This is a genomic window from Aliarcobacter cibarius (assembly GCF_013372265.1).
GTDB lineage: Bacteria > Campylobacterota > Campylobacteria > Campylobacterales > Arcobacteraceae > Aliarcobacter > Aliarcobacter cibarius.
The window spans coordinates 57,672-115,342 of record NZ_CP054051.1 but is presented as its reverse complement, the minus strand read 5'-3'; the positions used below and the strand labels follow the sequence as shown (position 1 = coordinate 115,342).

Genomic DNA, 57,671 nt, shown 5'->3' with positions numbered 1-57,671 from the left:
ATAGGTTATAATTTTGATTCTTTATACTCAATTTTAGAACAAAATTTAGGAAAAATTAAATTTGGAGAAAGTAGTTATTTATTTACACTTGATTCAAAAGAATCACAATTTACAATGCATCCAACACTGAAAAATAAAAAAATTGAAGATCTATCAGATATAAATAATCAAAATATTTTTAAAAATATTATTAATCAAAAAGAAGGTGTAATTATTTATGATTACAATGAAGAAAATAAAAAAAATAAAAAAATAACAGCATATACTTCATTTGATGATTGGAATTTAATAATAGCTACAAATGCAAATTTAGATGAATTATTACATTTAAATAGTATTTTAAAAAAATATTTAATTTTTGGTGGAATTGGTTTAATAATTATTCTACTAAGCATTAGTTACTTTATAATTATAAAAGTAGTTAATACTCCATTAGTTTCTATTAATAATGGTTTAAGTGATTTTTTTGATTATTTAAATAGAGAAAAAAATGAAGTTAATTTGATAAATATAAATTCCAAAGATGAATTTGGAAAAATGGCTAGAGTATTGAATCAAAATATAGAGAGAACAAAAAAAGGTATAGAAGAAGACAGAAAATTAATTGATGAAACAATTAATGTTTTAGGGGAGTTTGAACAAGGTGATCTTTGCCAAAGATTAAATATTTCTGTTTCAAATCCAGCATTGATGGAATTAAAAAACGTTGTAAACAATATGGCAAATAATATAGAGACAAATATTGATATTGTGTTAAATACTTTAGAAAAATATTCAAATCATAACTATCTAAATAAAATAGCAACTAATGGACTAAAAGAGCATCTTTTAAAATTAGCAAATGGCGTAAATTATTTAGGAGAATCTATTACGGCAATTTTAGTAGAGAACAAGTCAAATGGATTAACTTTAGAAGATAGCTCAAATGTCCTACTTGCAAATGTTGATAAACTAAATATTAGCTCAAATGAAGCAGCAGCAAGTCTTGAAGAGACAGCTGCAGCATTAGAAGAGATGACAAGTAATATAAGAAATAGTACAGAAAATATAGTAAAAATGGCAAGATATTCAAATGAAGTAACAAGTTCTTCAAAAGAAGGAGAAAATTTAGCTAATCAAACAACAATTGCAATGGATGAAATAAATAAACAAGTAAATGCAATTAATGAAGCTATTAGTGTAATTGATCAAATTGCTTTTCAAACAAATATTCTTTCACTAAATGCTGCAGTAGAAGCAGCAACAGCAGGAGAAGCTGGAAAAGGATTTGCAGTTGTTGCTCAAGAAGTAAGAAATTTAGCAGCAAGAAGTGCAGAAGCAGCAAAAGAGATAAAAACAATAGTTGAAAATGCAACAAGAAAAGCAGATGATGGTAAAGAGATAGCAAATAATATGATTAATGGATATGTTAAATTAAATGAAAATATAACAAATACAATTAATTTAATTAAAGATGTTGAGATGTCAAGTAAAGAACAACTTCTTGGAATTGAACAAATAAATGATGCAATAACAAGATTAGACCAACAAACACAACAGAATGCACAAATAGCATCGCAAACACAAGAAGTAGCTGTAATAACAGATGAGATAGCAAAATTAGTTGTAAGTAATGCAAATGCTAAAGAGTTTGTAGGGAAGAATGAAGTAGAAGCAAAGAAAGATTTTATATTAAATAGTAAAAAATTAACTAAAACATTAATAACAAAAGAAACAAAAACTAATAAGAAAATATCTACAGAAAAAATAAATGATAATGAGTGGGAAGCTTTTTAAGAAGCTTCCTATAAGTGTTAATATAAATTTATCAAACCAATAATAAATCAAAATCATGTATTGACAAAAATAGAAGAAGATAAATTGAAGTCTTTATTTTGCGAAACTAATTTTACTATTGATAATATTTTAAAAGGAATAAAAGAAAAAAATCAGAAAATTTCACATTAAGATAAAATTATTTTATTAACTTTATAAAATATTACTTTCATTGCATGGAAACTTTATGAATAAGAAACTTATTCTAAATTAATAAAAGTTTTTAATATTTAATAATCTTTAAGATAAAATTTTTTAAATTAAATATATTATAGGTAGATATGCATAATATTTCAGTTGAAACTTTTCTTTTTGCTACAATGCTTACTTTTTTGGCAGGATTTGCTACGTCTATTGGAGCTATTTTGGCTTTTTTCTCAAGAAAAGATAATTATTTTTTACTATCTATTGGTATGGGATTTTCAGCTGGAGTAATGATTTATGTTTCATTTATGGAAATTTTAGTTAAATCAAGAGAATCTTTTACTCAAATATATTCAAGTGAAATTACAGGTGAAATTTTAACAATTATCTGTTTTTTTTTAGGAATAATTCTAACTGCGTTCATAGATAAGATCATTCCTGAAGATATAAATCCTCATGAACCAAAAAGTAATAATCAACTCCAAGAATTAAAATCTGATACAAAATCCTCCCTTTTAAGAAATTCAAAATTAAGAAGAACAGGTATTTTTACGGCTATTGCAATAGCGATTCATAATTTTCCAGAAGGTTTTGCGACATTCGTTTCAGCTCTTGAAAATCCTACAATTGGTATTACAATAGCTTTTGCTATAGCAATACATAATATCCCAGAAGGAATGGCTGTATCTTTACCAATCTATCATGCAACAGGTGAAAAGAAAAAAGCTTTTTGGTATGCAACAATTTCAGGTCTTGCAGAGCCTTTAGGTGCAATTTTTGGTTTCTTATTTCTTCTTCCTTTTATGGGTGAATCTACTCTTGGAATTATTTTTGGAATTGTTGCTGGTATTATGGTTTATATATCTTTTGATGAGCTTTTACCGGCATCTAGAGTTTATGGAAATGCCCATACAACAATAGTTGGTATATCTTTGGGTATGTTTGTTATGGCTATAAGTTTGGTATTGTTTAAATTTGTATAAAAATTAAGCTTATTATTCTCTTTTTCCATAGGTTGATCTGGTTACACTAAATAGTCGTAAATAATTCTTAACTCTAAACTTTATGATAATAAGAAGATAAGTAGAAAACTACTTATCTTTTATGTTAGAATGTATATCTAGCACTTAACCAGAAATTTCTACCTGCTGTTTTATTATTATATTCATTATAATAATTCGTACTTCCTACTGTATCATCATAACTATATTCTAAATAATCTTTATCGAATAAATTGTTTACTCTCCCAGTTAAAGTAAAATCTTTTGTAAATTTGTATGAAGCACCCATATTCCATATTGAATAGTTTTTATAGAATAAATCTTTATTTTTACCATCTTTTTGATATCTCGTATTAAATCTATCTATTTCACCAGAATATTGTAAATATGTATTAAATTTAGATGTAGTTTGCCAATCTAATGTTGTACTATACATATGTTTTGGACTAGTACTTAATGGTTTTCCATCTTCTTTCCAATCATCTGATTTAACTTCAGAATCCATCCATGTCCAGTTTCCTTTTAAAGATAAGTTTTCTAAAATAAAATATTTTCCAGCTAGTTCAAGCCCTAAAATCTCTGCTCTTCCTACATTTTGTTTTTGACTATATGATGTGGCAATTCCATCATAATCACTTCCTGCCAATTGATTTTCGCTAACATTTACACTATCAATTTTATCTTTAAAATTATTTTGGAATAGTGTTACGTTAAAGTTATGTTTATCTGGATGATCATAATAAACTGCTACTTCTTTACTTACAGATTTTTCAGGTTTTAAATCAGGATTTCCAACCCAAGGATTTGTACCTTGTCCACCAAATCCAGTAATTCCTTCTTGTAAATCTGATGTTTTTGGAGTTTTATATCCTGTTGCAACTCCTCCTTTTACAGTCCAACTTTCATCTATAGCATATGTCAAATAAGCCCTAGGACTTACATTGTCACCAAAATTTTCGTGTTTATCATATCTAGCTCCCAATGTAAATGTAAGAGGATCAATAATATTCCAATTATCTTCTGCAAATAAAGCATATTGGTAATATTCTTTTTTATCATTAGTTTGCCCTTTATCCATACCAAACACACCATCTTTCATTTGAGCATCTAAATACTCTGTTCCAACAACTAAATAATGAGTATTTAAAGGAACTTCATATTTTGCACTATATGTTGTATTTGTTGATTCAAGTGTTCTAGCATCTCTTGGCATAAATGCAAGAAAGTCTGGATCTAACATAGCTTTAGATAATTTTGACCAATCTGCTGTATATCCAGGTAATTTATTGTTATTAGCTTTATTAGCTTTAATTTGTTTTCTTTCATCAGCAGTTAAAGGCATACTTCTTCCAATATTTTCACTTTCAACATGATGAACACCAATTGTACTTTTACCTACATTCCAATTCGCTTCCCAAAATAATGAATACTGTTCTCTTTGCATTCTTAATGTATCTGCATAACCAACTCTTTGATTTTTATAAATAGTTTCTAAACTATCTCCTGTTCCTAATGGGTAGCTTGTATCCCCTTGTGAATTTAAATATGGTTTATTATCAAACTTTTGCTTTGCTACATCAAAATCAGCTTTTATTGTATGATTTTCATTTGGAGTAAATGTTAATCCTGTTCCAAAAGTCCAATTTTCATTTTGAACATTTCCTTTTCCTCCACCAAAACTATCATTTGATTTACTTCTATCTACACCATTTTTATCATATACTTTTCCATATTGTGGATTTGATTTAGCCTGATCATAAAAACTTCCTCTAAGACTTAATCCTAATTTATCTTTAATAAGTGGTCCCATAATAGTGAAATCTGTATTATCATTATTTCCATAAGCATTATCAGTTTGAAATGTTTTACTATATCCAATAGCTCCAGTCCATTCATTTGAAATTTTTTTAGTTATTACATTTATAACTCCACCAATAGCGTCAGATCCATAAAGAGTACTCATTGGTCCTCTTATAACTTCAATTCTTTCTATCATTGATAGTGGTGGTATACTTGCAAGTTGTGCACCACCAAAATTATTTGGATAGATATCTCCATTATTGTTTTGTTTTTTGCCATCTATTAAAACTAATGTATAATCTGCACCCATTCCTCTAATACTAATTTGTCCATTATTAGTTTTATCTGTTGTTTCACCAATATCAACACCCTCAATATCCTTTACTGCATCTAATAAATTATTATATGGTTTCTTTTGTAAATCTTCTTGAGTTATTACAGAAATACTTGCAGGTGCATCTGTAATTTTTTGTTCATATCCTGAAGCAGATGTCACAACTTGTACATCATCAAGTTTTGTAGTTTCATTTGCTAAAATTAAATTTTGTGTCAAAATTAGTGTTGCAGCACTAACCCCCATTTTAATTCTCATTTTTCTCTTTCCTTTTTTATTTTAATTTCGAATAAAGTTTCTAAATAGTTTTTAGGAGAATACTATTTAATAATTATTATCAATATTGATAAATCGATAGAATAGTATTTAAAAAGAACTTAAATAAAAATTAAAATAATAATTATTATCATAAATAAAAATTATTACAATGAAGCTGATTGTATTATGGCAATGGAAGAAGCGATTAGTTTAAATATTTATAGCTTCTCTATTATCAAAGGAACAATTACACATCAAACCAAACCAAAAAATGAACAGTTAAATCTGTTTAATATCAAATTACCCCTAGCAAATATAAAAAGAGATTTAGGAGATTACAAATTATGAGAACTAAAAATACAACAAACTTACGGAATTCTGGACCAGTTAATTTAGAGAATGGTTCACTAAAAGCAAAATTATCCTATCAAGATTATCTGTATAAGTTATTGCAACAACAAATTGTTGATAGAGTCGATAGAAGTGTAAATGCTAGAATTAAAAAAGCAGGATTCAAATATATGGCAACTTTGGATGAGTTTGATTTTAGTTTCCAGCCACAAATAGATGAAAAATTAATAAGAGAATTAGCAACTCTAAGCTTTTTAGATAGTGCAACAAATATACTTTTAGTTGGAGCTCCAGGAGTTGGTGGGCAAACTCACCTTCTCTTGTTATAAAAAATGAAGATAAATTCTTAGATTATCATTTAAAAGCGGTCAAAGGAATTCTTATTGTAGATAGCAAAAGATGGTTAAATCACTTTGAAGAACTTGCACCAAATGAGGCTTTGATTTTACACAAAGTGTTAAGTACTTAGTCACTCCTGAAGAACACTACAAATACCTTAATTAAGGCATTTGTCACTACTTTTTTGCTATAATTTCGACCAATTATATATGAAATATGACTAAATTATTGGTCGAAATTTGGAGAAATAAGTGCAGAAAAATCTCTTTTATGGTTCATTAATGGATATGTTAGATTCAAAAGATCCTTTAGTTGTTTTAGCAGATACAATTAAGTGGTCGAAATTTGAAGATGAATTTGCACAATATTACTCTAAAGAGGGAAGACCAGCTAAACCAATTCGTTTAATGGTTGGATTACTATTACTAAAACAGTTAGAAAATCTTAGTGATGAAAATGTAGTTATTGCTTGGAAAAGAAATCCATACTTTCAATATTTCTGTGGATTTAGTGATTTCCAAACAGCATTACCATGTCATAGTACTGATTTAGTTTATTTTAGAAATAGAATAGGTAAAAAAGGATTTGAATTTATTTTTAAACATAGTATTGAAATTCATAGTAATGAAAATCTAAATGAATCACAAGTAATAGCTGATACAACTATTCAAGAGAGTAATTTAACCTACCCAACAGATGGTAAACTAGCAATTAAAATAATTAACCATTTGCATAAAATAGTAAAAGTTGAAAATATTAAACTAAGAAGAAGCTATATCAAAGAGATAAAACAACATAGAATAAATTTAAGATTCTTTAGACATCCAAAAAAGATTATAAAAGCAAAAGCTTCTATGAAAAGACTCAGAACAATTGCAAAAACAATTCTTAGAGATATTGATAGAAAATTTGGTGATAATCTTGAACTTCATAATAAATATGCTACTAAATTTTACTTGTACATAAGAGTACTTTTACAAGAGAAAAATACAAAGAATAAAATTTACTCTTTACATGAAATAGATGCATATGCAGTAAATAAAGGTAAAGACCATAAAGGTTATGAATATGGTACAAAAGCTTCTGTTGTAACAACTAAAAATTCAGGAATTATTGTTGGAGTTTCTGCACATAGAGAAAATGAACATGATAGTAAAACTCTAAAGTTAGCATTAGAAAATACAATTTCAAATTTAGGATCTAAAACTATAAATGAAGTTATTTGTGATAGAGGATATAGAGGAAGTAAACAAATAATAATCAATAATGAAACTGTTATTGATATCTCAATACCAAGTAATTTACAAAAGAAAGATACAACTAAACAAATTAATATCAAAAAAGAGAAATTTAGAAGAAGAGCAGCAATAGAACCTATTATTGGACACTTAAAATCTGATCATAGAATGCAAAGAAATTATCTTAAAGGATTTCTTGGCGACCAGATTAATCTTTTACTAGCAGCAACAGCATTTAATCTAAAAAAGTGGATGAATATCTACTTTTATGCATTTTTTACAGGAAATTTATCTTTATTAAAAGAAGCTTATCAACAATTGCAACACCAAAAAGAACTGATTATGTTCTTATTGCAACTAAAAATCACCATGAAATTTTCAAATTTGGATTATTAAAAAAAATTAAACTCCAAAAGTGTGTTTTTCAGGACTGACTACTTAGTTTTAAAAGCTTAAAAATATAAAAATCAAAAATGGTTTTTTAAATATTGAAAGATTTTCTAATTTCATATCCCTCGTAGTAGTAAGATTGCTCAATACCTTTAAAAATAACTTCTCTATCATCTATTTTATCAGTTAAATTTTCACTTAGTAGTGTTCTAATTTCTAAATCATTTATATGGCTTCTTTCCATTGCTTGAAGATATAACTCTTTAAGAACATTTTGCCAATCAACAACTTTTTTAAGCTCTTTTTTGAGTATCATATCTAGCCATATTCTCATAGTTCTACCATTACCTTCTAAAAATGGATGAGCAATATTCATTTCAACATATTTTTCAATAATCTCTTTAAAATTACTTTGTGGCATTTGCTCTATTTTTGGTAATATCTCTTTTAGATATAAACTATTTGCAAATCTAAATCCACCTTTTGATATATTTAGTTCTTTTAATTCACCAGCAAAATCATAAAGTCCATCAAAAAGATACTTATGTATTTGTTGTAAGCCTTTTAAAGTTCCAACTGCAATATTATCTATATCAGCACTTTCAAATAATTTATATGCTTTTCCTAAACTTTTTTTGTCTATATCTTTCATTATTAGCCCTAAATACAATTTTTTAAATATTAATATCGATTATAGCATTTTATGGTTTTATCATTAATTTTTTAAGTAATTTTATTTAAGTTCAATCCTGAATTTAGAGAATAAATAAAGGTGATAGTATCAGGGGAGTGATTAATTCCCCCTTTTATTAATATCTTAGTAGCACTTTGTGGCGAATACTAAGAGTATTAAAAGTAATACTATCAGTTTGTAATTCATTAGGGTTTTCCTTTCAATTAACACTCCCAACCCAACACTACCCACAAAAAAAAAGGTAAGGAAATAAATCCTTACCTTTTCAGTGTCATCTAGTAGGTAATCACTCCTACAAAAACAACCCTATGAATTACATGGGATAATTATATAAAATTTTCAAATTAATGTCAAATAAAAGTCATTTATTCATGATACAATTACATACTTAAAGATTTTTCAATTCAGACTGTACGGATGTTCACCGGCTATCTGTACGAATAAATCGGCTGGAGCAAAATAAAAAATTTGATAGTGATGAGTATAAATTACTAGTAGTTGCAAATAAATTTTTAACAGGCTTTGACCAACCAAAACTATGTGCTATGTATGTAGATAAGAAACTTCAAGGTGTTTTAGCTGTTCAAGCACTATCAAGACTAAATAGAGCTGCACCAAAATATGGTAAAAAAACAGAAGATCTGTTTGTATTAGATTTTTTTAATAAAACAGAAGATATTAAAGCTTCGTTTGATCCATTTTATACATCAACGACGCTAAGTGAAGCAACAGATATAAATGTACTTCATGAGTTAAAAGATAATTTAGATGATTTAGGTGTTTATGAATCAAGTGAAGTTGATGAATTTTTTGAAAAATATTTTAAAGGAGCAGATGCTTCAAAACTTTCACCAATAATTGATAAAGCAGCTCAAAGATTTAATATTGAATTAAAACTTGAAGATGAAGAAAAAGCAGATTATAAAATTAAAGCTAAACAATTTGTAAAAATATATGGACAAATGTCTTCTATTATGCCTTATGAAATAGTTGCATGGGAAAAACTATTTTGGTTTTTAAAGTTTTTAATACCAAAAATGATTATAAAAGATAAAGATCAAGATAAACTAGATGAACTATTAAATAGTGTAGATTTATCAACTTATGGATTAGAAAGAGTTAAATTAGGAATTAGTATTCCTCTTGATGAAAGTGAAACACAACTTGATCCACAAAATCCAAATCCAAGAGGAGCTCATGGGGATATTGAAAAAGATTTATTAGATAGTATTATTGATGCATTTAATGAAAAATGGTTTCATGGATGGGAAGCAACACCAGAAGAACAAAGAGTTAAGTTTATAAATCTAATTGATAAAGTAAAAACTCATGATGATTTTAAATCAAAATATCAAGAGAACCAAGATAGTCATACAAGAAGATTAGCTTTAGAAAAAATAGTTGCAGAAGTTATGAATAAGGAGAGAAAAAAAGAACTCGACCTTTATAAACTGTTTGCTGGAGATGAAGCATTTAGAGTAGGGATGCTTGATAGTTTTGAGAGAGCATTGAGTAGTGTATCTATATAATTAAATATAGTTTTTAAGAAAAATATCAATTTAAAGAACATCTTAAACATAAGATTTAGATATTAACTTGGCAGCTTAGGAAATTGGAATGAAAAATTTAGAAAAGTAATGATCAAAAAACTGAACCCAAGGCATCATCATCGATGAACGAAGAGAGGCAGTACCTATTCAGGGTGAACCAAGGGCTTATTGGTGATATTTTATCAAAAAGTTTGTAAAAGAAATAATATGTGGATAATTATTTTAAAATATATAGGTGCAACCTAATAAAAAAATTTTAAAAATAAAATTTAAATGATACCATCAGTAATTGTAAACCAATTTATTTATATAAAGGCGCCATTATTTGAAATTAAAAAATATAATTTTGATCCGATAAAAAGGCTTCTATATATAAAATTTTATCTTTTTGTGAATGTTAAATAGTTGGAAAAATCCACTTTAATATTCTGTGTTAAACCACTTTCAATAGTTAGTTTAAATATTCTCAATATACTTATTTTAAAGCAGCTAACAGTAATAAGTTATTTCGTCTATACAATGTTTAATAAATAATTATAAAAGACTTATATTTTTATAATATAAAACCTTTATTAAACTCAATTCCATAGTATAAGAATTAAATCAAAACTATAAAATCTTTTTTATTAATACACTATTATAGATATAATAGTGTATAATATGAAAAAATATTTGGTTTTTAGGGGGTTTTTGTGAAAAATGAAACTTTTGCTTTAGAAATAGAACGATTTTTCGGGCATTTTGTAAATGAGTTAAAACTTACTAATAAATCAAAATATACAATCATCTCTTACAACACTACAATAAAAAGTTTTATTGCATTTATTATGCAGTATGAAAAATCTATTTCATTTGAAAATTTAAAGAAAATAGACATTATGAATTTTTTAGAGTATAAAAATCAAATGTTAGAAAAACATAGTGAATTAGAGATGAGTAGTAAAAAATTATATATTACTCATTTAAAAACATTTTTTACATTTATAAATGAAAATCTAGATATTGATATAAAACTATCTACTATATTTAAAATAAATATTAAACTTCAAAAAAGAACTCCAAAAGGAGTTGAGAAAGATGATGTAAAAATATTAGAAAATTATTTAGCTAATTTAAATTTTAATAGCTTTATAGATATTAGATCATCTTTGATATTAAAAATATTACTATATACTGGAGCAAGAAGAGGAGAGTTAGAAGTTTTACAAACTGTTAATTTCATTGAAGATGAAGAGTTATATGTTATACATACAATTGGTAAAGGTGATAAAGAAAGAACTCTATATATCCCTAAAGTTTATATTCAAAAAGAATTATTGTATTACATTAATAATGGTATAAACTATATAGCTTCCACAAAATCAGGTAAAGTAATGGATGGTTCTCAAATATATAGATTTTTAAATAATATCTATAAAAAAATAGGTATTAAATATTCAGGCGCTCACATACTAAGACATACTTTTGCAAAATTAATGCTTGCAAAAGATGTAAATATAGTAACAGTAAAAGAACTCTTAGGACATGCAAGTATACAAACAACAATGATATATACAAATCCAAATCAAAAAGAGGTTCAAAAAGCTTATTTGAATGCTATAAAGTATTAGGAATAAACTAATAAACTTAAACCCTTAAAATTAAATATAAATTAGAAAGAAATATAAATGGATCCAAAAAAAAGAATAAATGTAAAAGCAGGACTAAAAGTAAATATAGTTCTTAAAGCTGATCAAAGAACTAATAAATTAACTCAAGGAATAGTAAAAGATATTTTAACAAACTCACCATCTCATCCACATGGAATAAAAGTAAGATTACAAGATGGACAAGTAGGGCGAGTGCAAGAGATCTTATAGCTCATCTGTAACATATTCATAAAGTAAATCATCATTTTAAATTATTTTTATACCTTGAAAATTGTTCAGAATTTTATCAAAATAATTTTTTTAAAAAGTTTTTCTTCAGAAACGGGTGATGAAAATCTATAATGAGAAAATAAATATTTTTAATTTTCACAAAGAACTATGTTGATTAATATGATAATTTTATTTTACTCTAATAGCTTACTTATAATTGATTATTTAATATTAATTATGCTTATTAGAATTATTAATAAGCATTAAAAATTATCTGATAACTTCATTAAAATTAGTTATTATAATTGATACTTTTGATTATTTTATAAAATAGATAAAATTATATTATCGTTTCTTATCTAGCTATTTTAACGTCAAATATGATAAATATCTAATTTTTGACTTATTCAAGCCTAATATATAATTTATAATATTTATCAATAAATATTGATTATTATATATTTATTGCTTTTTTGATACAATGCCTGAGTTGAATGTATAAAAATTACTAAAAAAGGCAAAAATGTATAAGTTGATATGTTTGAAATGTGGGAATGTTAAGATAGTTGAAAAAAAAGATGATTATTCAAAGATTGTTAATAACTTAAAAATCTTGCCTTTTTGTGAAAAGTGTAATGGAAAAACTATGAAAAAACCTCTTTCAATTTTAGATAAATTTTTTAACTTTATTAAATAAATTTTATATTCAATAAAAATTATTTTTTATTAAAATCTATTGTATAATAAGCTATAAAAAATTATTAGGTAAATATGGATAGATACGAATATAAAAATCAGCTTGAAACTCTACAGAAATTATCACATATTGGTCTTTGGGAATATGATTTAAAAACTAATGTTTTATCTTGGACAGATGAAGTATATAATATATTTGAGTTAGATAAAAATATTTTTACTCCGACTTATGAGAATTTTTTAAAAATTATTCATCCAGATGATAAAAAAGTTGTCGAAGATGCATATTTAAAATCTATCAAAAATCAAACAGTATATAAACAAATACATAGATTGTTAATGAATGATGGAAGAGTAAAATGGGTAAAAGATGAGTGTGTAACACAGTTTGATGAAAAAGGAGTTGCTCTTTATTCAAAAGGTGCTGTACAAGATATAACCGAGTTAACATTAGCAAAACTAAAAGCAGAAAATGAACATGATAAATTAAAAGCTGTTTTTGATAATGCACCAGATTTATTATGGATAAAAGATCCTAAAGGGGTTTATATCTCTTGTAATAAAAGATTTGAAGAGTTATATGGAGCAAAAGAAAAAGATATAGTAAATAAAACAGATTATGATTTTGTAGATAAGGAGCTTGGAGACTTTTTTATAAATCGTGATAAACTAGCAATGAACTCAAATATACCTCTTTCAAATTTTGAAGAACTAACATTTGCTGATGGGCATAAAGAATATACACAGACTATTAAATCAAAAATTGTTGACTCAAAAGGTGAAATTATAGGAGTTTTAGGAATTGGTAGAGATATTACGGAACTAAAAGTAAAAGAACTTCAGTTAATTGAACAACAAAAAGAGTTGCAATCTATCTACGGTACAACAAAAGATGGTTTAGCAATAGTAGATATGGAAACAAACTTTATAAAAGTAAATAAAGCATTTTGTGATATTACAGGACTTAGCGAAGAGGAACTTTTAAAAACATCTTCTATTGCTTTAATTGGTGATGAAAATAAAGAAGAGCTTGTAAAATCTAATATTAATGAAATTATTTTAAAAGACTCTGTAGATAATTTTGAAAGGGTGTATGTTGCAAAAAATAGAAGGATAAATATTACTTTATCAGCTACATTAATGCCTGACAAAAACCATATTCTTTTAAGTATGAAAGATGTTACTAAAAATAAATTATTTGAAGAACAAAGTAAATTAGCTGCTATGGGTGAAATGATAGGAAATATTGCTCATCAATGGAGACAACCACTAAGCGTTATTACAACAGTATCTAGTAATGTTAAATTTCATAAAGAATATGATGAATTAAAAAATTATGATGTAACTTCAGATATGAATACGATAATGCAACAAGCAGATTATTTATCTAAAACAATAGATGATTTTAGAAATTTTATAAAAAATTCAAAAGAAATAAATCTTATAAGCATAAAATCTGTTGTTGAAAAAACTCTTTCTTTATTACATGCTGCAATGGTTAATAATGGTATTAATGTAATTTCAAACCTAAATGATGATTTAGAAATTGAAGCTAATGAAAATGAATTAATACAATCTTTTATAAACATAATCAATAACGCTAAAGATGCTGAAAATGAAAATGTAAAAAATAGCGATGATAAATTAATATTTGTTGAAACATTAAAAGAAGATTCAAATCTAATTGTTTTAATAAAAGATAATGGTGGAGGAATTCCAAATACAATAATGAATAGAATATTTGAACCATACTTTACAACAAAGCATCAAAGTGTAGGAACAGGAATAGGGCTTTCTATGACATATAAAATGTTAGTTGAAAGACAACATGCTTTGATTAATGTTTATAATGAAGAGTATGTTTATGATAATAAGAATTATAAAGGTGCTTGTTTTAAAATAACTTTTACACCTTGAGGAGTATTAGAAATTCCATGTCAATCTTATAAAATAATATCAAGGATTGACAATGAATGGAAGAGAGAATAAACTTTGACTTCAATGAAGTTTTAAAACAATTTAGAAATGATAAAAATCTTATAGGTAAAGATGGAGACTTTTAGCTCCACTTATTAAACAACTTACAGAAGCTGCTTTTTAGAAGCAGAAGTAGAATCACATATTACTGATGATGTTTTAAATGGTAGGCTATATTTACATAAAGGTACAAAATACGCCATGGTTCTTAAATATCGCTTAATCAAATGTAATTTAACTTTTAAAATAAATCTGACTTTCTAAATGATTCTTTTTACTAACAATTTTGATTATACTTCAACTTAAAAAAAAATTAACATTTAACTCTTAATATAAAAATCCTTTCTCACAAATGGTAGTTTTTAAAATATTTAAGCGAATAAAAATTATATTACATTTGATATATTTTATATTATTAGATATAATCATAATAGATTAAAACAATTTAAAGGATATATAATGATAACGTATGGTGTTACAGATATTCAGAATAAACCATCATTAATAAAAGCTATAGATATAGCTAAAATAATAGACAGAAGAGCTCACATAACTTTAGGATATTTTATCTCTTCAAAATATGATAGTTATATTAAGCCAATAATTGAAAAAATTGATAGAGAAGAAAAACTAGCAAAATTAAACAAACTAAAACAACATCAAGATTTAGAATTTGCAGAACTTGGAGTTGATGATGGAATTAAATAGAGGAGATATTGTAATTGTAAACCTTTATCCAAAAAAAGGTGATGAAGTTGGAAAAATTAGACCAGCTGTGATTATTTCAGGAAATGATGAAAATTCTATTTTAGATACAGTTATATTATTACCTTTTTCAACTGATTTATTAGATGATATGTTCCCATATAGATTACGAATAGAAAAAAGAGATAATCTAAAAGAAAATTCTGATATTTTAATCAATCAAATAAGAACTCTATCAAAAACAAGAATCAAAGAAAAAATTGCAAAACTTTCAAATGAAGAATATGATTTAGTAATACAAGCTCTTTGTAAAAATTTTCAATAGGATGTTTAATGCTTATAGGATATATAATAATAGCAGTAATCAATATATTCAGATACAATTACATCAATAAAACTTTTAGAATAAAAATGAATTAGTAGCAATCTTTCTTCGATTACTTCTTTAACGATTATTATATATAATTTAAAAGGTTGATAAATGGGAATGATAGAAGATTACTTAATAAAGAAGTACAATACTAATATGCTAATGAAAGAGTATGCAATGCATGAGCTACAGATTGACAAATTACCTAAAATTTTTGATAACCAAAGGTTTATTTCTACTACGGAAATAGAAAAATTAATGAATGCTGAATATATAGAAGAAGATTAAATCTTATTATTTAAAATCAAAACTTAATAATAAAGATTAGTTTTAATCCAGTTACTTTTTATATAATCATAAGAAATTATCAAGAGAAATAAAAAAATTAGAGTAAATTATTCAATTTCATAGAGGTTACACTAAAAAATAGTTAAGTTCAATGTATGAAAGTTTAGTAAATATTTATTTAATCATATAAAATAAGCAATAATTTATAAATTAATTAAAAAAAGCTTGCTTTTATATTTTTATTCAGTTAGAATTCATATATTAAAGATGATTTAGGGTTTTCGACTACATCTTTCGTTTGCTTTTATTAATAACTACAAAAATTGATACGAACTTACTTAATACAAATTAAAACTCATTTAACCTTTATATATTACTTTTAAAGTAAAAATTAATTTAAGGAAATGCTATGGCAGATCAAAATATTGGAACAGTAAAATGGTTCAACTCAGAAAAAGGTTTTGGATTTATCCAAATAGAAAATGGAAATGATGAATTCTTCATTCACCACAGTGAAATTCAAAGTTCAGGATATGGAAGAGTATCTTTAGATGAAGGTCAAAGAGTATCTTTCGAAATTGGAAGAAATGAAAAAGGTCCTCAAGCAAAAAACGTTAGAGCAATATAACTTTTTTAAAAATCAGAATTTTTCCAAACTATTTAGTTTGGAAAAATTGCATTCATCTAAAAACTAGTATAACTACAACAAACAATAATCAAAAAATATAAAATATTTAAAAATCAAAAAAATTATAAAAGAGAAAAATGTCAATAACAAAAATAAATTTATCAATAAAACAATCAGTTTTATTAAGACTTATAAAAAATGGAGAATCTTTAGAAGATGCTTCTTCAAAAGCTGGATTATGTATTAATCTTTCAAAATATTATTTAAAACCAAAAAATCCATTTGCAATGTATTAAATAATAGGAAAGTAAAATAACCACAAGATGTTATTCTATCAATATCTTATTATGACATAGAAAATAACTATGTCAAAATTACTAAAAGCTGAGAAGAAATATTTATTTATATTTCTGTAAAAAATATTAATTTTAATATAAAACTTCCAGCTTTTATAGGCTAGAGAGAATCTATTTTCCTCTAAATTCTTTTGTATTTACAGATATTACAATATTATTTGCTAAAACTGATGTTTGTGATGATATGTCATTTGTTTGATTTGCTATATTTGCATTAACTTGTGTTTGCTTATCTAAACTATTTATTGCATCACTTATTTGCTCCATAGCAACTTTTTGTTCATTTGCACCACTTGAAACATCTTTTATAAGATTAATTGTATTACTTATATTTTGACTTATATTGTGATAACCATCTATCATAGTAGCAGCTATTTTTTTACCCTCATTAGCTTTTAAAGTTGCATTAGAAACTAAATTTTTAATATCATGAGCAGCTTCAGCACTTCTACTTGCCAGATTTCGTACCTCTTGAGCAACAACAGCAAATCCTTTTCCAGCTTCTCCAGCTGTTGCTGCTTCAACTGCTGCATTTAGTGAAAGTATATTTGTTTGGAATGCTATTTGATCAATAATACTTATTGCATCATTAATTAAATTCACTTGAGTATTAATTTCTTCCATTGAGCTTACAGTTTGTTCAGCTAATTTTTCTCCATCAATTACAGATTCATTTAGTTCATTGGCATTTTTAGCCATCATTGAAACATTATGTGTACTTTGAATTATGTTACTTGTTATTTCTTCAACAGCTGCAGCTGTTTCTTCTAATCTTGCTGCAGCTTCATTTGAAGCTTTGTTTAGTTGATTTACATTTTTTGATAATTGCACAGATCCATTTTGAAGAATAATAGCATTATCTTTATTTTCTACTAACATAGATGTAATTGCTTCACCTAAATGATTTATTCCATCTACTAACTCTTTTAGTTCACCATAAATATTTTGACTATTTATAATATTTGTATAATTATAGTTTGAATATTCACTCAAAACTTTTAAGATATCTTTATTAATTTTTTGTTGAGTATTTAGCATTCTATTAATTGTTTTTGCTAGAGTTTGAACTTGTGGATTAGCTGCTTTTGAATTTACTCTACAAGAGTAATAACCTTTTTCAAATTTATCTAATGTAATAGTTGCTTCACCAACACACAGTAAATCTTTTTCTAAATCACCATTTATTCTATCGATATTAAGATTAATCATTGTAGCAAGTTTTCCTAATTCTCCCCTTGCATCAAAGTCTATATATTCTAACTCATTAATTTCTCTATTTAAATATTTCATGAATTGTTCAATTCCAGTATATATTTTACTTATAGCTTTACTAATATTAGAATTAAAAAAGATTACTAAATTAACTATAATAATAATTAAAAAAATACTAACTAAAACTAAAAAATACATGAAATTAGTTTGATTAGATGAATATGCTTCAATACTTTCAATCATATCTGTAGAAATATGATCTTCAATTTGTCTTAAAATATTAATTTTTTCTGTCATTTTACTAAACCAAATAGTAGGATCTGTTTCAAAATTAACATCCCTGTTTTCACCATAAGATAATAAATTTTTACTCATATCTTTTACTTCATTTATTACTGGTTGATTAATTTTTTCTTTATAAAAAATTTTATTTTTTTCACTAACATATTTTAAAAATCCCTCAATAAACATTTGTTGTTCATATACTAAACCAGTATATTTTTCATACATTCCTGATGAAAATTTTTTAGCTGCAAAAGTATTTGAACCAATAGCTCTTTCAATTCCTGTTCGCTCTTTTGCCATTAGAAAATTATAATATGCTATAAGTGCTCTTGTATCTTCTTCCCTTTCAACTTTAGTAGTAGTAAGTGCTATAAAATCTAAAAGCATTGAATTTATATTTGTATAAAAATTAAAAACTTTACTAGTTTCAATTTTTAAATCATTAACATCCCTTCTAATTTTTTGAAGATTTGTTATCTCTTTTAAAACATTAGTAATTAAGATTTCTGAATTTTTTGGATAAGAAGTAGTATTTAGGTTTTCAATCGTTTTAGTAAATTCTTTTAAATTTTCATCTGTAAGCTTTCTTTGTGTTTCTAAAGATTCTTTGAATTTTATATCATTACTTACAATAAAACTAGCACTCAATCCTCTTTCTTTTTGTGTTTCATGCAACAAAGAAGATATTTTAATATTTAGATTTGTTAACTCTTTCATATCTTTTAATTGAGATACTTTTTGATAAATATTAATATTAATATAAAAAGATAAAATAACTACGAATACCAAAGGTAATATGCTTATTAATCTTATTTTATTTTTAATTGACATTGTTTTTAAAAATTGTATTATTCCCATAAGTTCTCTTTCTATCTCATATTTTTATAAATATTTTCATATTTTTCTATTTCACTTCTTGAAGCTGCTCTTCTACAAGAAAGATATCCTTTTGAACCATCACATGAATTAAAGGGAAAAACTGTTGCAAAAACCCAATAATAATCCCCTGATTTTGTATTATTTTTTACAAATCCTTTCCAGGGTTTACCACTTTTAACTGTTTTCCATAAATCTTCAAATGCAGCTTTTGGCATATCAGGACTTCTAACTATATTATGTGGTTTTCCAATTAATTCTTCTAAACTAAAACCAGAAATTTCACAAAACTCATCATTTGCGTATCTTATAAATCCTTTTTCATCTGTCTCAGATAACAAAAAAGATTCAAGGCTTAACATAATCTCTTTTTTCCCCAACTTAAACTTCCTGTATAATTTTTTGGGATTTTAGTCAAATAAGATAAATAAATATTTGATTTTGATCAATAGTTAATCATTAATTAACAAAATGGGGCATAATTAGGGTAATCAAGCACTAAAAAAATTGTTGTTAAAGTGCTAAACTGGGCAGTTAAATTTTAAAAAAGTTTAATTCAAGAAAGATTAAAGACTGAACTTAGAGCTTAAAAATAGTTGTATTAAAGTTATAAGGTTCATTAATAAAATACTATTACTCCACCGAATAAATACTTAATATAAATTTAGCTATAATTCTGTATGGAAATAGAAAAAATAGATGCAAGAAAATTAAGTACAGATGCTCAAAAAGAAAAAAGAATCTTAGCAATGAGGTTGCGTGACAAGGGAATGAAAAATTCTGAAGTTGCTCAAATAGTAGGAGTTAATCCTGGTACAGTATCAATCTGGAGAAGTAGATATTTAAAAGATGGGAAAAGAGGGATTGAAATTGGTCAAAGAGGTAGAAAAATTGGTGATAAAAAAAGATTAACTAGCGATGGTGGTGTGATGAGACAGCTTGTCAAAATCTAGCAAATAATCTTAAAGGATATGCTCCTATTGGTACATATAATAAACCAGTATTAGAACATACTGCAAAAAAATTTAAGATAAATATGATTAGTGCAATAACAAATACAGGCAAATCTATGTTTAGTCTATATGATGAATCTATAAAGATTGATAGTTTTATAGAATTTTGTAAAAAAGTTATCGATTCAAATAGTGGTAAAAAAGTATTTTTAATTGTAGATAACCTAAGAGTTCATCATGCAAAGATAGTAAAAGCATGGGAAGAAGAGAATAAAGATAAAATAAAACTATTTTATCTTCCAGCTTATTCACCTGATTATAATCCAGATGAATATCTAAATCAAGATTATAAACAAAGTGCTAATAAATATGAATTGCCAACAACACAAAAAGAACTAAGAAATAATACTGAAAAATATATGCTGTCAATTCAAAATAATCCACAAAAAGTAGCTAACTTTTTTAAACATCCAAAGGTTCAGTATGCTGGTTGATTTTTGGGTATTTAGTTAGGGGAGTAATAATTGAAAAAGTTTTTGTCTGCTTTATTATAAATTTTCACTCCAACACTCAATCAAACTATCTAAAAAAATCTTCTGCTTTGGATATTTTTTCATAAACTCTAGTATTTCATTTTTTGTTAATCTTATTGCTTCAATGCACTCATCTATTATAGTTTCATACTCAACATTTGTAAGATTACAACTAAGCTTTGCAAAGTTTTTATAAGTTTTTTCTTTCCACCAAAGTTTTCCATCACTAAGTCTTAAAGCTGGAATATCATTTTTAATATAAACTTTTGTAGTTATAACATCATAAATTGGAGCTAAAAATGAATTATTAAAATCATTTTTATATAAAATCCCATAATTTTTTAAATGAGCATCACCATTTTTAAGAAAATGATTCATAACTAAAGATTTAAAAAATATTTTTAGAGACTCTTTTTTATATTGGGGGCTTATTATATCTTTTATAACTCTAGCACACTCTTCATAGCTTCCATCATATTTATTTTCAACTCCTCTTGCAGTTAATACACACATATCCTCAAATCCAAGATATGTTCCATCTTCTAAAATATCAAATCTTTTCATAACAAACATTTTAAAATCATCACTTATATAAAACTCTGGAGTTGGAAGTTTTGCATAAGAGCAAGCTTTCATACAAAAATATTCATTTAAAGCTAAATTTGGGTAATTATTTTCCCATGATTTAACTATATAATTTTCAAATTTTATTGTTGTTTTATCAAAAGCTTTTAAAAGTAACTTTGGCTGAACACCTGAAATTCCAGATTTTATAGCAAATTTAAGAAGAAGTTCATCAAATAAATTTTGTTTTGAAGAGTTTAAAATATCATCTAAATTTAGATTATCTTGTACATCTTTAATCTCTTCAAATTTAACACGACCTAGCATATATGGACCAATTAGTTTTAACATATTTATATCAGTCATAGTCTCTATTTTTGAGAAGTGATTTTTAATAGTCTCTTTTAAAGCACCTTCTGGCATATTCATTTGAAATATTGGATGAAGTTTTTTACTATTCCAGCTAGCACTTCTTATTGGCATTGTAAGGCTTACAATATCTTTTGCATCATCTTTATAATTAAAAATATATGTATCATTTTCAAAATTTAAAGCCCCTGTAATATTTTTATTTACAAAAACTTTCAAACCATTTTTAGAGTTATTTTGCATGTTCTAGCTCCTCTTGTAACTCTTCAAGAGTTTTTGGTCTTCCTTTTGGTCTAAGGGCAAATTCAACTCCAAGTAAATCCAAAATATTTTCAACTTTTTTAATTCCAACTTCATCTATAAAGCCATTTTCTATTTTTGAGATTGTTCTTTTTGTGATACCTGAATATTTTTCTAAATCATCTTGAGACCAGTTTTTCTCTTTTCGTAAACTTTTTATCTCTTTTCCCAAATCAAATAGAGTCATTTTTTGCTCCTAAAATAAGAAATATATTTCATATATTATTAGTTTTATACTTAAATATGAATTATGCTTCATTTATATTTTAATGCTTATATAATCTCCCACAAAATAGATTTAGAAAGTTTATGTGTAGTAATCTCTTTGTCAAATTCAAAATTTTTTAGGTAATTTCTTTTTATTCTTCTATCTTTTGAATTTACAATTTTCTTATAAATCTTTTTTCTAGAATTATTAGGACATCTTGATTGTTTGAGTTTATATTCTTCCAAAAAATCAACTGATAGTTCTTTTTTAAATTTTATTGGATTTAAATATTTAATAGTTTTAACTATTTGATCAAACTTATCTTTTTGAATATGTTGAAGTGAGTGTTGATTTAGATGAAACTGATTATGCAATTATTGAAGATGATTCAAATGTAATTTCAGCTCAAAATTGTTTAAAGCTACTTGGAGTTATCGATGAAAAAAACTAATGATTTTATAAAATTTATAAAAAGGTGGTTGATTTCACACTACGATGAATTTAACTGTAAACCCTATTTAGTAAGAGATCTAAAATCTCATGGAAATTACAAATTAAAATTTTGTTCAATTCCTAATATTGCAATTGATATTAGTGCAGATGCAGATTATAAATTTGATCTGTATATTGTATTAACATATGAAAATCAATTTTACTTTTCAAATCCTCTAGATTTAACAACTGTTATAAAAAAAGATAAAAAGGGATTTTTTTGTAATTTATATATAGAAAAATTATATTTTAAAACCAAAGAAGAAATTTGGAAAAATCATCTAGAAGAGCTTATAATTTGGGCTAATGAAAATCTAAACCCTAAAAATGAAATAGTTTTAACATTTTATGATGGCTCATATGATATTGAGATTTTAGCAAAAAATTCAAAAAATAATAGAGAAAATAGCAGATGTTTTCCACTATTTTCAAGTTAAATTAAAATCTTTGAATTCAAGAGATTATAGATCATCTAAACTTACTCTTATAGCTTTTTCCCTATTTTCGAAGTGCATTATAATTTAGTTTTAAAATTACTCTTTATATCTAACTTTGAATTTCAGATAGTTATTTAAAATAGAATTGATATTATTTCTTCCAATAGGATTTGCACTATGAATATTAAAAGAGAAATTATCTGGAAATTTATAGATATTTTCAATATCCATATCAACTAGCCATTTAGCAAAATCATAACCACTTTTTAAAATTTCTCCAGTATCCTCACAACCTAAATCATGATCAAAAGAAATATAAGATGGAATACCATTTTTTTGCACAAACATAACAGCTTCTTCATAACTTCTAGCAATCACATCATAGCTATCTTTTGGTTCTCTTATATCATCTAAATACATTTTCATTTTATGTTTCCTCATAAATTTTAATCTTACTATTATTTTAACTGTGTAAAAAGACATTTATTTGTCTATTATATGATAGTTTATCACTCCAGCTCACAGGCAAATTATCAAAAAAAGTTTATTCATTTGGATTGTTCTTTGTTCTTTTGATAAATATTATATCTACTTACATCTTCTTAATTTTTTATTACTTCACCAATAAATAATCTGAATTATAGTATAATTTTATATGGAAAAAATAGATGCAAGAAAATTATCACCCAGAGAGTTGTCTGAAAAGAGAAGAATAGCTATAAAACTTAGAGAAAAAGGAATAGCAAATAAAGAGGTAGCAGAGATTGTTGGGATATCAGCTCAAACAATTTCATCATATTATTCTCAATATAAAAAAGATGGTTCAAATATTTTTAAAGTAAAAAATGCGGGAAGACCAAAAAATGTTGGTAAAAAACTATCAGATGAACAGGAAGCTTTCATAATAAAGAAGCTAATAGATACAACACCACAACAGTTAAAATTTAAATTTGCACTTTGGACGAGAGAGGCAGTGCAGACACTTATTAAATACGAGATAGATATTGATATGCCAATATCAACAGTTGGATATTATTTGGCTAAATGGAAATTTACTTCAAAAAAGCCAATCAAACGAGCATATGAACGAAAAGATAAAGCAACAAAGGCTTGGTTAGAAGAGGAATATCCAAAAATAAAAAAAGAAGCTAAAAAAGATAATGCAGATATATGGTGGTGTGATGAGACAGCTTGTCAAAATTTAGCAAATAATCTTAAAGGGTATGCACCAATAGGAACACATAATAAACCCATATTAGAACATTCTGCTAAAAGATTTAAAATAAATATGATTTCTGCTATTACAAATACTGGTAAATCTATGTTTAGCCTATATGATGAATCTATAAAGATTGATAGCTTTATAGAATTTTGTAAAAAAGTTATTGACTCAAATAATGGTAAAAAAGTATTTTTAATTGTAGATAACCTAAGAGTTCATCATGCAAAGCTTGTAAAAGTTTGGGAAGAAGAAAACAAAGATAAAATAAAACTATTTTATCTTCCAGCTTATTCACCTGATTATAATCCAGATGAATATCTAAATCAAGATTATAAACAAAGTGCAAATAAATATGAGTTACCAACAAGTCCTGTGTTTGCACTCTCTGTGAGAAAAACAACTGCGTACTAACACAGAAAAATATATGTTATCACTTCAGCAAAATCCTCAAAAAGTTGCTAACTTTTTCAAGCATCCAAAGGTGCAATATGCTAGTTGACTTTTCAGATTATTTGCTAGGGGAGTAATAAATGAGTTTTTTTGATGTACAAAAGTTCAAATATTTTTGGAAACTGTATTCGAGTGTTTCCGATTTTTGTAATTAGTTTAATTTTTAAACAATCTATTATTAGTTTTTAAATATATTCATATTGAATAAAAATATTTATGCTTGGAGTTAGAAATTGAGTAAACTAAAAATAATACTATTAGTTGCCGTTGTACTTTGTTTAGTTTTATTAAGTTTATTTTTAGTTAAATATAATGAAGATGCTTGTGATACTTATAATATAAAATATAATCATGATAAAGATGGAGAAGATTTTCTAAAATCATTTAAAAAGTGTTTTTAATTACATTTATTAAAATCACTAAACTTCCACAATTTTTTCATACTTCAAAAATAGTTTAATTTTTTTAAATAAATAATAACGCTCCCTCATTTAACAAATGTTTCAATTAATATTAAATATTTAAATTTATTAGACTACAGTAAGTGTGAGACTTAGATTTAAAGTTTCAATTTAGACCTCATTTTATTACATATTTTTTAACTAATGATTTTCTTCATGTTCTTGTAACATATAATTTATTTTTTCATAAATTACTTTTGCTTCATCATCATTTATTTCATTTTTATCAATAGCTTTTATTATAGCTTGAAGTTCTTGTAAAAAAGACTTCATATCTTCTTTAGCATCTAGATCATCTTGGCTAAACTCATTATTATTTATAATTTCATTTAATTCATTTAAATAAGTTTTAGACTCTGGTATCATTACTTTTTCAATAATATCTTTTAATTTTATTTTTATATTTATCAAATAGTTTTCTTTCTTTTATAAATTTAGCATTATACAAAATTAGTCTTTTTATTAATGTTTTATAACATATTTATTGTTTTAGAAACTACTTTCTCTAATTATAACTGATATAACCTGCTTGTAAAATTTTAATGCCAAACTAGAATGTACACCTTCAGCTACTAAAATTCCTTGTTTTCTTGTTGTTAAATTTAAATTCTTATTTTCGAAATTAGATATTATTTTATAATAAGCTTGTTCTGTTTTAATTTGCTTATTTAAATCTTGTCTTGTTGCAATATCCCCTCCATAATCTGAAGATAATTCTGGAAATTCTAAATAAGGAGTTGAGATTTTTGAAATTGTCAATAATTTTATACTTATATCTTTTATATCCCCTGAATTAAATATAAATTTTGCATTACCATTTTTTTTCAATAATTTTAAATCTTTCTCATTACAAAAACTTACAATTCTATAATTTGAATTATCATATAAAACAAATAAAGATTCTTTTTTACTAATCCATTGATTAATTTTAAAATCATTTGTGAAGAGTATTTTCCCACTAAAAGGAGCTTTTACTTCAAATTTATCTTTTACTTTTTGTAAACCTTCTAATTCATTTTGTTTTTTAAATAAATTCTCTTCTAAAATAAATCTTTTATTCAAATTTTCTCTAAATCCTGCTTGTTTATCTAATTCAATATTTATATGTTTAATTTCTTTTAAAACTTGAGATATCTTATGTTCAATCATAGGAGATTTTATTTTTAAAAGTAGATCTCCTCTTTTTACATTTTGAGTATTAATAAAATATATTTCTTCTATATATGCATCTTCAGCAGGATAAAATTCATAATAATTTTGTGTTTCAATAATAGCTGGCATTTTAATACTACTATTCCAAGGAACAAAAATAAAAAATGAAAATAACACCAAAAAAGCTAAAAATCTAGAGTTTTTTCTGTTCAAAGTTACTCTATCTCTTTTACTCCACCAAATTTTTAATTCATTAAAAACAGGAAGTAGTATGAACCAAATAATTTCAACTAAAAAAAGAATGATTCCTAAAACTTTAAAAGCGAAATAATAAACTAAAACAGCTATTCCTAAAAATAAAAAAAATCTATAAATCCAAGTTAGGATTGCATAAGTTATAAAAAAAGTTTCTTTTTGCTTAGATAAAATTTCTGGTTTTTGTTCTTCAAGTCCTAAGAAATTTTTTCTAATAAACCACCTAGCCATTGAAAAAGATCTTGGTTGAAGATTTTTACTATCAGTTATATCAGATAAAGCGTAGTATCCATCAAATCTTAAAAATGGACTAAAATTAATTAAAAGAGAACTAATCCAACTAGTAGTTGCAATAATAAAAAGAATACTTCTAAAAATCCCATCTGGAATAAAAGACCATAAAAATGTAGCTATTAGTGCAAGATAAAGTTCAACTTTCATTCCTGCAACAACAATTCTTAGTCTTTGATATTTTGATTTTAATTTCCATGCATTTGTGGTATCAGTGTATAAAACAGGAAATAAAACTAAAAATGCAACTCCCATAGTTGGGACTTTACAGCCAAGCCTTTTTGCAGTAAATGCATGACCTAATTCATGTAAACTTTTTACAAAAACCAATGATAAAAAGTAGTAAAAAAATCCCTCTTTAGAAAAGAGATACATAAAAGTAGAAATAAAATTTTCCCAATCTCTTAATACAAAAATAATACCAATAAATCCTAAAAACAAGACAATATTTTGCCAAAGATTAGAGTATAAGAAATCCACTTTTTTTTTGTTTTTTTCAAGCCAATAATCTGGTTTTACTAGAGGAATTCTAATAAATAAATAGTTATGAATTAACCATTTAAAAATATTTTGTTTAGATTGTTTTTGAATATTTTTCATTCTATTTGTATATTTTAAATCTTCACAAACTATCAAGTTATTATTTATCAAAAAATCCACAAAAGTTTGAAGAGATTCCGTATCTATTTCATAATCTTTTTGCTCTAGGATTTTTATAAACTCTTCAAGTTCAATATCACTTTGCCAGTTTGAAATCAAATCAAAAGCATCAATTCCTATATTGAAATATTTATTTTGAATAGGATCAAATAAAAGCCACCTTTTAGAACCATCTTCCGCAACAGAAGTCTCTAATAGTTTTAAATCATCTCTTATTTTTGGTAATATTACTTTTTGTTCTTGTGCAAACATTACCAACCTATCCATTGTCTAGTAGCAGTGATTGGTTTTCTAAATAGATAAAAAAACAAACTTACTTGTTTTGAATAAATTTTTGCTGTTCCTCTAAGTCCAATAGATGGAATATAACCATTTTCATTTATATCATCAAACTGGGCAATAATTTTATATGATAAAACATTTTGCTCTGTAAGTTCAGGTTTGTATGAAATATATTTAACTTTTGCTTTCCAAGAGTTTGTTGGGTCATTATCAAAAAAAGCTTTAACTATTGCATTTTCTTCTAAAAAAATAGCATCACTAACAGGAAGCATAATTTTAAGTTCTATACTATTTGGATTCGCTATTAAAAATATTCTCTCTCCTGTATTAACTGGTTTTCCTTTCCAATCATTTGGATTATTTATTATTGCTATTCCTTCTTCTTTTGCATAGATTTTTGTTTTATCTAATTGATCTTTTGCAAAATTTAATTCAGCCTCTTTCAATTCAACTTGATTTTCAAGTTGTGAAATTTGACTTTTTTGTTTAGGATCCATAAAACTACTTTGCTTAACAGTAAAAAGTTCTGCATTTGCAACATCTAAAGTTCTTTTAGAAACTAAATAATTATTTTTAAAATCAACATCATCAAATTCAACTATTAATTGATTTTTTGATATTTTATCATTCGGATAAACTTTAATATCTTTAATTATCGCATTTAAAGGTGAAGTAACTACATAAGGGTTTTTAGAATCAACTTCAAGTGGTGCTAATATAGATAATTGAACTGGTAGAAACATTAAAATAAATAATAGAATTAAGATAATTTTAAAATATTTATTTTTAAAAGAAATTCTTTTTACAGTTTGTAAAATTCCACAACTTCGCATAGCAAATAAAAAGTATGATAATGAAGAAGAAAGATGTTTTAACATTAAAATATCATTTTCAATCCAATTACTTTCTTTAAAAAGTAAGAAAATATAATTTACTTCACTATCTTCCTTTGTACTAATTAAAGGCATAAATAGCAAATTTGGTGGAGCATATTCTAAAAGAGATTTATAATTTACCTCTTTTAAATCATTTTTAGCTTCAACTACAAAAATATCTTTTGATTTAGGATTTGCATTTAAATCTTCAACTACATTTTCAATCCATTGAACATAAGGAGAAGTTGAATCAACAACTGAAATATCAGATATTCCTACAACTTTATATTTACCTTTTAAATCAGTTGTTAATAAAACTCCTTGAGAATAAGGAACTATATTTCTTGTTTCATTTACAATCTGAAAATATAACTCTTTTATATTTTCACAATTTCTACAGTTATGTTCTAACTGTAGAAGTTTTGAGATGTTTGATTCCAATCTTTATTTTATCCTTTATTTTTTAAGCAAATAATCTCGTAAGATATGAACCATAATCATCAAGTTTTTGATTCTCTAAAGCTATTTGCTCTTTTAATCCCATATATTTTTCATCTGCATCAACTTGATTTTTTTGAGCTTTTTTCAACTCTTTTAAATCAAGTTTTAGATTTAACACTCTTGTTGTTCCATCTTGATTAATTGCTTTTATACTTATTTCTAACTTTTCTAAATCTTCTGGAATTGTTCCTGAAATATTACCAGTTCTTGGGTCAAAAAACAATCCAGCAGGAAGTGCTGTACCATCAATTTGTGTAACTATAAAGTTTTGAGAAAGATTTGTATCTACAACTTTTATCTCTATATAGTTATTTTCAAATTTTATATCTTCAATTGTAATTCCAACTATTGAAAAAGAGTCTTGATTTGCTTCATTAAATACAATTTGTCCATTTGTTAATACATTTAAATCAATATTAGCTTGTAATACTCCTCTTGAATCATTTGTATTTGATGTATTATTTGTTGAAGAATTATTGCTTGAACCATCAATTTCACCATTTTGATTAGTAGAAGAATTTAATTCTCCACCATTTGTTGATAAATTATTTGAAGTATTCAAAAATCCAATTCCAGTATCCACAGATAAACCATCATTTGAGTTAAAATTTAAAACACCTATATTACTAAAATTAGTAGTAGTAAAATTATTTAAACCATCTGTTGAATTATTTATATTTGTATCATTGTTTGTTGGAATTGAAGGTAAATTAGGTTTCACAGGTTCTGCAATTTGAGGTGGTGCAATAACTAACATATTATAAGTTCTTGTTACACTAGCTCCTGCTGAATCTATTCCTTTTATAACAATTACGAAATTTCCAGATTGTGCAACTCTTCCTGAAATAATTCCAGTATTTGGATCAATAGTTAAACCCAAAGGTAAATTTGATGCTTCAAATTTGAATTTATCTGTTAAATCTTTGTCACTAAACAAAGGTGAAATATCTTTAGTATAAACTTCTCCAAAAGGTATTTTAAAATCTATATTTTCAAAAGATACTGTTGGTGCATCATTACTTCCTATGATTGTCACTGTTACATCTTGTGTTGCAATAGCTCCTTCATCATCTATTACGCTTATTGTAAATACTGCTGTTACTACTTCACCTTTTCCTAGGAAATTTATCTTATCTTGGCTTATTGTGTAATCCCAAGTTATTGTTCCATTGTTTGTATTTGTATTTACATTTACAATATTGAAGGCATTCTCTATATCACTTCGTTGTTGCTCTGTTAATACTAATGTTGTTATTCCATCTTGTCCTATTGCACTTACACTTTTTGTAACTTCTGTTGCTACTGGTCTATCCGTTAAATCTAAATCTACAAATGTAATACTTCCATTATCACTTAATTTTATTCCATCTGTAATTATTCCACTTACATCTACTATTTGGATTGTTGGTGCATCATTTGTACCTGTGATTGTCACTGTTACATCTTGTGTTGCAATAGCTCCTTCATCATCTATTACGCTTATTGTAAATACTGCTGTTACTACTTCACCTTTTCCTAGGAAATTTATCTTATCTTGGCTTATTGTGTAATCCCAAGTTATTGTTCCATTGTTTGTATTTGTATTTACATTTACAATATTGAAGGCATTCTCTATATCACTTCGTTGTTGCTCTGTTAATACTAATGTTGTTATTCCATCTTGTCCTATTGCACTTACACTTTTTGTAACTTCTGTTGCTACTGGTCTATCCGTTAAATCTAAATCTACAAATGTAATACTTCCATTATCACTTAATTTTATTCCATCTGTAATTATTCCACTTACATCTACTATTTGGATTGTTGGTGCATCATTTGTACCTGTGATTGTCACTGTTACATCTTGTGTTGCAATAGCTCCTTCATCATCTATTACGCTTATTGTAAATACTGCTGTTACTACTTCACCTTTTCCTAGGAAATTTATCTTATCTTGGCTTATTGTGTAATCCCAAGTTATTGTTCCATTGTTTGTATTTGTATTTACATTTACAATATTGAAGGCATTCTCTATATCACTTCGTTGTTGCTCTGTTAATACTAATGTTGTTATTCCATCTTGTCCTATTGCACTTACACTTTTTGTAACTTCTGTTGCTACTGGTCTATCCGTTAAATCTAAATCTACAAATGTAATACTTCCATTATCACTTAATTTTATTCCATCTGTAATTATTCCACTTACATCTACTATTTGGATTGTTGGTGCATCATTTGTACCTGTGATTGTCACTGTTACATCTTGTGTTGCAATAGCTCCTTCATCATCTATTACGCTTATTGTAAATACTGCTGTTACTACTTCACCTTTTCCTAGGAAATTTATCTTATCTTGGCTTATTGTGTAATCCCAAGTTATTGTTCCATTGTTTGTATTTGTATTTACATTTACAATATTGAAGGCATTCTCTATATCACTTCGTTGTTGCTCTGTTAATACTAATGTTGTTATTCCATCTTGTCCTATTGCACTTACACTTTTTGTAACTTCTGTTGCTACTGGTCTATCCGTTAAATCTAAATCTACAAATGTAATACTTCCATTATCACTTAATTTTATTCCATCTGTAATTATTCCACTTACATCTACTATTTGGATTGTTGGTGCATCATTTGTACCTGTGATTGTCACTGTTACATCTTGTGTTGCAATAGCTCCTTCATCATCTATTACGCTTATTGTAAATACTGCTGTTACTACTTCACCTTTTCCTAGGAAATTTATCTTATCTTGGCTTATTGTGTAATCCCAAGTTATTGTTCCATTGTTTGTATTTGTATTTACATTTACAATATTGAAGGCATTCTCTATATCACTTCGTTGTTGCTCTGTTAATACTAATGTTGTTATTCCATCTTGTCCTATTGCACTTACACTTTTTGTAACTTCTGTTGCTACTGGTCTATCCGTTAAATCTAAATCTACAAATGTAATACTTCCATTATCACTTAATTTTATTCCATCTGTAATTATTCCACTTACATCTACTATTTGGATTGTTGGTGCATCATTTGTACCTGTGATTGTCACTGTTACATCTTGTGTTGCAATAGCTCCTTCATCATCTATTACGCTTATTGTAAATACTGCTGTTACTACTTCACCTTTTCCTAGGAAATTTATCTTATCTTGGCTTATTGTGTAATCCCAAGTTATTGTTCCATTGTTTGTATTTGTATTTACATTTACAATATTGAAGGCATTCTCTATATCACTTCGTTGTTGCTCTGTTAATACTAATGTTGTTATTCCATCTTGTCCTATTGCACTTACACTTTTTGTAACTTCTGTTGCTACTGGTCTATCCGTTAAATCTAAATCTACAAATGTAATACTTCCATTATCACTTAATTTTATTCCATCTGTAATTATTCCACTTACATCTACTATTTGGATTGTTGGTGCATCATTTGTACCTGTGATTGTTACAGAGAAATTAGCAGTTGTAACTAAACCTTCAGCATCTCTTACATTTATTGGGATAATAATAGTATCAGTTTCACCCTCTCCTATATAGTTATAACTAGAAGTATCAAAACTATATGAACCATCATTATTTAATATAAATCCTGTTGGTGCTGTACCATTTACACTAAAAGAAATTGAAGTACTATCAACATCACTTGCTGGTAATACTCCAGTTATTGTGTTTCCTTCAACTGTATTTTCAGATTGATTTGTAAATACAGGTGCATCATTTACAGCATTTATTGTAATATTTATAGTTTTTTCATCTTCTAAAATATTACCCTCACCTACATTTGATTTATCATTTAACTTAATAGTTAAACTATCACTTCCATTATAATCTTGATTTGGCGTATATTTTAGATTATTGATAGCTGTTTGAAGGTCTGTCAAAGTTCCTTGAACTTTTATAATTGATGTATTATTTGCCCCTTCTAAAACTGTTAATCCACTTAGTTGTGATAATTCTAATTTTCCTTCATTAACTCTTAAAGTTAAATCTAAAATTTGAGTTGAATCAACAGCATCAATATCAGCTAAATTAATTGCATTTGTATTATTAAATACAAAAGAGTTATCTTCATTTATTGTAATAGAACTATTTCCTATTGAAACAACTGGCGCGTCATTTACCGGAGTAACAAATATTGCAATTTGAGCTATATTACTTGTTTTTTGATCCGAAGAGAATTTGTATAAGAAAGTTTCTACTCCTGACCAATTTTCATTTGGAATAAATGTAAATTGAGCAAAATCTCTATCATCAACTAAATTTCTATCATTATTAAAAATAAGTTTTCCATTTGTTAATTCAAATCCAATAACTTTTGAAGTATCAGTTGAATCTATATTTCCATCACCGTTGATATCATAATCTGCATAGATATATTTACTACTATCAAAAGCTGTTATAGTTCCAGCTGTTATTACTGTTCCATTTATATCTGTAATATCAGGTGTTCCTGTCCCAAATATATAGTTTATATTTGTATCATTTACATCTAAAATTAAAGAATCAATATCTATTAAAATATCATTATCTTCTTTTCCAATAATATTGTCACTTTGAGCATTTGGAATTGCAGGTAAAACCATAACTAATTTTTGAGAAGTACTAACTCCTCCTAAATCATCAGTTGCAGTTACTTTTAAATAATCAGCACCAGGAGTTATAAAGTCATTTCCAAAACCAGCTGTGTAACTAATACCATTTGAAGCATTTAAAGTAGTATTTATTTGCTCTATCGTTCCTGTTAACGTAACAACTCTTGAGTTATTTCCACTAATTGAAGAGGCATTTACTCCATTTAAAATTGAATCATTTATATTAATTGAACCATAATTTGTTGTTTCAATTCTTACAGTTAAAATATCTCCATCTAAATCAGCAAAATTTATCATTGAACCTAAAGGCAACATACCGTTTGGATTTGAAACTATCGATTTTTCAACTATTAAACTCTCATTTCCTAAACTAATTTGTGGTAAATCATTTATTGTTTGAATATTTACAACAGCCTCTTTTGTACTATATCTAGCAGTTGTTTCACCACCATTTCCACCATCACTTACTTTTATCTCAATTGTTCTTGCATTAGAGCTTAAATCATCTGTTGGATTTGAAAATGCAATCGCTCTTGCTAAAGCTTGAACTTGTGATGAATAGGCATTTGAGTTTAGATTAACCCTTAACTCTTTTCCATTTTGTCCATTATAAGTTGAATCAACAACTCCTATTATAACTCCACCATAAGTTACATTATTTCCACTTAAACTAATACCACCAACATTTAAAATTGATAATTTATCTTCTACTTGTGCATTTTGTGAAATTTTAAAAGCAACATATCCACTATCATAACTTGTACCTTCTAAATCAGTAATTGTTATAGTTTTATCAATTAAAGTAGCAGCTCCATTTTCTGTAAAAGTAGGAGATGAAACAACTCCTCCTAAAAGTGGGGCATCATTTACTGATTCAATATTTATAGTTAAAACTTTTGAATCACTTGAACCACTTCCATCACTTACATTAAAGGTAAATGTTTCTGTTACATTTGAAGATAAAGCATTAATAGCATTTGAATTTGGAACAAAAGTGTATTCGCCTGTTGAACTATTAATAGTTAAAGTTCCATAAGTTCCAGCTTTTGAAACTGTTCCATCACCATTTGAAGTAGCTCCATTTATTCCATATGTAAATGTAGTTCCACTATCAGCATCTGTTGCAGTTAATTTCCCTGTTGTATTAGAAAAATTATCAACTCCATCTGTATCTGTATAATAAATATTTGATACGCTTGATACTAAAGTTACACTATCATTTACCTCTTGAATATTCAGTGCTTTTGTTGAACTATGAACTACTGGTGTAGAATCTCCTGAAGAAGTTGTAATAGTTACAGTTTTATTTAAAACTCCATTTGTAGCACTTAAATCTGAACTATTTTGATAAGTCACTTTTTGTGCAATTTTTTCTAAAACATCTGAAGTCAATCCAGCAGTTGGATTAGCTTGAGTAACTTTTACATCATCTATGTAAAGTTGAGCTCCTAAGGCTTTTCCACCTGTTGCATCCCAAGAACCTGAAACAAACACAAATTTATAATCTCCATCTGTTGATACAGTTATAGATTCTGTTGCCCAGTTTGTCATAGCACTTGCATTTGCACCTGTTCGATTTAATATTATTTGATAATTAGATGGATTGTTTACATCAACTATATAACCAAATACATCATAAGCATCTCCACCACCTTGCGCTTTCCAATCAAATTGAACAGTATCTCCAACTTTTAAAGATACAGCTGAATCAGAATAAATATATGGTCCTCTAACTATCGCATATCCACTTGTTGATGTTAAACTTGAATTCATTTTTATAGAATTATCATTTCCACCATCATTATTTATGTATGTATAATATGTTTCTCTTCTTAGAGTATCTCCATCTTTATCAGTTGCTGCTATTACTCTTGATGGATTTGTTGTATCTTCTGGTGTTGCAAGTCCTGCTATTGTATCAACTCCTAAATTTACCCTACCATTTACAATAGTCCAACCATCAATATTTACTATAGCATTTGTTGTAGAACTTAAAAGTCCAACTGAACTATTTGCTGAATTAAAGTTTCCATTGGCAAAATCAACTGAAAAATTTATTTTTAATTTTTGTCCATTTTCACCATTATAAACAGCATCTATTTGTCCAATAACACTTGCACTTGTTCCATTTCCTAAATAAACAGAATTTCCAACAATACTTACAGTATCAGCTGTAATATCTGGTGTCGTTACTTTTTGAATTCCTAAAGTTTCACTTGAAGTTGAACTATTTAGGTTAAATTCTATAAATCCTCCACCATAAAAATGTTCAGTATTTATAGTCGTATCAGTTAAAATAAGTGTTGAATCTGCTTGTTCTATATATGTTGAAGCTGTTTCAGCTGCGGCTGTTATATTTATTGTTAAAGTAGTTGTATCACTTAACTCTCCATCACTTACATTTAATATAAAAGTCTCTGTTGTATTTGCATCTAAAGCTGTAATTGCACTTTGATTTGGAATAAATTGATAATCTCCTGTTGAACTATTTATAACTAATGTTCCATAAGTTCCAACCATAGTTGAAACTAAAACACCTGCTCCTGAATCTATTTTATAAGTTAAATTTACATTATCAACATCACTAGCCACTAATGAAGTATTTACAGTTCCATTTATTGAAGCACCTGAAGAATCAACTATTTGTATAACTGAAGGAGTTGTAATAACTGGTGCATCATTTACGGCATCTATTGTAAAAGTAGCTGTTTTAATAGTAGTTGCTAAACCCTCTTTATCTAAAGCATGCCAAGTAAAACTGTCTGTTCCAAAATAGTTTAAGTCTGGTTGATAAACTAATTTTTCTAAATTTGCAATTGCAATAGTATAGTTTGTACTCTCTATTTTAATTCCATCTAAATATAAATCACCATTTGTTGGTAAAGTATCAATTATAAATGATTGAGGAAAATAGTTTGCCTCAACTAAAGTCTCTATAGCTGTTATTTTTGCTGCTTGTTTATCCGTATCAGATGGATTCATCATAGCATCTTGAATTATCGCCATTTGAGAATTATAATCAACAGCACTTACATTTGCATTATTATTTACATCATTTGCATCATGGTAAATATCAGCTGGATTTATAGTCGCAAAACTAAAAGATGTATCTTCATTTATAGTTCTTGTAAAATTATCTACAATTGCTTGTTCATTTACAGATGTTACATTTAGTGTAAAACTTTGAGTTGTAGTTTTATCTCCATCACTAGCTCCTAGTGTAATAACTGTAGAACCATACATATTAGCTTTAGGTGTAAAAGTAAAAGTTACTGTATCTCCTGGTGAATTAGTAGTACTTCTAATCATAGAAATACCACTCATATCAAGTAAGTTTGTATTACTAGAACTTACTATTCCTTGTATATACTCTTCAGGTGTGAAATCGTCACTAAAAATAAGTTTGATAGAGTTTGCACTTGAATCTTCAGTTATTGTGATACTTCCATTATTTAATAAATCATTTCCATTGTAAATATTTACAATAGGAGCAGCATTTGAATTACTATCTAAAATAGTAACTACTCCCGTTGCTGTATTTGACCATCCAGTTAAATCATTTGTATCACCAATTGTCATTACACGCCAGTTAACATTTGTACTTTGTCCTGAATTATCCCCTGCATCAAAACGATAATTATTCAAATTAGCCATTGAAATAACTAATCTACTATTTTGTAATGTATATCCTGAAGCTTGTGTTAAAGTTGAAATATCTGAAATATCAATCCAGTTAGAATCATCTGCTTTATCACCACTTCCATCATATACTTGAAATTTACCAACTGTTGGCAAAGAGATAATTTCTAATTGATAAGCTTCCGTCATCACATCATTATCAATATCTGTGAAATTAGGTTGAAATTGGTCAAAAGATTGTTTTGAATTTGGACCAACTGTAGCAGCCATAGCATTTGCTACAGGTTTATCATCAACTGGAGTTATATTTATAATAACACTATCTGTATCAGTTGCTATACCATCATTTGTAGTGATAACTAATGTCGTATACGCTGTTCCATTTGCATTTAAAGTTGGAGTATAAGTCAATCCTTCTAAACTTGCATTTATTTGTGCAACTGTTCCTGTTATTTGAACTGTTGTTGAACCATTATTTGTAATAGTAGCTCCACTTCCTTCACTTAGTGTTAAAGTTCCTTTTCCACTTCCAATTGATAAAGTTGTTGTTAAAATTACTGATGGGTCATTTAAAGCATCATTATCACTAATACTTATTGCATTACCATTTACAGTTGAAAAAACTATATTTACATCTTCATTTGTTGTTCTAGCTGTTGGAATATTATTTACTGGTAAATCATTTACAATTAACACTCTAACTGTAAGATTTGCAGCGGCTAAAGTTCCACCATATCCACCATATTCAACTATATATCCAGATATTGAACTTGTATTATTTGCATTAAAATCATTCCATTTCCCAGCATTTATTCCATCATAATAAAAGTGTGCAACATCCTCTCCTCCTCTTGAAGAATCAGAATTATTCGGTTCATTATTCGCCCAATTTGAATACTCTCCATTAAATGAAGAACCATATTTTGTTGTAGAACTTGTTCCTGCATTTGGATCACCCGCCCAAAATTGAGTACCTGCCTCAGGACCTGTAACCCATTTCCAAGTTCCTTCATTTTCTGCATCACTAGCTCCAATCCAACCGTTTCCACCAGACATAGAAGTAATAAGAGTATTTTCACTATCTGAAGTAATTGTAACAAGATAACCATTTAATCCATAAAGAGTTCTAGATTCTGCATTTGTTTTAGCTTGATCCCAAGTAATTCCTGAAGCACTTACAAACTCATAATAGTGTCCATTATCAGGATTGAAAAATTTTCCAGTTTGGTTTATTCTATATGGTTGTTCACCACTTCCTTGACCATCATTTATAGTAATTGTCAAGGGATCCTGTCCAGACCAATTTGAATCACCTTGATATCTAAGTGTTGCAAGTGCATTATTCAAATTTGTTACTGTTCCTGTTATTTTTAAAGTTTTATTTACAGCATCCCATGAAGTAGTTACTCCAGCTGAATTTCCTAAACTTAAAGTTCCATTATTTGCATCTATTGTAACAGTTAAATTACCACCTCCAATATCTTTATCACCAACTGTTAAACCTGAAATTGTAATAGAAGTATCTTCATTTACAGTTACTGTTTCTTTTCCTGAAATATATGGTAAGTCATTACTAGTTGTTACATTGATATTAAAATTAGAACTGGTTGTCTCATTTAAACTATTTTTAGCTGTTACTGTTACAATTTTATTTATATTCAAATCATCTGTTGAATTTATATAATCAATTTGTCTCGCTATTTCAGTTACTACAGCATCTGTTACAAAAGGATCTTCAACTCTTATATTATCGATATACATAGAAGCACCTGCTACAGTTCCTCCTGTAGCATCAAAGGTTCCTGATACAAAAACAAATCTATAATTTCCAGATGTTGGTACAGTAACAGAAGCAGTTCCAGATCCAGTAGTTCCATAAGATTGTAAAGCAATAGAAATTGCACCATTTGATGTATTTAATAAATAACCTACAACATGATAATCATCATTTACATTATTTGCTTGCCAATCAAATTTTAAAACCATTCCTGTTGTAGCACTAAAAATATCACTATAAGCTGCTGGACCATGAGCAACTCCAAATCCAGTAGTTGTTAAATTTGTCTCTTCTAATTTTAATCTACCACTATCTACTCCAACATATGGATTATCAAAACCACTAACTAAATCATTATCATCATTTCCTGGTGTAGAAGAAGGATAAGTTATTAATGAATCACTTGGTGTATTCCATCCTGCTATTTGTGTAACTCCTAAATCAATATGAGATAAAACACTTGTCCATCCTGTCATTCCAGCACTAAAATCACCATTTGTTACAGGAGAAGTTCCTGCGATTGTTTGATTTAAAAGATTAATTCTTAAAGCTTTTCCACTCTCTCCATTATAAGTTGAGTCTATTGTACCAACTAATGTACCATTATAATAAACATTATTTCCAGTAACTGTAACACTTCCACCTGAATCTATAGATAATCTATCTCCCACATCCATATTTGATGAAACTTTAAATTCTATATATCCATTTCCATAGTTTGCACCTCCACTAAAAGAGATAGAACTTGCAGCTGTTATTTTTGGATCATGTTCTGTAAAACTAATATTAGTTAATCCACTAATAGATGGAGCTAATGAATAATTATAGTTTTCAACCACTATAGTAGAAGTTTCAATACTTCCCTTTTGAATTTCTAAATCCCAATCACCATTTACATTAGAATTTCCAGTTACATCATTTGAAGCTGCAACATCAGCCTCTGTTATAAAAGCCAAAGTATCTATAAACTCTTGACCTGTTCCATCACTTGCTACATTACATCCATACAGTAATATATCTCCATTTTCTGATAAAGAGTTTTTCATAGTTTGTAAAACAGTATCAAAACTATTTAATGTATTTTGATTTAATACATCATTTCCTACTGTTATCTCACCTACATTTCCATGTGATAAAATATGTATTCCATCTATATTTGTTTCACTTTTTAATATAGAGTTTATATCATCTAGCGAACTTACTAGATATACTTCAACACCCTCACCTACACCATCAACTAAAGTTTGATAATCACTAACTGTCACATCAACAAAAGCAACTTCTCTTCTAGTTGTTTCAAACCCTTGTACTGCTTGTACTTGTATTTTGTGTACGCTATTTTCAGCATTATTTTGTGTTACATCATTTTGTGTAGAAGTAGCTTGAGGATTGTTGTTATTTGAAGAAAAACTACTTTCATCTAATGCATCAACAGCTGTAGCAATAGCAGCTCCATCAAAAAGAATTCTTTGCTCTAAAGCACTTATAATAGGTTTTTTTAAATTTCTTTTTTTCATAACTCAATACCCCTTATTAGCTATTTTATTTATAAAATGTTGCTGTTGCACTCATTCCTGGAATTATATTTTCAAAAGGTTTTATTAATTTTGCTCTTATAGATATCGTTTGGCTTGTTGGATCAACAACTGAATCAATTTGTACAATCTGAGCTTTTACTACCTTTTGAGTTTCATCAATACTTAAATTAAATTCCATTCCTTTTTTTAACCAAACAAGCCAAGAAGAAGGAACAACCACTTTTACTTCAAGATTATCTAATCCAACTATTTCTAAAAGTTCATCTTGTGGTTTAATACTTTGGTATTTTGACACTTTTTTACTTGCTATTCTACCATCAAATGGAGCTTTTATTTCACATCTTGAAATATTAATAGCAGCTATATCACTCTCTGCTTTTTGTTTATTTAAATTTTCTTGAGATATTTGAATTTCAAAAGTTCCAATAGAACCAAAAGTATCAAGCTTTTTATTTTTTTCAACTTCTAACTTTGCTATCTCTTTTTCAACATCAATTTTTCTTTTTTGAGCTTTATAAACTCCACAATCAATTTTTATTAATATCTCATCTTTTTTAAAAGAATCTCCTTCAAATTTGGACAATTCAATAATTTCTCCAGCTATTTCGCTTGAAAGAACTGTTCTATCAAGTGAAATTATTACTGCTCTTGCTGTCTCATTTTCACTTGCATACATAGCTGTGAATATTAAAAAAAAACTTAAAATTTTTTTCATCAAATAACCTCTTATTTAAATTCAATTCTATCTTTTTCGACTAACCAAAAATTATCAATTACTATTTGTTTTATAGACATTCCATTTTGTTTTGCAATTTTTGAAATATCATCAGATTCTTTTACAATATATTCTTTATCATTAATTAATAATTTTTCATCTTTATAAATCTTAATTTTTGAATTATTAAAATTTTTATTAAACAAAGAATCTTCTTGTATTGTAGACTTTATTTCTTTTTGTACTATCGTATTATTATTTTGTGGTATTTCTTCAATTTCATTAACTACTTTTGAAGTTTCTTCTAATATTTTTTTATCTTCAGTTAATGATGCTTTAGTAACTGTTGTATCTTCTACTTTATCAACAAGCACTTTTTTATTTTCATTAATTCCTAAAGATGCAAATATTCTTCCATAACTATTTTGAACATTCGCATATGATGCTGAGTATCTTAATGTTGCTAGAATGTTATTTAATTTCTCTTTTATTAGAATTAATCTACTATTAATATTTACTTCATTTTCTATTTTAGTTAAATCATAAATATCATCTGCAACATCTAAATATTCTTTTGCTAAAAAATACTCTTTTTTAGCTTGATTAAATTTTACTATTGATAAACCCAGATTATGCAATAGAAGAAGCAATAAAATATTTATTTATAACTAAAAGTTATAGATTTTCTCTGTAATTTTTAAGTATTTTTATTGAAAATTATCTATGTATACTTAAAGGGAATTTGACTTTGTTTTACGTTTTCAAATAAACCATTCATCCAAGTTCTTCTTTTTTGTGGAAGTGATATTTTTAGTACTTTTTGATTTGAATGTTCTGTTATCCAAGATCCTAATGCAAAGCAATAGGATCGTAGTGTTGAAAGCATCATATTTGAATTTACTACTTCATGTTTAAAAAGTGCCATAATATTGTATGCCATCATAATAAATCTAAAAGAGGCTTCTGTGGCATAAAAATCTTTTAAGCAGAAGTTATCAGCTCCAAAATCATATTTAAGTTCTTTTATTCTATTTTCACAATCAGCTCTTGTGTTATATATATTATAAATTTGATCAACTGGCAGTTCAATATTAGTAACATAAGCACTATATCTATATATAGGTTCATCGAATAGAAGTTTACCACCTGATTTTGGGTATTCTTCACTTAATTTTCTAACAATTATATATCTTCTTTCACTTCCGTTATCAGGTTTAAATCTTAGGCTTGCTACATCAAGTCCTTTTGTGATTTTAATCCACTTAGTTATATTTCCAATGGTGTATTTTATATTTTCATAAAATTTTACAGCCACAATATAATTAATACCTCTTTTTTCAAACCATTCTAAGAATTCTTGTGAATAAAATCCACTATCTGCTCTTACAAGTCCAACTTTTTTATCTTTTAAGCATATATCAAATGTCTCATTTAAAAATGCGTCATAATTATTAAGTGAACTAGTATTACCACTTCTCATCCATGTATTTGCTATCATTTTTGTTTGATCTATAAATGCAATAATTGGATGATGTGAGTTTCTACCAGGTTTTTTAGGGTTATAACCTTTCTTAGCTCCTTCTTGTTCACCATATCTTGTTATTACTGTTGAATCTAAATCAATTGTTAGTGGTCCTACATCTAGTTGTGAAAGGAATTTTTGTTGTAATATTGGAAATATTTCAGAATTCTTTTCAATATTAAATTTATGAAAAAATCTGCTATATGTTGATTGACTTGGCAATTTATCTATTTCAAATATTGTTTGTAATGTTGTATCATATCTTAACCAATCGGCATGGATATATCTACTTGCTCCTGTAAATATAGCTAACCAAAATCCTTGAATAATATTTATTGGATCATATGCTCTATTTGAAAATCCAATAGGTAAATTTACACTTTTTAAATCTTCAATTACTCTTGTTTTATCTATAAAATTTTTTAATAATTTCATCCCACCAAATGGTGTAACTTTTTTATCAGAATACTCAATTTTTAATTCACCCATTTGGTGTTCCTTATGAATGCTTATGAAGTGTTATTTTATGGTACTTTATTTTAGATTCTTATTTAGCTATTGCATAATGCGGGATAAATGTACTTGTGATAATATAGCCATAGAAAGAGCTAGTTTTTGCTCTTTTGCTACTTCAACTTGAGTTTTAGCTAGCTTATTCATTTCACTTGCTTTAAAAACATTTAAAAGATTCCAAGAAACATTTGCTCCATAAGAATACCAATCATTATTTAGTAAATAGTCACTATTCTCATAAGATAAAGACGTACTTAAATTTATTCCTGGAAGCATTTTAAGTTTTGCAGCTATTATCTCTTTTTCTGAAATTCTTTCTTGATACCTACTCTCTGATAATTCTGGTCTATTTTCTAAAGCTAATCTTTCCATATCTTCTAGCTTCATATCAATATTTGGAATTTCATAATTTTTCTCAACTTTATCAGCTAACTCAAATTCTATTCCTGGTTTTAATCCCATTAATTCAGCTAATTCTATTTTTGAAGATATTAAACTATTTTCTAAAGTATGAAGAGATCTTAAAATATCAAGTAATTCTCTTTGATAAGATAATGATTCCATTGGCGTTTTCGCAATTCTTTGCTCTTGCATTTTTTTAGAATCTTCTAATGCCTTTTTAACTTCAATCATCATAGGCTGAATTTTTTTTAATAAATCTTGAGCTGAAACTGCTTCAAAATAAGTTCTTCTTATTTCTTGAGTTAAACTATGTTCAACTTTTCTTTGTTTTTCTTTAGCAATTAAAAATTTATCTGCTTGTTGCTCTGCTCTTACATATGATAAACCAAAGTCCAAGATATTCCAACTAAATGTTAAATCTGCTGTAGTTCTTTGTTTTTCTTGAGAAACAGAATAAGATGGATTTGAACCCAATGGTTGTGGCTCTCCATTAACAAAAGATGTACTAGCACTTGCTGCATAATTATTTCTTTCTGACAATCCAGCACTTGCAGTTAAACTTGGTAACATATCATAATATACTAAATCCAATTGTTGTTGAGCTAAAGCTGTTTCAAGTATTTTTACCCTTTTTTGCAGATTATGGTTTAAACCTCTTTGAATAGCTTCATCTAAAGATATTGGTTGTTCAACTGGTTGTACAACTTTACTTATAACATTTAAGCTTTTTTCAACATCTTGTTTTATCTCTTCCTCTGAAATCATCTCTGGTTTTACTGAACATCCTGTTATTATAAAAGATGTTATTACTGAAGTAACTAAATTCTTAGAAACTTTTTTTATCATTATACTCCCACCTATAGCTCAATCTATTTATTATAATATATCCTACAAAAGTACCAAAATAATTTCAAAATTTAATAAAATAAAATTTCTATAAATGTTATTTTTAATTAACTATTTTATATAATCTGTCAAATTATGGAAATTTCTTTTTAAATTTTATATAAATAAAAATAACCTAGGAACTGTATTTGGAAAATAATATTGATCTATTAAAAAGTTTGACTTTATTGTTAGTGGAAGATGATGATGAATTAAGAAATAGTATAAAAGAAACTTTATCAATCTTTTTTAAAAATGTTTTTGTAGCCCAGAATGGTTCAGAAGCTTTATCCATTTACTCTGAAGAATCTGTTAATTTAATAATTACAGACTATGTTATGCCTACTATGAATGGTTATGAATTGTGTAAAGAAATAAGAGAAAAAAATAGAAAAATACCTTTAGTTATTATGAGTAATTATGCAGATCAAGAAAAATTACTTAAATCAATAAGCTTAGAATTAACTGATTATATTATTAAACCCATAGAGTATAAACAATTGTTATCTACTCTTGTAAAAATGATAGAGAAATTAAAAAGAGAAAACTTACTTAGTTTTAATTTAGATAAAAATAAAAAATATAATTTTTTTACGAAAGAGATATATGATGAGAAAGAAAATCTTTATATAAAACTTACAAAAAGTGAAATAATTATACTAGAACTTTTAATAAACAATTTAGATAATATTGTAAGTATCAATACTATTGAATATAGTTTATCTCCTTTAGATCATAAAAGTGAACAAGCTATAAAAAATATAATCCACCGATTAAGATTAAAACTACCAAAAAAAATTTTATCAAATATAAAAGGTATTGGATATAAGCTAAAAAGAAGCCATTAATGTTAAAAATATTTATTATGCTATTTATATTATATTCCTCTCTTTTTTCAAAAGCTTTTGATGTTTCAAATTTGAATGAAATAGAAAATCTAGATAATATAGAGTATATAAATGATGAAAATAATCAATATACCTATGAAGATATATTAAATAAAGATAATTTAAATCTTTTAAAAATTACGCATATTGGTCCAGCAATAGGACCATTCTGGACGAAAACTACTCTAATAAATAGTTCTAATATTACTAAAGAAATAACTTTATATAATCCTTTAGCTGGAATGAATAAAATTGATGTATATATATTAAGAAATAACAAATTATCAGAAATCCTTTATTTAGGAGATTTAAGACCTCAAGAGTTAAGAAATAATCTAAGTACTTATTCTAGCTTTAATTTAACAATAAACCCTAGTGAATCTATTATAATAATATCAAAAATAGAAAATTTTTATATTTATAACCTTGGTTGGAGAATATCAAATATTTACGATTTTTCTTCAAATGAAATTAAAAAAATATATTTTGCAGGTCTTTTTGGTAGTTTAATCCTTATTTTTTCTTTTTATAATATTTTAAGTTTTTTCTTATATAAAAATAAATCATATCTTATAGTATTTGCTACTGGTTTTTCTTTATTTTTATATCAATATGGTTTTCATGGAATATTATATTTTTTAAATATAAACTTAAATTTAGAACTTATTACATTTATAACATGGAATAGTTCTTCTTTTGGTGGTATATTTTTATTATTATTTACCTATACTTTTTTTGAACAAAGAAAAAAATATAAAAAATCATCTTGTATATCAATTTTTCTAATTTTATTATATATTATTTGTATATTATTACTAACTTATGCTCAATTTTTTAATGAAAAATATTTTAAATACGCATGGCTTCTTACAGTTTTGTTTATATCTTCTACTTTTTATTTATTCATCTTCGCAATTTTCACTCTAATAAAAAAAGAATCTGAAGCTATTTACTATATCTTAGGAAAAAGTATTTTTTTCCTAGTAGTATTTATAAATACTCTTGGATTATTTAATTTAATACTTTATGAAGATATAATTAAATTTCTTATTCCATTTGCATATATTATAGATCTTTTAGTTCTTGTTGTTATTCTTTATCTAAAAAATAAACATGAACAAGAAGAACTAATAAAAGCAAAAATGATTTTATTGGAACAATCTAGATTTAATTCTATTGGTCAAGCTATTGGTCAAATTTCTCATCAATGGAAATCTCCACTTACAAGTATAGGTACATCCATAACTTTACTTGAAACAATTTATAACCACGATTCAGATAGATTAATTTTAACTTTTGAAAAACAATTACCTTTTATGAAAAAATCTATAGATTTAATGAAAAAATCTATAGATGAATTTTCAAATTTTTATGAAACTAAAAATGAAAAAGAAGATTTTATATTAAAAAATCTAATTTTGGATATTATTAATATTTTAAATTCGAAAATAATTTTAAAAAAAGTAAAAATAATTTTAGACATAGAAGATAACTTTAAAATAAATAGCTTTGAACACATCTTGTCAAATATTTTTTTAATTCTAATTAATAATTCATTAGAAGAATTTTCTGACAGAGAAGAAAATAGAATAGAAATTGATGCTAAAATAATTAATACAAAAATAATTATTAATTATAAAGATAATGCTGGAGGAATAAAAATAAATCCTATTGAATCTGTTTTTGATTATTTTACATCTTCAAAAAAAGGAAAAGAAAAGAGTTCAGGTTTTGGATTAGCTATTGCTAAAATGTTAGTAAATGATAAACTTTATGGTACTATAGAAGTTAAAAATATTGGAGATTGTGCTATATTTACTATTACTCTACCATTGGGGACTGTAAATTAAACTGTGTAAACCACCTCTAGCTGTTTTTCTTACTTTATGTATTTTTCCATAATTTCACTGAAAAATATACAAAGTTGAGGATAAATCTCACTCCAATTTCTCATACTAGTTCTTTCCCAATAGATTAATTAGAGTTGTAAATACACTTGACACAAATTCTGATCTGTTTATACAAAAAAATAGCTATAACCTACATTCCCGTTAACTCATAACGATGATGGAGGTTCTACTCCCATGAATCTATAAATATCTTTTTGTTTTTGAAGAATTTCTCCTACTTGTAAAGTTTTACCTGGATATTCAAAGCATTCAATAAGATCTAGTTTATCTAATAGTGATTCTAGAGTATAATTTTTAAACAAATTATTTTGTTGCATCTGTTTTTTGATATATGAAAGATAAATTAGAGCTATAAATTGTACAAATAGTTTTCCATCAAGAGATTGTTCTGAAGATACAAGAAGACGACGCATATTTAATCTCTCTTTTAAATTACCGAAAGCTTTTTCAACAACATCTTTATTTCTATATGTTTCAAGCGCAGTAATTGAATCCATATTTTCATTTGTTATAAGAGCAAAGTATCCATAGTTTCGTTTAGCTTTAGCTACTTCTTCACTTTTAAGAGTTACTTTTATTCCTTTTTTTAAAGTAGAGTTAATTATAAAATATTTTGCATAAAGATTTTCATTCTCTTTGATACGATTATTTGACTCTATTTCATTTTTAAGTATCATTAATTTTTTATCAAATGTTTTTTCATCTTCTGCTGCTTTTTCAATATTAAAATAGTAATGAATATAGACTCTTTTACTACTTTTTGCTATATCTTGTTTATAAACTCTTGATTCACTATATTCCCATGTAGTTTGTAAAGTTGTTGTATAAAGTTCATATTTATCATTATAGTTTTCAAATGATCTAACACTATTAAATACTTTATCTAGGTTATTTCTTATAAAGCTAAGATTTAAAGATGCAGAAAGTAAAAATTTTAGATGTGCTTTAAATAAAGCATTAATATTTTCTTGACTATAAAATCCTCTATCCATTACAAGTTTAACTTTTGAGAATCCTAGATTATCTAGTTCTTTTAGTAGATGTTTAACAGTTTTTGAATCTGGTATATTACCTGGTAGTTTACGATAGTAAAATGGAAGCATTGATGATTCTCCAAACACTAAAGCTAAATTTATTTGAGCCAAAGGATCATGCTCTTTATTATGTCCATATTGAACTTGAGACAGAGTTTTTGAGTAACTTGATATTGATGTTGTATCATATACCCAAAACTCTTTATCTACTTTACGTTTAGCTTGAAGAGTAAAAAATCTATTTTTTGCATCATCTTTAATTGAAGCAAATAATTCACTACTTCTTTGCGAAGATATACTCTTTGCATATGGATGTTTATGTAAAGCACTCCACTTCTCAAATCTAAATGAAGGAGAATCTTTTTCAAGTATAAGATAATATACAAGAGATAGTATTTTTTTATAACTATCTGGAAAAGAATTTTTTAAATCATTTGTAATACCAAGCTTTTCACCTATTTTATCAAATAAATATGTAGCACCATAAAAAGTTCTTGAAGAAATCTCTGCTACAACAGGTCCTGTTTTTAAAAGAACTTTTTCTTGTTTATCTTTTCTACATCTTCCATCAGTAGGAACTATTTGTTGTGTATCATTATCAACTCTACCAATTAATGTTCTTTTACTTCTAGATTGCTTTTTATCTTTATCCCAAAAAGATATTGACTTATAAGCATATGTGATTCCAGAACGCTTATCAGTTTGATATACAATAGCAGCCACTTGACTCCTTTAAATATCGTTACGTGTATTATAACACATAACGATAATAAAAACAAGACAATTTTGAATAAAAGTGCGTAAAATAGTAGTTTATTAATTAGTCAGCCCTGAAAAAGCCTAAATTATTTTATTTTCTACTAATTTTTTAGTCTCAGGGATGAATAAATATTAGTTTTATCACAATCAGTTGTAAAAATATTTGATAATACAATTTGATTTGATTTATTGATTCTAGTAGCAATTTCATTTCACCATAAATAATTGCAAAAAAGTAGATATTCATCCACTTTTTTAGATTCCAAGCTGTTGCTGCTAGAAGTAAATTTATTTGATCACCAATAAAACCTTTAAGATAATTCCTTGCTAATCTAAAATCTGATTTTAAATGTCCAATAATTGGTTCTATTGCAGCTCTTCGTTTGAATTTCTCACGTTTACTTTGCTTTTGATATTCTATATCTTTTTTAAGTGGAGTTCCTGGTATTGATATTATTGTTCCAAGTACTTCTTTTATTCCTCTATATCCTCTATCACAAATAGCTTCTTTGATTGGTGTAGTTCTTGTTTTATTAGCTGATATTAAAGCTGCTTCTAGAGTTTTTGAGTCATGTTCATTTTTATTATGAGATACTACGCCTACAATTACTCCTGAATCTTTTGTTGCAACAATTGACGCTTTTGTTCCATATTCATACTTCTTATGATCTTTACCTTTTGTAATTGCATAAACATGAGATTCATGCAAAGATAAAACTTTATTACTATCTTTGATTTGTTGGTTTCTAACTTTATCAAATAGTTCAAAAGTATTAGTGTAATTTGATAGTTTATCTTGTGTTAAATTTCTACTAATATCTCTTATGAGTATTCCCACAATAGTTCTTAATCTTTTAATAGATGATTTTGCTTTTTTTATCTTCTTTGGGTGTTTAAAGAAACGAAGATTAATTCTATGTTCTTTTATCTCTTTTACAAAAGTTCTTCGTAAATTTAATTGTTCTTTTTTAACAATCTTATGAAGATGATGAATCATTTTTATTGCTAATTTTCCATCTGTTGGGTAAGTGATATTTTTCTCTTGTACTGTTGTATCAATAAGAACTTGTTTCTCTTCAGCTTTACTTCCATGAAGTTGTACACTAACTTTAAAAATTAATTCCATACCTTCTTTACCAATTCTTTGTCTAAATTTAACAAGTTGAGTACTATGACATGGTTCACATACTTGCATTTCATTATATCCACAGAAATATTGATAATATGGATTTCGTTTCCATTGAATCACAATAGATTCATCTGATAGATTTTCTAATTGTTTGAGTATCAATAAACCTACCATTAACCTTATTGGTTTAGCAGGAGATCCATCTTTAGAATAAAATTGAGAAAACTCATTTTCAAATATTTTCCAATCGATTGCATTTGATAATGCAATCAAAGGATCATTCATATCAAGCATATCTGAAAAAGAACTATAAAATAAATTTTGTTGATTTGTTTTAGAAGACTTAGAAAGCATTTCTCTCATCCATTTCGACCAAAAACATAAAGTTTTTGTTAATATTTATATAGATACATTAACAAAAAAATGCTTACAATGTGCCTAAATAAAGTACTTTATAGAGTTTTTCAGGGGTGACTAATTAATTTAGAAGATTATAGTTATGTGTTAGCGGGAATGGAGGCTATAAGAAGAGTTCTATAAATTTTATTAATTATGAAGATGACTTTTCCTGACTTCATCACTTTTTTAAAATCATGAAAAAAACACTCTTAAAAGCTCATATATATGGGTTTCTAATTTTAAAGTTGGGTGACCCACGATATAATTTTATATGTTTATACGTAAAAAAAGAAATTCAAGCGGCAGTGTTAGTATTCAAATCTTAGAAAAAGTTAATCGTAGAAATATACTTATTAAAACAGTAGGTTCTTCAAAAGATAAAAATGAGATTGAATTATTCTATGAGGAAGCTTTAAAATTAATTCCGGAACTAACAAATCAACCAATATTAGATCTTTTTCCAAGCGAGAATAGTGAGAATATTTTTGATACATTTGTAAAAAATCTTTCAACAAATAGTGTTTTATGTATTGGACCAGAACTATTTATTGGGAAAATATTTGATTATATTGGATTTAGTAAAATAACAAAAGATGAAATATTAAAACATTTAGTAATCACAAGACTTATAAACCCTGGTAGTAAATTAAAAGTTATTGAATACCTAAAAAGATATAGAAATATAGATATTGATATTATGAAGATTTATAGGTTTATGGATAAGTTTCATAATAAATACAAAGATGAAATAGAACAAGTTGCTTTTTTACATACAAAAAAAATAGTTGGAGAGATAACTGTTTTATTTTATGATGTAACAATACTCTACTTTGAGAATGAGGATGAAGATGATTTAAGAAAGATTGGATTCAGTAAAGATGGGAAATTTCAAAGTCCACAAATAATGCTTGGACTTCTAGTAGGTGAATATGGATACCCAATAGGCTATGATATTTATGAAGGAAATAGCTATGAAGGTAATACACTAATTCCAATACTAGAAAAGTTTGAACAAAAGTTTAATTTACAAAAACCAATTGTAATTGCAGATTCAGGATTATTATCAAAACAGAATATTGAAGAACTGAAAATAAATAACTATGAATTTATTCTGGGTGCAAGAATAAAAAATGAAAATCATATTACAAAAAAAGAGATACTTTCTCTAAATCTTAATGATGAAAATAATTTAGCATCTGTCAAAAAGGATGATCTCACTTTAATTTTATCATATACTCAAAAAAGAGCAAAAAAAGATAAATATAATAGAGAGAAAGGTTTAAAAAGATTAGAAAAAACTATTAAAAGTGGGAAACTTACTAAAGATAAAATCAATAGTAGAGGATATAATAAATACCTTCACTTAAAAAATGAAATTGAAGTTGTAATAAATTATGAAAAATTTGAACAAGATGGACTTTGGGATGGTATCAAAGGATATGTAACAAATACAACTCTTTGTCCAAATTGTAACTTTTTTATCAGAATACTCAATTTTTAATTCACCCATTTGGTGTTCCTTATGAATGCTTATGAAGTGTTATTTTATGGTACTTTATTTTAGATTCTTATTTAGCTATTGCATAATGCGGGATAAAGATTCTTTTATTCAGATCTCTTACGATTTAATATTTCACTAATTTTAGAAATTCTACTATTTTGTTTTTTTTCAAATTTATCTTTTAGTGAAGTAAATTTAAATCATGTGAACTAATATTATATTTTTCTAATCATTATAATTTTAACCCGGATTATGCAATAGAAAAAGTGCATAGCTGATTATTTTACAACTATAGATTGTAATTTTTTAGCTTCTTTGAGTGTAATTTAGTTCAAAATTGTCAGGTATATTTGAATGGCAGTTGTGATTGTTTCACATTTTCAAACAAACCATCCATCCAAGCTCGTCTTTTTTGAGGAAGTGATATTTTTAGTGTCTTTATATTAGCATGTTCTGTAATCCAAGATCCTAATGCAAAGCAGTAGGATCTTAAGGTAGAAAGCATCATATTTGAATTGAGCACTTCGTGTTTGAATAGTGCCATAATGTTATATGCCATCATAATGTAACTTTTTATCTGAATATTCTATTTTTAGTTCACCCATTTGGTGATCCTTTGAAATAATGTTTGAACTTAGATTTTATTGTATGTTTGATTAAATTGAAATTCTACTATTGCATAATCCGGGTTTAACTATTACTCAAGTTTTTATTATAAATTTATATAGTATAATGGTAAAAAATATACCATTAAAGAGATAAAATGAAAAAAAGAACACTAGAATCAATACTCAAAATAGCACTAGATACATTTCCTGTTGTACTTTTAAATGGTGCTAGACAAGTTGGTAAATCAACTCTTGCACTTGAAAATTTTGAAAATTATCTTACATTTGATGATGGAGAACTTCGACTTTATGCAAAAGAAAATCCAAAAGGTTTTCTTAAAAATATCGAGTTTCCTATTTGTCTTGATGAGATACAAAAAGTTCCATCTCTTTTAGAATATATAAAGATGCACATTGATTCAAATAGAGTTAATGGAGATTTTTTACTTACAGGAAGCTCAAATGTTCTTGATCATAAAGATAGTAAAGATACTTTAGCTGGAAGACTTTGCGAACTGCGACTTCATCCTCTTAGTTCAAAAGAAAAAAATGATAAACCAAATGAAAATATCATAGAAAAACTACTAAATAGAGATTTCAAATTAGTCAAAAAAGATTATACTGATGAAGTGTGTAATCATATTTTAGATGGTGGTTATCCTGAGATTTTAGAACTTAGTGGTTTATCAAAAGATTTATGGTTTACTTCATACATTGCAACTTATATAGAAAGAGATGCTAGAGATTTAGCTGATATAAGAGATATAGATAGTTTCATTAAATTTGTAAATATTTTATCGACTAGAAGTGGTACAATTTTAAATAAATCAAGCCTAAGCAATGATATAGGTATAAAAGATATAACAACAGAAAATTATCTTTCTATCATAAGCCGAATCTACCAAGTGACACTTTTAAAACCATATTTTATAAATATAGGAAAGCAGTTCGTAAAGTCACCAAAAGTATTTTTTAATGACACAGGGGTACTATGTAATTTACTGAAAATAAATTCAAAAGAACAACTTTTAAATTCAACATATAGTGGACAAATTTTTGAAACATATATATTTTGTGAACTAAACAAACATCTATCTTATTTACAAAAACAAGCACAAATATTTCATTATAGAACAAATGATAAAAAAGAAATAGATTTTATAATAGAAGTAGATAATGAACTTTTAGCTATAGAAATAAAACAAAGCAGCAGTGTAAAAAAAGAAGATTTTAAACATATTATAGATTTACAAAGTAGATATGATGAAAAAAAGTGTTTAGGTGTAGTCTTTTATAATGGTGATATGGTAGTTGAATTTAGTGATGATTTAATAGCTATACCTTTTGGGATGTTTTTGTAATATAAAAAAATATTCATAATATTCGTATTAGACCAAAATAGTTATAAATTTAAATTTTGCAAATCAATAAAATTTTTTTTGATATACTTCTCAAAATTTAATTTGAACTTATTACATTGGAAAAATAAATTGAGTATATATTCTGAGAATCTTGCTAAGATAAAAAAAGAAATAAAAATTATTGAATCAAAAAAAAATACTAAATTCAAAAAATATCAACAAGATATGATAGAATTTATTAATGGTAAAGTTGATAAAGTAGAATTTAAAGTGAATGACAAGATTATATTACTCAGAATGGGTGATGATAACAAAGGTTTTAGACACATCCTTCAAAAACATTATAATCCAAATGACTTACAAACTATGGATATTTTAAATTTACCTATACTATTTAAAAATGCTTTGAAATTAAATGAAGTCGGTGTATCAAACAATGAACTTTCCACATACAAAATGTTAAAAAACCAAAAAGAATTGATACTAGTAACTAATGAAATCTATAAAAATAAACTGGTAGTGACAAGTTATAGAAAAAACTGATAATGGAAGTGAGACGATAGCAGTTAAAAGTCATCTAGGACTAACCTTTTCAGGTACTGGTCGTAACCCCACTTCACGCCTAAGCAAGATGTTTCCATCCCCAAATATAAGAATTATACTCTAAGATAAAAACGATAAATTCAAATATTGTTATATTTAAACTATCAAAATAATTATATGTTAGTTACATTTAAATTAAACTGAATTGAAATGTTAGGTTGAACTAAATTGAAAGAATTTTATACAAACTATAAAGCATTAAAATAATATTAATTTTATTATATTTTGTTTATCTTTTTTTCACCTCTATTATACAAATAGTTCTAGTCTACTTTTATCAAGCCTTTTCATCTTTTTATTTACATAAATTGGAATCAATTTTTCAATTGCTAGATTTAAAGCTTCAATATTAAAAAAGATATGATTTCTTAATCTTGCTAATATCCATCTTTGAACTATTTTTACACCATTTTCAACTTTAGCTTTATCTTTTGGTTTAGCAACTCTTGCTGGAATTATTACTGTGTTATAGTGTCTAGCCATTGCTAAATAATCAGGATTTATATCTGGATCAAAGTTACAAGCTTTACTTACAGCACTTTTTAAATTATCAGGTACTAATATATTTGGAACACCACCAAAGTATTTAAACATATCAACATGTACATTTATAAAATCTTTTTTACTTTGAGTTGCAATTGCTTTTACAAATGGATAATCAGAAGCTCCTAATACAGCAACGAATATCTGAACTTTACTTATTTCACCACTGTCTTTATCTAAAACATTCATAGTCATACCACTGAAGTCTATAAATAATTTCTCTACTCAACTTCATTCAAAGGTGATGGTTTAGTGAATTTATTTTTGTTCACTTGGAACGCATTTTTATACGGAAGAAAAGTAAAAATTCTTAATGATATTGAGTTCAATATTAATACTGTTTCTGACCCTTCAAGTTTGTTTGATGATGATGTTTTAGCCATAGTAAAAAACATGGAAAAAGAAATCGAAGAGCATAAAAAAATAACTAAATAAATAATATTTATAATTATTTCTAAAAAATACTCCACCCGACTGGGGTGTTGTATTAATTCTCAAAAAAATCTAAAAAAATCAAATCTTTAAAGCTATATATTTTGATTATTTTTATACTACAAAAGTATGTTTTTATATTTATTTTTTTAATATTTTTTCTCTAAATATTCTTTTCAAAAATTAAAATTTAATATTTAGGACGGAGGTTTTTTGATTTTGTTAAGTTTTTTACACTTTTTTTATTTTTTATCTTTAGTTAAAAAATCAATAAAATAAATATTATTTTAAAGTAAAAAATACATATATTTGCTAATAATTTAATTCTTAAATTAAACTTAAAATTGATTTTTGAAAAACCCCCTTATTTAATAATAAAATAACTTATTCAGCAAAACATAAGTTTTTAAAAATAGTGATTTTTTTACAACAAGATATTAGAAATTTTTACCTCATTTTTTATACAGAATTTGACTAAAATGCAATTAAAAAATATGTAAATTTTGTGTAAAAAATTGGTTCAATAATGAAGAAATATTTATTAAAATTTATATCTTTTTTTACAAAAAATATTGAAATACTTAACTGATTTTTGAATTTATTTATCTCTTTTTGCTTTGTAATTTTTTATATTTTGATTGAAAATTTACATCAAAAATGTATATCTTCTTTTGAATTTTTATGTAAAATATTTACTAATTTTTATAAATTCTATCTCTAGTTTTGAGTAAAAAATTGGCTTAATAATGAAGAGATATTTATTAAAATATATATCTTTTTATTCTGTAAGTTTTTATATTTCGATTGAAAATTTGTATCAAAGAAGTATCTTTTGTTATAATGATTTTATAAAAATATTCATTTTCTCTTTACAAGAAAATATACTAATTTTATTTTTAGTTCTATAAAAAAGTTTATCTCTAAACCAAAGAGATATTTATTAAAATTTATCTCTTCTTACTCTGTAAGTTTTTATATTTATGTGGATATAGATTATGAAAAATAGTTTTTTATACTTTTTATCAAAATATCTCAACACATACCTTTCTTTAACAGTTGGTGCTAGTAATAATACAATCAAAGCTTATAGCGATACATTTAAATTATATTTTTATTTGCAAAATAAAAATATAATTTAAATCCAAAAAAGATTCAATTTGAAACAAGCAAGTGAAAAAATCTTTGAATATATAAAGATTTGAATTACTAATTTTAGATGACTTTGGAACTTCAACTATTACAACTGATGATGCAACAAATTTATTTGAAATAATTGAAGATAGAACAGAGATAAATTCCACAATAATTACTTCTCAATTACCTGTTTCAAGTTGGTATAACTATTTAAATAATGACACAGTTGCTGATGCTATTTTAGATTGATCTGGTTTATAGTCTTTATATCTATTTAAAAAAACAATGTTATCAACTTCAGTACTTCTAATTCTATTTTCATTAAAAATTTTAAATCTAAATTCTTGTTCATTACAAAATTTTATTGCTGATTTAAATTTCTGTTTAAGTTCAATTCTATTTTGAATTAATTTTTTAGAAGGTTTAACTTCTGCAACAATAGGTTTTATTGGATTAGTAGTTCTTAACTCTGGCTCTTTAAAATAAATTAAAAAATCAGGAGTATAAGAACCCTTATTCCCCTTTGTTGTTTGAGTTTCAATAGTAAAAGGTTGTTCTACAACGTCTAAAACCATATCATTAAATTCTAAAACTTGTAAAAAACTTTTTTCTAGTAATGATTCAAAAAGAATAATC

At 26.1% G+C, this 57,671-nt stretch carries 47 protein-coding genes and 1 pseudogene (2 of these 48 cut by a window edge); 28 read left to right on the top strand and 20 right to left on the bottom strand.

The window, feature by feature from the left end; all coding sequences use genetic code 11:
- Positions 1 to 1,776: the 3' portion of a methyl-accepting chemotaxis protein gene (locus ACBT_RS00535; RefSeq protein WP_024774793.1), read on the top strand. 591 nt of this gene lie to the left of the window's left edge; the window shows 1,776 of its 2,367 coding nt (coding positions 592–2,367); its start codon lies off the left edge, out of view; the stop codon is at positions 1,774 to 1,776.
- Positions 1,777 to 2,096: 320 nt separating this feature from the next.
- Positions 2,097 to 2,942: a zinc transporter ZupT gene (zupT, locus tag ACBT_RS00530; RefSeq protein ID WP_024774794.1), complete on the top strand. Its 846-nt coding sequence runs from the start codon at positions 2,097 to 2,099 to the stop codon at positions 2,940 to 2,942.
- A 124-nt stretch (positions 2,943 to 3,066) separates the two neighbouring features.
- Here zupT and ACBT_RS00525 read toward each other — a convergent pair whose 3' ends face one another.
- Positions 3,067 to 5,352, bottom strand: a complete 2,286-nt coding sequence (locus ACBT_RS00525; protein WP_024774795.1) for a TonB-dependent receptor domain-containing protein — start codon at positions 5,350 to 5,352, stop codon at positions 3,067 to 3,069.
- A gap of 186 nt (positions 5,353 to 5,538) precedes the next feature.
- On the opposite strand from ACBT_RS00525, the gene ACBT_RS00520 reads away from it, so the two are divergent.
- The 3 genes from ACBT_RS00520 to ACBT_RS00510 all read left to right on the top strand — a co-directional run bounded on the left by ACBT_RS00520 (position 5,539) and on the right by ACBT_RS00510 (position 7,676).
- The gene (locus tag ACBT_RS00520; protein WP_157833400.1) at positions 5,539 to 5,700 is read left to right on the top strand and encodes a hypothetical protein; all 162 of its coding nucleotides are present in this window, start codon (positions 5,539 to 5,541) and stop codon (positions 5,698 to 5,700) included.
- Complete coding sequence (locus tag ACBT_RS00515; protein WP_024774796.1) at positions 5,697 to 6,032, top strand: ATP-binding protein; 336 nt, start codon at positions 5,697 to 5,699, stop codon at positions 6,030 to 6,032. The genes ACBT_RS00520 and ACBT_RS00515 overlap by 4 nt, the downstream gene beginning before the upstream one ends.
- A gap of 261 nt (positions 6,033 to 6,293) precedes the next feature.
- A complete protein-coding gene (locus ACBT_RS00510; protein ID WP_034218578.1) occupies positions 6,294 to 7,676 on the top strand; it encodes an IS5 family transposase in 1,383 nt (460 codons plus the stop codon).
- 85 nt (positions 7,677 to 7,761) lie between these two features.
- Here the strand turns inward: ACBT_RS00510 and fic are convergent, their stop codons facing one another.
- Positions 7,762 to 8,322 carry a protein adenylyltransferase Fic gene (gene fic / locus ACBT_RS00505; RefSeq protein WP_024776251.1) on the bottom strand — a complete coding sequence of 187 codons (561 nt, stop codon included), beginning with the start codon at positions 8,320 to 8,322 and terminating at the stop codon, positions 7,762 to 7,764.
- Positions 8,323 to 8,804: 482 nt separating this feature from the next.
- Between fic and ACBT_RS00500 the strand changes: the two genes are divergently transcribed.
- From ACBT_RS00500 to ACBT_RS00455, 11 genes and pseudogenes are all read left to right on the top strand, one after another.
- Positions 8,805 to 9,893, top strand: coding sequence for a type I restriction enzyme subunit R domain-containing protein (locus ACBT_RS00500; RefSeq protein WP_407647540.1), 1,089 nt, complete (start codon positions 8,805 to 8,807; stop codon positions 9,891 to 9,893).
- A 713-nt stretch (positions 9,894 to 10,606) separates the two neighbouring features.
- The gene (locus ACBT_RS00495) at positions 10,607 to 11,524 is read left to right on the top strand and encodes a tyrosine-type recombinase/integrase (protein ID WP_024776253.1); all 918 of its coding nucleotides are present in this window, start codon (positions 10,607 to 10,609) and stop codon (positions 11,522 to 11,524) included.
- A gap of 57 nt (positions 11,525 to 11,581) precedes the next feature.
- Positions 11,582 to 11,773 carry a YwbE family protein gene (locus ACBT_RS00490; protein WP_024776254.1) on the top strand — a complete coding sequence of 64 codons (192 nt, stop codon included), beginning with the start codon at positions 11,582 to 11,584 and terminating at the stop codon, positions 11,771 to 11,773.
- Between the two features lie 523 nt (positions 11,774 to 12,296).
- Positions 12,297 to 12,470 carry a hypothetical protein gene (locus ACBT_RS00485; protein ID WP_157833411.1) on the top strand — a complete coding sequence of 58 codons (174 nt, stop codon included), beginning with the start codon at positions 12,297 to 12,299 and terminating at the stop codon, positions 12,468 to 12,470.
- A gap of 74 nt (positions 12,471 to 12,544) precedes the next feature.
- Entirely contained in the window at positions 12,545 to 14,386 is a 1,842-nt protein-coding gene (locus ACBT_RS00480) for a PAS domain-containing sensor histidine kinase (protein ID WP_176325296.1), read from the top strand.
- 56 nt (positions 14,387 to 14,442) lie between these two features.
- A pseudogene (locus tag ACBT_RS11895) lies at positions 14,443 to 14,617 on the top strand (IS256 family transposase); the annotation flags it as partial.
- A 288-nt stretch (positions 14,618 to 14,905) separates the two neighbouring features.
- Complete coding sequence (locus ACBT_RS00475) at positions 14,906 to 15,154, top strand: hypothetical protein (protein ID WP_024776256.1); 249 nt, start codon at positions 14,906 to 14,908, stop codon at positions 15,152 to 15,154.
- Positions 15,141 to 15,476 (top strand): type II toxin-antitoxin system PemK/MazF family toxin, encoded by a 336-nt coding sequence (locus ACBT_RS00470; RefSeq protein ID WP_024776257.1) that lies wholly within the window; start codon positions 15,141 to 15,143, stop codon positions 15,474 to 15,476. The genes ACBT_RS00475 and ACBT_RS00470 overlap by 14 nt, the downstream gene beginning before the upstream one ends.
- Before the next feature lie 156 nt (positions 15,477 to 15,632).
- Positions 15,633 to 15,809 (top strand): hypothetical protein, encoded by a 177-nt coding sequence (locus tag ACBT_RS00465; RefSeq protein ID WP_157833412.1) that lies wholly within the window; start codon positions 15,633 to 15,635, stop codon positions 15,807 to 15,809.
- Positions 15,810 to 16,218: 409 nt separating this feature from the next.
- Positions 16,219 to 16,437 (top strand): cold-shock protein, encoded by a 219-nt coding sequence (locus ACBT_RS00460; protein WP_024776258.1) that lies wholly within the window; start codon positions 16,219 to 16,221, stop codon positions 16,435 to 16,437.
- A gap of 137 nt (positions 16,438 to 16,574) precedes the next feature.
- Positions 16,575 to 16,733 (top strand): hypothetical protein, encoded by a 159-nt coding sequence (locus tag ACBT_RS00455; protein ID WP_169729054.1) that lies wholly within the window; start codon positions 16,575 to 16,577, stop codon positions 16,731 to 16,733.
- Positions 16,734 to 16,904: 171 nt separating this feature from the next.
- Here the strand turns inward: ACBT_RS00455 and ACBT_RS00450 are convergent, their stop codons facing one another.
- Together ACBT_RS00450 and ACBT_RS00445 are read right to left on the bottom strand one after the other, a co-directional pair.
- On the bottom strand, positions 16,905 to 19,148 hold the full coding sequence (locus ACBT_RS00450; protein ID WP_024776259.1) for a methyl-accepting chemotaxis protein: 2,244 nt from the start codon (positions 19,146 to 19,148) through the stop codon (positions 16,905 to 16,907).
- An 11-nt stretch (positions 19,149 to 19,159) separates the two neighbouring features.
- Positions 19,160 to 19,528: a PAS domain-containing protein gene (locus ACBT_RS00445; protein ID WP_051429976.1), complete on the bottom strand. Its 369-nt coding sequence runs from the start codon at positions 19,526 to 19,528 to the stop codon at positions 19,160 to 19,162.
- 318 nt (positions 19,529 to 19,846) lie between these two features.
- Here ACBT_RS00445 and ACBT_RS00440 point away from each other — a divergent pair, with 318 nt between their 5' ends.
- Together ACBT_RS00440 and ACBT_RS00435 are read left to right on the top strand one after the other, a co-directional pair.
- Positions 19,847 to 20,119, top strand: coding sequence for a helix-turn-helix domain-containing protein (locus tag ACBT_RS00440; protein WP_024776261.1), 273 nt, complete (start codon positions 19,847 to 19,849; stop codon positions 20,117 to 20,119).
- Between the two features lie 26 nt (positions 20,120 to 20,145).
- Complete coding sequence (locus tag ACBT_RS00435; protein WP_228130329.1) at positions 20,146 to 20,613, top strand: transposase; 468 nt, start codon at positions 20,146 to 20,148, stop codon at positions 20,611 to 20,613.
- Between the two features lie 54 nt (positions 20,614 to 20,667).
- Here ACBT_RS00435 and ACBT_RS00430 read toward each other — a convergent pair whose 3' ends face one another.
- Together ACBT_RS00430 and ACBT_RS00425 are read right to left on the bottom strand one after the other, a co-directional pair.
- Positions 20,668 to 21,828, bottom strand: a complete 1,161-nt coding sequence (locus ACBT_RS00430; RefSeq protein ID WP_024775337.1) for a type II toxin-antitoxin system HipA family toxin — start codon at positions 21,826 to 21,828, stop codon at positions 20,668 to 20,670.
- A complete protein-coding gene (locus ACBT_RS00425; protein WP_024775336.1) occupies positions 21,818 to 22,072 on the bottom strand; it encodes a helix-turn-helix domain-containing protein in 255 nt (84 codons plus the stop codon). The genes ACBT_RS00430 and ACBT_RS00425 overlap by 11 nt, the downstream gene beginning before the upstream one ends.
- Before the next feature lie 458 nt (positions 22,073 to 22,530).
- On the opposite strand from ACBT_RS00425, the gene ACBT_RS00420 reads away from it, so the two are divergent.
- Positions 22,531 to 23,022 carry a hypothetical protein gene (locus tag ACBT_RS00420; protein ID WP_024775334.1) on the top strand — a complete coding sequence of 164 codons (492 nt, stop codon included), beginning with the start codon at positions 22,531 to 22,533 and terminating at the stop codon, positions 23,020 to 23,022.
- 96 nt (positions 23,023 to 23,118) lie between these two features.
- On the opposite strand, the gene ACBT_RS00415 is transcribed toward ACBT_RS00420, so the two are convergent.
- Entirely contained in the window at positions 23,119 to 23,448 is a 330-nt protein-coding gene (locus ACBT_RS00415) for a cyclic-phosphate processing receiver domain-containing protein (protein WP_024775333.1), read from the bottom strand.
- A 229-nt stretch (positions 23,449 to 23,677) separates the two neighbouring features.
- On the opposite strand from ACBT_RS00415, the gene ACBT_RS00410 reads away from it, so the two are divergent.
- Positions 23,678 to 24,655 (top strand): IS630 family transposase, encoded by a 978-nt coding sequence (locus ACBT_RS00410; RefSeq protein WP_051429955.1) that lies wholly within the window; start codon positions 23,678 to 23,680, stop codon positions 24,653 to 24,655.
- A gap of 272 nt (positions 24,656 to 24,927) precedes the next feature.
- Entirely contained in the window at positions 24,928 to 25,095 is a 168-nt protein-coding gene (locus ACBT_RS00405) for a hypothetical protein (protein ID WP_157833403.1), read from the top strand.
- 201 nt (positions 25,096 to 25,296) lie between these two features.
- Here ACBT_RS00405 and ACBT_RS00400 read toward each other — a convergent pair whose 3' ends face one another.
- From ACBT_RS00400 to ACBT_RS00365, 8 genes are all read right to left on the bottom strand, one after another.
- A complete protein-coding gene (locus ACBT_RS00400; protein WP_024775332.1) occupies positions 25,297 to 25,566 on the bottom strand; it encodes a hypothetical protein in 270 nt (89 codons plus the stop codon).
- Between the two features lie 78 nt (positions 25,567 to 25,644).
- On the bottom strand, positions 25,645 to 27,765 hold the full coding sequence (locus ACBT_RS00395; RefSeq protein ID WP_024775331.1) for a site-2 protease family protein: 2,121 nt from the start codon (positions 27,763 to 27,765) through the stop codon (positions 25,645 to 25,647).
- Positions 27,765 to 29,111, bottom strand: coding sequence for an efflux RND transporter periplasmic adaptor subunit (locus tag ACBT_RS00390; protein ID WP_024775330.1), 1,347 nt, complete (start codon positions 29,109 to 29,111; stop codon positions 27,765 to 27,767). The genes ACBT_RS00395 and ACBT_RS00390 overlap by 1 nt, the downstream gene beginning before the upstream one ends.
- 22 nt (positions 29,112 to 29,133) lie before the next feature.
- On the bottom strand, positions 29,134 to 40,677 hold the full coding sequence (locus ACBT_RS00385; RefSeq protein ID WP_176325295.1) for a VCBS domain-containing protein: 11,544 nt from the start codon (positions 40,675 to 40,677) through the stop codon (positions 29,134 to 29,136).
- 25 nt (positions 40,678 to 40,702) lie between these two features.
- On the bottom strand, positions 40,703 to 41,413 hold the full coding sequence (locus ACBT_RS00380; protein WP_024775328.1) for an efflux RND transporter periplasmic adaptor subunit: 711 nt from the start codon (positions 41,411 to 41,413) through the stop codon (positions 40,703 to 40,705).
- Between the two features lie 11 nt (positions 41,414 to 41,424).
- Complete coding sequence (locus ACBT_RS00375; protein ID WP_024775327.1) at positions 41,425 to 42,051, bottom strand: hypothetical protein; 627 nt, start codon at positions 42,049 to 42,051, stop codon at positions 41,425 to 41,427.
- 83 nt (positions 42,052 to 42,134) lie between these two features.
- Positions 42,135 to 43,424, bottom strand: coding sequence for an IS1380 family transposase (locus ACBT_RS00370; protein WP_024774781.1), 1,290 nt, complete (start codon positions 43,422 to 43,424; stop codon positions 42,135 to 42,137).
- A 66-nt stretch (positions 43,425 to 43,490) separates the two neighbouring features.
- Positions 43,491 to 44,696 carry a TolC family protein gene (locus ACBT_RS00365; RefSeq protein WP_024775326.1) on the bottom strand — a complete coding sequence of 402 codons (1,206 nt, stop codon included), beginning with the start codon at positions 44,694 to 44,696 and terminating at the stop codon, positions 43,491 to 43,493.
- A gap of 188 nt (positions 44,697 to 44,884) precedes the next feature.
- On the opposite strand from ACBT_RS00365, the gene ACBT_RS00360 reads away from it, so the two are divergent.
- The gene (locus tag ACBT_RS00360) at positions 44,885 to 45,583 is read left to right on the top strand and encodes a response regulator transcription factor (protein ID WP_024775325.1); all 699 of its coding nucleotides are present in this window, start codon (positions 44,885 to 44,887) and stop codon (positions 45,581 to 45,583) included.
- Positions 45,583 to 47,472, top strand: coding sequence for a 7TM diverse intracellular signaling domain-containing protein (locus tag ACBT_RS00355; RefSeq protein WP_024775324.1), 1,890 nt, complete (start codon positions 45,583 to 45,585; stop codon positions 47,470 to 47,472). Before ACBT_RS00360 ends, ACBT_RS00355 begins: the two co-directional genes overlap by 1 nt.
- A 206-nt stretch (positions 47,473 to 47,678) precedes the next feature.
- Here the strand turns inward: ACBT_RS00355 and ACBT_RS00350 are convergent, their stop codons facing one another.
- Both ACBT_RS00350 and ACBT_RS00345 read right to left on the bottom strand, forming a co-directional pair.
- Positions 47,679 to 49,289: an IS1634 family transposase gene (locus ACBT_RS00350; protein ID WP_024775323.1), complete on the bottom strand. Its 1,611-nt coding sequence runs from the start codon at positions 49,287 to 49,289 to the stop codon at positions 47,679 to 47,681.
- Positions 49,290 to 49,440: 151 nt separating this feature from the next.
- Entirely contained in the window at positions 49,441 to 50,808 is a 1,368-nt protein-coding gene (locus tag ACBT_RS00345; protein WP_024775322.1) for an IS5 family transposase, read from the bottom strand.
- Between the two features lie 316 nt (positions 50,809 to 51,124).
- Between ACBT_RS00345 and ACBT_RS00340 the strand changes: the two genes are divergently transcribed.
- The 3 genes from ACBT_RS00340 (at position 51,125) to ACBT_RS00330 (ending at position 54,866) form a co-directional block, all read left to right on the top strand.
- Positions 51,125 to 52,354: an IS1634 family transposase gene (locus tag ACBT_RS00340; protein ID WP_138154392.1), complete on the top strand. Its 1,230-nt coding sequence runs from the start codon at positions 51,125 to 51,127 to the stop codon at positions 52,352 to 52,354.
- A gap of 763 nt (positions 52,355 to 53,117) precedes the next feature.
- Positions 53,118 to 54,323 carry an ATP-binding protein gene (locus tag ACBT_RS00335; RefSeq protein ID WP_024776268.1) on the top strand — a complete coding sequence of 402 codons (1,206 nt, stop codon included), beginning with the start codon at positions 53,118 to 53,120 and terminating at the stop codon, positions 54,321 to 54,323.
- Between the two features lie 129 nt (positions 54,324 to 54,452).
- Positions 54,453 to 54,866: a hypothetical protein gene (locus ACBT_RS00330; RefSeq protein ID WP_024776269.1), complete on the top strand. Its 414-nt coding sequence runs from the start codon at positions 54,453 to 54,455 to the stop codon at positions 54,864 to 54,866.
- Positions 54,867 to 55,175: 309 nt separating this feature from the next.
- Here the strand turns inward: ACBT_RS00330 and istA are convergent, their stop codons facing one another.
- Positions 55,176 to 55,679 (bottom strand): IS21 family transposase, encoded by a 504-nt coding sequence (istA, locus tag ACBT_RS00325; RefSeq protein WP_228130330.1) that lies wholly within the window; start codon positions 55,677 to 55,679, stop codon positions 55,176 to 55,178.
- Between the two features lie 54 nt (positions 55,680 to 55,733).
- Here istA and ACBT_RS00320 point away from each other — a divergent pair, with 54 nt between their 5' ends.
- A complete protein-coding gene (locus ACBT_RS00320) occupies positions 55,734 to 55,904 on the top strand; it encodes a hypothetical protein (protein ID WP_169729055.1) in 171 nt (56 codons plus the stop codon).
- Between the two features lie 1,100 nt (positions 55,905 to 57,004).
- Here ACBT_RS00320 and ACBT_RS11745 read toward each other — a convergent pair.
- Positions 57,005 to 57,202 (bottom strand): hypothetical protein, encoded by a 198-nt coding sequence (locus tag ACBT_RS11745; protein WP_024776271.1) that lies wholly within the window; start codon positions 57,200 to 57,202, stop codon positions 57,005 to 57,007.
- Here ACBT_RS11745 and ACBT_RS11815 point away from each other — a divergent pair.
- Complete coding sequence (locus tag ACBT_RS11815; RefSeq protein ID WP_235619545.1) at positions 57,138 to 57,284, top strand: ATP-binding protein; 147 nt, start codon at positions 57,138 to 57,140, stop codon at positions 57,282 to 57,284. The two genes, ACBT_RS11745 and ACBT_RS11815, sit on opposite strands and share 65 nt — an antisense overlap.
- Here the strand turns inward: ACBT_RS11815 and ACBT_RS00310 are convergent.
- Positions 57,242 to 57,671, bottom strand: the 3' portion of a protein-coding gene (locus tag ACBT_RS00310) for a TnsA endonuclease N-terminal domain-containing protein (protein ID WP_024776272.1). The gene runs 80 nt beyond the window's last position; only the last 430 of its 510 coding nucleotides appear in the window; the start codon falls outside the window, past its right edge — the gene reads right to left on this strand; its stop codon occupies positions 57,242 to 57,244. The genes ACBT_RS11815 and ACBT_RS00310 overlap by 43 nt on opposite strands.

Coding starts and splice junctions, on each gene's coding strand:
- zupT (WP_024774794.1), top strand. CDS start 2,097: ATGCATAATATTTCAGTTGAAACTTTTCTTTTTGCTACAATGCTTACT.
- ACBT_RS00525 (WP_024774795.1), bottom strand. CDS start 5,352: ATGAGAATTAAAATGGGGGTTAGTGCTGCAACACTAATTTTGACACAA.
- ACBT_RS00520 (WP_157833400.1), top strand. CDS start 5,539: ATGGCAATGGAAGAAGCGATTAGTTTAAATATTTATAGCTTCTCTATT.
- ACBT_RS00515 (WP_024774796.1), top strand. CDS start 5,697: ATGAGAACTAAAAATACAACAAACTTACGGAATTCTGGACCAGTTAAT.
- fic (WP_024776251.1), bottom strand. CDS start 8,322: ATGAAAGATATAGACAAAAAAAGTTTAGGAAAAGCATATAAATTATTT.
- ACBT_RS00490 (WP_024776254.1), top strand. CDS start 11,582: ATGGATCCAAAAAAAAGAATAAATGTAAAAGCAGGACTAAAAGTAAAT.
- ACBT_RS00485 (WP_157833411.1), top strand. CDS start 12,297: ATGTATAAGTTGATATGTTTGAAATGTGGGAATGTTAAGATAGTTGAA.
- ACBT_RS00480 (WP_176325296.1), top strand. CDS start 12,545: ATGGATAGATACGAATATAAAAATCAGCTTGAAACTCTACAGAAATTA.
- ACBT_RS00475 (WP_024776256.1), top strand. CDS start 14,906: ATGATAACGTATGGTGTTACAGATATTCAGAATAAACCATCATTAATA.
- ACBT_RS00470 (WP_024776257.1), top strand. CDS start 15,141: ATGGAATTAAATAGAGGAGATATTGTAATTGTAAACCTTTATCCAAAA.
- ACBT_RS00465 (WP_157833412.1), top strand. CDS start 15,633: ATGGGAATGATAGAAGATTACTTAATAAAGAAGTACAATACTAATATG.
- ACBT_RS00460 (WP_024776258.1), top strand. CDS start 16,219: ATGGCAGATCAAAATATTGGAACAGTAAAATGGTTCAACTCAGAAAAA.
- ACBT_RS00455 (WP_169729054.1), top strand. CDS start 16,575: ATGTCAATAACAAAAATAAATTTATCAATAAAACAATCAGTTTTATTA.
- ACBT_RS00450 (WP_024776259.1), bottom strand. CDS start 19,148: ATGGGAATAATACAATTTTTAAAAACAATGTCAATTAAAAATAAAATA.
- ACBT_RS00445 (WP_051429976.1), bottom strand. CDS start 19,528: ATGTTAAGCCTTGAATCTTTTTTGTTATCTGAGACAGATGAAAAAGGA.
- ACBT_RS00440 (WP_024776261.1), top strand. CDS start 19,847: ATGGAAATAGAAAAAATAGATGCAAGAAAATTAAGTACAGATGCTCAA.
- ACBT_RS00430 (WP_024775337.1), bottom strand. CDS start 21,828: ATGCAAAATAACTCTAAAAATGGTTTGAAAGTTTTTGTAAATAAAAAT.
- ACBT_RS00425 (WP_024775336.1), bottom strand. CDS start 22,072: ATGACTCTATTTGATTTGGGAAAAGAGATAAAAAGTTTACGAAAAGAG.
- ACBT_RS00420 (WP_024775334.1), top strand. CDS start 22,531: ATGAAAAAAACTAATGATTTTATAAAATTTATAAAAAGGTGGTTGATT.
- ACBT_RS00415 (WP_024775333.1), bottom strand. CDS start 23,448: ATGAAAATGTATTTAGATGATATAAGAGAACCAAAAGATAGCTATGAT.
- ACBT_RS00410 (WP_051429955.1), top strand. CDS start 23,678: ATGGAAAAAATAGATGCAAGAAAATTATCACCCAGAGAGTTGTCTGAA.
- ACBT_RS00395 (WP_024775331.1), bottom strand. CDS start 27,765: ATGTTTGCACAAGAACAAAAAGTAATATTACCAAAAATAAGAGATGAT.
- ACBT_RS00385 (WP_176325295.1), bottom strand. CDS start 40,677: ATGAAAAAAAGAAATTTAAAAAAACCTATTATAAGTGCTTTAGAGCAA.
- ACBT_RS00380 (WP_024775328.1), bottom strand. CDS start 41,413: ATGAAAAAAATTTTAAGTTTTTTTTTAATATTCACAGCTATGTATGCA.
- ACBT_RS00370 (WP_024774781.1), bottom strand. CDS start 43,424: ATGGGTGAATTAAAAATTGAGTATTCTGATAAAAAAGTTACACCATTT.
- ACBT_RS00365 (WP_024775326.1), bottom strand. CDS start 44,696: ATGATAAAAAAAGTTTCTAAGAATTTAGTTACTTCAGTAATAACATCT.
- ACBT_RS00355 (WP_024775324.1), top strand. CDS start 45,583: ATGTTAAAAATATTTATTATGCTATTTATATTATATTCCTCTCTTTTT.
- ACBT_RS00345 (WP_024775322.1), bottom strand. CDS start 50,808: ATGCTTTCTAAGTCTTCTAAAACAAATCAACAAAATTTATTTTATAGT.
- ACBT_RS00340 (WP_138154392.1), top strand. CDS start 51,125: ATGTTTATACGTAAAAAAAGAAATTCAAGCGGCAGTGTTAGTATTCAA.
- ACBT_RS00335 (WP_024776268.1), top strand. CDS start 53,118: ATGAAAAAAAGAACACTAGAATCAATACTCAAAATAGCACTAGATACA.